The following is a 56243-nucleotide window of genomic DNA, read 5'->3' on the forward strand; positions in this document are numbered from 1 at the left end:
TCCAGGGCACGCAGCTTTCTCATGATGTAGGAGTAGGCGTGCGTGGTGACCTCGAGCCTCGTGAGCGGATCGGTCCTGAAGGTATCGGCGCCCAGTTGCGTCACCATGACGTCCGGGTTGAAAGCGGCGATGAGCGGGAAGGCGACCTCGTCGAAGGCCTTCATGAACAGCGCGTCGTCGGTGTGCGCCAGAAGCGGCAGGTTCACCGAGTACCCTTTTCCCCTCCCTTCGCCGGTCTCGTTCTCGAAGCCGGTGCCGGGAAAGAAATAGACCCCGCTTTCGTGCAGCGAGATGGTGAGCACCCGGTCGCAATCGTAAAAGGCGTTCTGGACGCCGTCGCCGTGGTGGGCGTCGAGGTCCAGGTAAACCACCCGTTTACCCCGCTCCCGCAGGTAATTGATGGCGACCACCGCGTCGTTTAAGTACGAAAAACCGGAGGCCCTTCCCTTCTGGGCGTGGTGATACCCGCCAAGGAGGTTAAAAGCGGCAGCGAAACCTTCCTCGGTCACCAGGCGCGCCGCCTCCAGCGTGCCGGAGACCCCGAGACAGGCCCAATCGTAGACCCCGGGAAAGATGGGATTCTCAACGTCGCCAAGGCCGTAGCGGAAGTCGGCCCTCGGCTCCTGGGCCTCGCTGAACTCGCGTAACCGGTCCAGGTACTCGGCGGAGTGCGCCCCAAGGAGCTCCTTTTCGTCTACCGGCCGAGGACGCACCTCGGACATCCCCGGGAGATCCAGAAGCCCGTACGCCGCCATGAGATCATGTGCCAGACGGTAGCGCTGCACCTTGAAGGGGTGCTGTTCGCCGTAGCAGAACCCGCTTAGGTCTGCGCAGGCGATGAGAGCGGTTTTGCGGGACAACAAGCCACCTCCGGCAGAAATTCTGCACAAATTTACCCGCTGGCCGTTTACAGGTCAACAGTTAATCCTGCCTATCCCTTGGGCAGCGTCGCCCATTAATTGGGCAGAGTGAGGTATCCCTTTCATTAGACGCGCGAGGCGACCAACGTAATTCCAAGCAGATATGGATTTGGCAGAGACCTTGCTACGACTCGGCGTTCTCCAACGAAGGGGGGCATTTACCAACGGAGGTAACGGAATGAACGGGATGTCGACGATGACAGGTCTTGCAAACAGCAGCGATGTGCTCTTCCTCATGTTAGGCGCGGTCATGGTCTTCGCCATGCACGCAGGCTTCGCCTTCCTCGAGGTGGGTACAGTACGCAAGAAGAACCAGGTGAACGCCTTCGTGAAGATCCTGACCGACTGGTCCGTCTCGACCGTGGTCTACTTCCTCATCGGCTTTCCCATCGCCTACGGCATCAGCTTCCTGAAGCCTGTTAAAGAACTCCTGGGCCCCAACCAGGGGTACGACATCACCCACTACTTCTTCCTGCTCTGCTTCGCCGCCTGCATCCCCGCCATCATCTCCGGCGGCATCGCCGAGCGCGCCAAGTTCTGGCCGCAGGTGATCGCCGGCGCCGTTTTCGCCGGTCTCACCTACCCCCTCTTCGAGTCCCTCATTTGGGGGCAAAACTGCTCTGCGCTGCAGGGCTTCTTCAAGTCCATCGGCGGCGCCGAGTTCCATGACTATGCAGGCTCCGTTGTGGTGCACTCCATCGGCGGCTGGCTCGCACTCCCCGCAGTCATCATCCTCGGCCCCCGCATGGGGCGCTACGTAAGGGGCAAGTCCCACCCGATCCCGATCAGCAACATCCCCTTCCTCGCCCTGGGCTCCTGGATCCTCGCCGTCGGCTGGTTCGGCTTCAACGTGATGAGCGCAGGACACCTCGAGAAGATCTCCGGCCTCGTGGCGGTGAACTCGCTGATGGCCATGGTGGGTGGCGTGCTCGCGGCCCTCATCGCAGGCAGGAACGACCCCGGTTTCGTACACAACGGCGCCCTTGCCGGACTCATCGCCGTCTGCGCCGGCTCCGACATCATGCACCCGCTCTTCGCCTTCGTAACCGGCGCCGTCGCCTCGGTCATCTTCGTCTACGGCTTCCACATCGAGCAGGAAAAGCTGAAGATCGACGACGTCTTAGGCGTTTGGCCGCTGCACGGCGTGATCGGCTCCTGGGGGGGGATCGCCGCGGGCCTCTTCGGCGGCGAGGCGCTCGGTGGCCTCGGCGGGGTGACCTTCCTCTCCCAGCTTCTCGGCTCCCTCTCCGCGATTGTCTTCGCCCTTGTGAACGGCTTCGTCATCTACGGCATCCTCAGCAAGACGGTAGGGATCCGGCTAAGCCAGGAGGAAGAATTCAACGGCGCCGACCTCTCCATCCACAGCATCGGCGCGTACCCGGAAGACCATATCCGCTAGGTATTGAGTCTCACTTCTCAGAAAGATCAGGAGGCCCGGAAACGGGCCTCCTTTTTTTTTATTTTGAAATTTCCGACGAAGTATGTATTATTTGCGATGTTAAAAGCTTCTCATTACCGTCAAAGGCGTACTCTATCATGAAGATACCCTTGGGACAGTTGCTGGTTCGATCCGGCATCATAACGGTAAAGACCCTGGAGCGGGCACTGGCGCGTCAGGCGACTTGCGGCAAGAGACTTGGAGGGGTGCTCCTTGAGATGGGGGTGCTGACCGAGGACGAGCTGCTGGACGCGCTGGGGCAGCAGTACGGCCTCGAGACGGTCCCCAGGCTCTTCACGCGACAACTCCCTGCCGAGCTACTGGCACTGGTGCCGGCGGATCTCGCCATCACGAGACCGCTTCTGCCTTTGCGGCTGGAAAACGGTGCGCTCTTTGTCGCGGTCAGCGACCCGCTCGACGGGGAGACCGTGGCGCGTCTGGAGCGGCACGGCTCCGTGAGGGTAACCCAGTTGCTTTGCCGCCCCGGCGAGCTTGCCGCCGCTGTGAAACAGCAATACCACCGTGACCAAAGGGGGGGCGACATGAAGATCCTCGTGGTCGATGACCCTGCCGCCATGAGCGATGTGGAGGGAGCGCTCCGGAGGGAAGGTTACCAGGTGTTCACGGCGCGCGACGGGGTGGAGGGGCTGAGGATCGCCTTCTCCCAGAAGCCGGACCTGATCCTGTGCGATGCCGCGACACCCAGGATGGACGGCTACGCACTCATGCGCGCCGTCAAGGCGAACCCGTCGAGCGCAGGGACGCTGATGATCCTGCTCACCTCAAAGGCCTCGCCCGAGGAGGAACACCGGGCGCTCAAGGCCGGTTTCCACGACTTCATCGGCAAGCCCATGATGACGATACGCGTGGTTTCGCGCGTGAGGCGCGCCTTCGAGATCATCGATAAAGCGCGGGAACAGCAGCCGTCGCCCTCTCCCGCCTGACCCCCCCGTTTCCAGCCCGGCGGCACCGGCACCGTCATGCACCTACCCTACATCCTCACCTTGCCGGAGAGTTCGTGCAGCGCGGCCGCGAAAATCGCCATCCCCTCGCTAAGCTCAGCGTCGGTCACTTTTAACGGCGGAATCAGGCGCACAACGTTTCGCCTCAGCCCGCACCCGATCAGGATCAGCCCCTTCCCAAGACAGTTGTTGATCATCTCCTGACAGAGACTGCCGTCAGCCGCCCCTGCCTCGTCGACGAATTCGATGCCGATCATGCATCCCATCCCCCTGACCTCGCCAATGCGCGGGTTCTGCATGGCGAGATCCTGCAGGGACGCGAGCATCCGGGTACCAGCCACCCGCGCCGCTTCCAACAGCCCCTCTTCCCTGATCACCCTAAGGGTTGCGAGGGAGGCGGCACAGGAGACGGGGTTACCACCGGAGGTAGAGCCGTGGGCTGGTGGACCCCATTGGCGCATGAGCTCCGCAGGCGCAAGCACCGCTCCCAGCGGGAACCCGGAGGCGACCGCGCCGGCCACAGTCACGATATCGGGACGCACCCCGGCATGCTCGCAGCAGAACCATCTCCCGGTCCTCCCCACCCCGGACTGCACCTCGTCGAAAATCAGGAGGATGCCGTATCGGTCGCATATCCCGCGCAGCCCTTCCAGGTAGCTCTTGGGCGCCGGGTAGTATCCCCCCTCGCCCAGAAAAGGCTCGACCAACATCGCGCAGACGTCATCCGGGGGGACCTGGTGCTGGAATAGCCTTTCTATTTCCTCGAGGCAACGGTCACCACACGCCTCGGGGTTCATGCCGCACGAACATATAAGGCAGGCGGGGTAGCTGACGTGGTACACCGAGGGGAGCAGCGGTTGGTAACGGCTGCCGCATGCCGAAAAACTGCTGGTGAGGGAAAGAGTACCCAGGGTGCGTCCATGAAAGCCGCCGGTGCATGCGATGATGGACTGGCGGCCACTGGTGTAGCGCGCAAGCTTGATGGCATCCTCCACCGCCTCGGCCCCCGAATTGCCGAAGAAGAGCATGTCCAGCCCATCGGGCGCGATGGAGAGCAGTTCCTCGGCGGCAGCCACGGTCGCCTCGCTGTAGTAGATGCGGCCAGCGTGGACATGACTCTTCAGTTGCTGCTGCACCGCCTCCATCACCCGGGGATGGTTGTGCCCAAGGTTGAGGGCGGCGAGTCCGGATGTGAAGTCGAGGAAGCGCCGTCCATCCCGGGAGGTGACCACGGTCCCCCTCCCATTCCCGATCGTGATCGGGTAGCAGGGGTGCGCCGGCGGCGCGATGACAGCCTGTGCCCTTTGAATCAGTCTTTCGTCCTCGTCCATGGCGCACCCCCTCATCAATCAGTTAGGTTTTACACATGAACAAAGGATGGTACCACCGGCACGAATGCCTGCAAGGATGGGGATCAAGAGGAGCTTTGGAGAAGTTTTTCGCCGGTTCTTGCAAACAAAATGGATTAGATTACACTAATGCCTGTTTTGCAAAAAAGCCGGTCAAAAAACCAGGGCAGGACACAAAGGAGGGGCGATGTACAAGGAAAAGAGGAACTTCGCCAGACTGGCATTACACGCGAAAGCCAACATCCACCAAGGGGAGCGGACCATCGAGGGGGAAGTCGAGAACCTGAGCATGAAAGGGGTTTTCGTGACGGCCGCGCGGCGGCTGGAGCTCAACGACACCGTCGCCGTCACCATTTACCACACCCTCACGCCGCAGGTGCTCTGCGACCTGAAGGCCAAGGTGGTGCGTGTCACCGACCACGGCATGGGGCTGCAGTTTGAGAAGACCCTTCTCGACTGAGAAGGGTCCCTCAGTACCCACCTGAAACGGGGAACAGCCCGGGGCAACCGGGCCTTAGCAGATGCGCGGCAGCTGCTCGCCCGCGAGCATCTCCACTCCCCTCATTCCACCAACGAGGGTTTCCATCTGCACCTTACCTGCCGAGGTTTCGGTGACCTCGCCGATGACGGCAGCATCCCTTCCAAGCGGATGACGGCGCATGATTTCCAGCGCCTCATCCGCCCTCTCCGGCGCGACCAGCGCAAGAAGTTTACCTTCGTTGGCAACGTACAGCGGATCGAGCCCCAGGATGGCGCAGACCCCCTTCACGCCGGGGTTGATGGGTAGGCTCTCCTCGTTCAGGGTAACGGTGACGCCCGACTGCAGGGCGATCTCCTTGAGCGTCGTGGCGACACCGCCGCGAGTGGGGTCGCGCAGCACGTGCAGTGCGGGGCCGAGCGTCAGCAGGCCGGTGACCAGGCCGTTCAGCGGAGCGGAGTCGCTCTTTATGCCGCTGTCGATCTCGAGGCCCTCGCGGGCCGAGAGGACCGCGATGCCGTGATCACCGATGCAGCCGTTGACGATGATCTTGTCGCCGACACGCGCCGAGGCGCCGTCGATCTGCAGGTTATGCTCGAGTGCGCCGATCCCCGAGGTGTTGATGAAGATGCGGTCTCCCTTACCTTTGGGGACCACCTTGGTGTCGCCGGTGACGATGGCGACGCCGGCTGCGTCGGCGGCCTGCCGCATCGAGGTGAGGATACGGGAGAGTTCCTCCTTGGAGAATCCTTCCTCGAGGATGAAGCCGACCGAGAGGCACAACGGGCGGGCGCCCATCATGGCGAGGTCGTTCACCGTGCCGTTGATGGCGAGGTCGCCGATGTTCCCGCCCGGGAAGAAGATGGGGTCGACCACGTAGGAGTCAGTGCTGAAGGCCAGCTTGACGCCGCCGATGTTGAGCAGGGCCGCGTCGTTTTGGCCCTTGACCGGGACGCTGGAAAGCTGCGGTATGATCAGGTCGTCCAGAAGCTGGTGTGAAAGCCTCCCGCCACTGCCGTGGCCAAGGAGGATGAGATCGTTGTTCAAAGCGGTTCTCCTTTTCTGTCGGACCGGTCGAACTAGTCGGACTGGTCTGACGTCGGACGGTTTGTTTGCCTAGCGCCCGTACTTGTAGGCGGCGGCGCAGGTTCCTTCGGAGGAAACCATGCAGGCGCCGACCGGGGACTCGGGGGTGCATTTGCCGCCGAAGAGCGGACAGTCGAAGGGTGACACCTTCCCCTTCAGGATCTCGCCGCACAGACACCCCTTGTGCTCCTTGAGCTCCTCTACCTGCACCGGTATGGCCAGTTCGGCGTCGAAGTCGGCGTATTTATCCGCGATCCTAAGCCCGCTCCCGGGGAGCACGCCGATGCCGCGCCACGGTGCGTCGAATGGGGTGAAGACGTCGGCAAGCATCGCCTGGGCCTTGGCGTTTCCTTCCCAGCGCACCACGCGCGAATACTGGATCTCCACCTTGCTCTCGCCCGCGATCGCCTGGCGCACCAGCATCTCCACTCCCTGCAGCACGTCCGTCGGCTCGAAGCCGGTCACCACGCACGGGACCTTGTACTCTTCGCACAGGAATCGGTAGGCATCGGCGCCGATGATCGCGCTCACGTGGGCCGGACAGATGTAGCCGTCCACCTGGAGCTCCGGGTCAGCGGAGAGGATCGCCATCGGCTGCGGCATGGTCTTGTGCGAGGCGAGCACGAAGTAGTTGGAAAGCCCCTGCGCCTTTGCCGCCAGGATGCTGCCGGCGATGGTGGGCGCCGTGGTCTCGAAACCTACCCCGAGGAACACCACGCGCTTGTCGGGGTTCTTCGCGGCAAGCTGCACGGCGTCGAGCGGCGAGTAAACCACCCTGATATCTGCCCCCTTGGCGCGCTCCTCCATGAGCGAGGAGCTGGAGCCGGGGACCCGCAGCATGTCACCGAAAGATGCGATGATCACGTCCGGAAGGCGGCAAAGGGCGATGGCGCGGTCGAGGTAGCTGTTGGGGGTAACGCAGACCGGGCATCCCGGGCCGGAGATCAGCCGCACCTCGGGGGGGAGCAGGCTTCTCAGGCCGAACTGGTAGATGGCGTTGGTGTGCGTACCGCAGACTTCCATGAAGACGAGCGGTTCGGTCCGCCCACGGGTCAGGTCGGCGATGCGCTTAGCGAGCCCCTGGACCAGTTCCTTGTCGCGAAAAACGTCCGAATAGTTCATCCCATCAACTCCGGCGAATAGACTTCACGCATCAATTCGAGCGTCGCCCTGGCCTCTTCCTCGTCGAGCTTGGAGATGGCGAAACCGGCGTGAACGATGACGAAATCGCCGACCTTCACCTCCTGGTCCAGCATCATGAGGCTCGCCTCGCGCTTCACTCCGTCCACTTCGGTCATGGCAAAATCACCATCAACGCTGACCACCTGCATCGGTACACCTACACACATCTTCAGACTCCTTTGAGATAAATCGCCATGTCTGTTTCACACGTCCCCTCCCCCCTCCGGGGGGAGGAGAAATTAAAGTCCCTTGGTGAAGGCCCGCCCGGCAATCACCGCCTGTCCCAGGGCGAGGCCGCCGTCGTTCGGGGGCACGAGCCGGTGGCAGTAGACCTGGAACCCTTCCGCCGCTAGCTCTCCCGCCACGTCCTCGGTCAAAAGCCGGTTCTGGAACACCCCCCCCGACAGGACCACGCGCTCCTCTCCATGCTCGGACCGGATGCGGCGGCACACCTCTACGATGCCGGCGGCCACGGTCCGGTGGAAGGCGCGCGCGATATCGGCGCGGCTTTTTTCGGCGGCGAGATCGGCGCAGATCGCGGCGATGGCGGGGCCGAACTCGAGGACGTGACTCCCCTCCCCCGCCACGAGATACGGATACGCCTCGTCTGCGGCGCCCGTTTCGGCCAGCGCCTCCAGTTCGATGGCGGCCTGCCCCTCGTAGCTGATCCGGTGCCGGACGGAAAGAAGCGCGGAAACGGCATCGAAGAGCCTTCCGCAGCTCGAGGTGAGCGGCGCGTTGATCCCCTTCTCCAGCATCTTCAAGAAAAGAGGACAGTCCCCCTCCTGCACCTCTCCGCAGACCGCGAGCGGCTGAAGGAACAGCTCTGCACCGTGCAGGCGGTACAACGCGGCTAGCGCCATGCGGAACGGCTCGCGCACCGCGGCGTCGCCGCCGGGCATGCGCATGAGGCCGAAGTGCCCGCGCCGCTCAAAGCCTGCATACCCTCCCACCAGGAACTCCCCCCCCCAGATGGTGCCGTCGCTGCCGTAGCCGGTGCCGTCGAGGATCACCCCGATCGCCTCGCCGTCGAGACCGTTCTCGGCCATGCACGAGGCCATGTGGGCGTGATGGTGCTGCACCGCGACGCAGGGGAGTCCTAGCCCCTGGCCGTAAACCGTGGAGAGGTAATCCGGGTGCAGGTCGTGCGCCACAACCTCCGGCGTGATCTCCAAAAGCCGCCCGAGGTGCGCGGCGCTCTCCTCCAGCGAGGTGAGGGTCGCCGCGTTCTTCAGGTCGCCGATGTGCTGGCTCATGAAGCCTTGGCCGCCACGGGTAAGGCACAGGGTCGCCTTCAGTTCCGCCCCCACCGCCAGCACGCGCGCCTGCTCGCCCGGAAGCGCCACGGCACGCGGCACGTAGCCACGCGAGCGTCTCAGAAAGAGCGGCTCCCCCCGGTAGAGACGGATGACGGAGTCGTCGGTCCGGGTGTGGATATCGCGGTCATGGGTAAGGAAGAAGTCCGCGATGCCCGAGAGCATGCGAAGCGCCTCGTCGTCACGGTAGGCGATCGGTTCGTCGGAGAGGTTCCCGCTGGTCATCACCAGGGGGCCGTCGACGCCGCGTGCCAGAAGGTGCTGCAGCGGGTTTCCCGGAAGCATGAAACCGAACCAGCCGTTCCCCGGCGCCACCAGGGGGCTGATCGGGCTCTCAGGCCGCCTGCGCATTAAGACGATGGGACTCTCGACACCCGAAAGGAGCCGTCCCTCGAGCTCCGAGCAGTGGACGTGGCGGCGCACCGCGTCGAGGTCGGAGGCGAGCATGGCAAAGGGCTTTTCGTCCCGCTTCTTGCGCCGCCGCAACATCGTCACCGCCTCCTCGTTCGAGGCGTCGGCCGCGAGATGATACCCCCCCACCCCCTTCACCGCGACGATGCGCCCGGCCTTCAAGGCGGCGAGCGCATGCTGCAGCGGGTTCCCGGTTACGGGAGCACCCTCGGCATCGAAGAGCGAGAGTCTCGGCCCGCACACCGGGCAGGCGTTGGGCTGGGCGTGGAAGCGGCGGTTCAGGGGATCGTGGTACTCGGCCAGGCAGTCGTCGCACATGGGGAAGCCGGCCATGGTGGTGGCGGGACGATCGTAGGGGATGCCGGTGATGATGGAATAGCGCGGGCCGCAGTTGGTGCAGTTGATGAACGGGTAGAGGTGGCGCCGGTTGTCCGGATCGAAGAGTTCTTTCAGGCAGTCTTCACAGACGTCGCAGTCCGGGGAGACCTCGCCGCCGTGCCCTTTTCTCGCACTGTCGAGGATGACAAAACCCTCTTCGCCCACCGCGTCGAGATGGGTCAGGTGAAGCGCAGTAACCACCGCCAGGGGCGGCGCCTCCTCACGCAGGGCGCGGCTGAAGGCGGCAAGCGCTTCCGCCTCCCCCTCCGCCTCGATCTGCACCCCCTGGCCGGTGTTGCGCACCCAGCCGGAGAGCCCCAGACGCAGGGCGAGCCGGTACACGAAGGGGCGGAAACCCACCCCCTGCACGATTCCGTCGATCTCGAGACTTGCGCGCTGCCGTGTGGTCATCGGTTACCGTCGATCGTGCCCTAGCCGCGGGCCTTTTCCATCCCTTCCTTGAGCCAGGCGTACCACTGGTCCATCCCCTCGCCGGTCCTGCTGGAGACCTCGAAGATCCTGATGCCCGGGGAGACGCGGCGCGCCATCTCCTTGCACTTCTCTACGTCGAAATCGAGATGGGGAAGGAGGTCGACCTTGTTGAGGAGCATGATGTCGGCGGCATGGAACATCTGCGGGTACTTGAGCGGCTTGTCCTCCCCCTCGGTGACGCTCAGCACCACCACCTTGTGGTGTTCGCCGAGATCAAAGGAGGCGGGGCAGACCAGGTTCCCCACGTTCTCGATGAGAAGGAGGTCCAGGTTGTCCATGTCGAAGTGTTCTACGGCGTGCAGCACCATGTGGGCGTCCAGATGGCACCCGGCGCCGGTGTTCACCTGTTTCACGGGGACGCCGGTGGCGGCGATGCGCACCGCGTCGTTGTCGGTCTGCTGGTCGCCTTCGACCACGGCGCAACGGCATGAGCCGGCGAGATCCTTGAGGCTTCGCTCGAGGATGGTCGTCTTCCCGGATCCCGGCGACGAGACGAGGTTCAGCACGAAGAGCCCCTTCGCGCGGAAAAGCTCGCGGTTGCCCGCTGCCATACGGTTGTTCTTGGCCAGGATGTCCGTCTCGATCACCACCTTCTTGGCAGGCTTCTCGGCAGCCTTCTCGTGGTGGTGATGGTGCTTATGCCCATGGTGATGATCGTGGCCGTGATCATGATCGTGGTTATGGCCGTGATCGTGATCATGTTGATGATCGTGATCGTGTTGATGATCGTGATCGTGGTCGTGATCGTGATCGTGCTTATGGGTCGGGCCGCAGCCGCAGTCTACGCACATGTCGCTTGAACCTCCGGGCTAGACTTCTTTCTTCTCTTCGATCTTCACGGCGTCGTCGCTGTTAAGCGCCTTCTTGAACCCCCTGATGCTACTCCCAAGGGCCTGGCCGAACTGCGGCAGCTTGCTGGGACCTGCAACCACCAGCAGGATGACCGCCACGATGCACAACTCAGGTAAACCGAATCCGAACATGTCTTCTCCTTTTATCCGCTGACCGCTCCGTGCGCGATCAGGCTTCCTTACGTTTCAGCTCGATACCGACCTTGTCGAGTTCCTCGACCACCATTGCCGCCACCTTCTCGAGCCCTGCCTGCAGCGGCGGGGAGAGCTGGTCCCCGGGATCGAGCGTCTTTGCCACGATACCGAAGAAGGTGAGGTCAGGCTTCGGTGCGTCGCGCATCTCGGAGATCAGGAGCATTTCCTGGAGCCCGATCTGGTGCGGCGACATCTTCACCGGGATGTTCTTCAACATGATGTCTTCACGTTCGTAGCGGAAGATGTCGCCCGGCTCTCCCTTCGCCTGCACCACGTCCACCAGGATGACGCGATCGGCCTCTTCGAACTTGAAGTGGACCATGATGCCGAGGGTCCCGCCGTCGTACAGCTCGACGTTCTCGGGGACGTGGTAGTGCTTTTCCAGATGACGTACGAAATGGACGCCGAATCCCTCGTCGGAAAGGATCAGGTTGCCGGCGCCATAGATGAGGACCTGCATGTAACCTCCAAAAAAGAAAGGGGCCGGGGGAAAATCAGGGCTAGGAAGCAGGATCGGGGGCTAGCAAAACAAGGCTATAAATTAAACGACTACCGGCGGCGGCACAAGCTTTTTTCACCCGTGTTCGCCCCCAAAGCCCGAATTGTTGCGACACCCAAACCTCACTTACCAAAACCGCTGTTTTCCTGTACCGGCCCCTGATTCGGGGAGCGGGACCGGGAGTGAGCCGCCGTATTCCAGCCGCTGCCCCCAGCCCCTTGACCTTCTCTTTTTACAGCACCTTGACCTTGGTGATCTCGGCCCCTTCCGGGTCCACGGTGTGGACGGCGCAGGCGATGCACGGGTCGAAGGAGTGAATTGTACGCAGCACCTCGAGCGGCTTGCTCGGATCCGCGATCGGGTTCCCCATGAGGGACGCCTCGTAGGGGCCCATTTCGCCCTTCTCGTTTCTCGGCGCCGCGTTCCAGGTGGAGGGAACGACGGCCTGGTAGTTCTCGATCTTCTTGTCCTTGATCACGATCCAGTGCGACAGGGTGCCGCGCGGCGCCTCGTGGAAGCCGACGCCCCTGTACTCCCCTTTCGGGATCACGGTATGGTTCGCGTAGGTCTGGTCGCCGGAGCCGATGTTGGCGATCAGCTTGTCCAGGTTCTCAAGCGCCAGGTCCGCCATGACGTGGGCGCGCGCGCCGCGGCAGTAGAGACGGCCCATGGTGGAGTGGATGTCCTTCATGGAGATGCCGAGGGTGGAGACCGCGCCGTCGACGAGCTTTTTCACCTTCGGGTTGCCTGCGGCGTATGCCGCCATGATCTGGGCCGGCGGGCCGACCTGGACCGGCTTGCCGTCGAGGGTCGGCGCCTTGCACCAGGAGTACTTGCCGTTTTCCTTGAAGTCGGTGTAGTCCGGCTTGGTCTCGCCGTCCCACGGGTGCAGCGTGCCGTTACCTTCGTACCAGGCGTGGGTGACGTTCTCCTTGATGTTCTTGATCAGGTAGTCGTCGCGGTGATCCTTCACCATCCTCATGCCAGCGATGTTGCCCGCCATGACGATACCACCCGGCAGCTGGAACTTGGTGTTCTTGGTGTCTTCCGGGAATTCCGGCACCGCCATGTAGTTGGTGACGCCCGCGCCGTATTTGAACCAGTCCTTGTAGGCGCCCGCGATGGCGAGGAGGTCCGGATAGTACACCTTCTGCACGAAGTCGCGGGTCTCTTCCATGAGGGTCTTCAGGTAGATGAGACGCTCCACGTTGAGGGTCGCGATGTTTTCGGTGTTGATGGCGGTGGCAACGCCGCCCACGACCAGGTTCTGGATGTGAGGGTTCTTGCCGCCGAGGATCGCCGTCGCCTGGGAAGCCTTCCTCTGGTAATCGAGGGCCTTCAGGTAGTGGGCGACCGCCATCAGGTTGACCTCCGGGGAGAGCTTCATCGCCGGGTGACCCCAGTAGCCGGTGGCGAAGATGCCGAGCTTGCCGCCGGCGACAAACGCCTTCAGCTTGTCCTGTACCGCCTTGAACTCCTTCTCGGAGTTGCCCGGCCAGTCGGAGATGCTCTGCGCGATCGCCGCGGTCTTCTTGGGATCGGCCTTCAGCGCCGAGACGATGTCGACCCAGTCGAGCGCCGAGAGGTGGTAGAAGTGGACGATGTGGTCCTGCACCGAGTGCTGAGCGATCATGATGTTACGGATGTACTGGGCGTTCAGCGGCACCTCGACGTCGAGGGCATGCTCTACGGCACGGATCGAGGAGATGGCGTGCACCGTGGTGCAGACGCCGCAGAAACGCTGCACGTAGCTCCAGGCGTCCTCCGGGGCGCGCCCCTTGAGGATGACCTCGATGCCGCGCCACATCTGGGCGGAGGACCAGGCGTTGGTTACCTTGCCGCCGTTTGCTTCGACATCGATCCTCAGATGTCCTTCGATTCGGGTGATGGGATCAAGCGTGATTCTAGACATTTATTCCTCCAAAAGGCTAATTGCTTAATTAAATCGTTGGATTAGTGAGCCGCGGCCTCGGACTGCGGGAGCGGCTTGGACTGCTCGCCCTTGTGCTTCTTCGCGTGCCCCTTCTTCTTGTGCGCGCCGTGCAGATCCATGTTCGGCAGGACCGGGAACAGGGCGACGAACACCTTGTAGCCGAGGATCTCCAGGGCGACGATGCCGACCGTTATCATGATCTCGGCGAAGGAGGGGAAGTACTTCCAGCCCTGGCCCGGGTTGAAGCCGATGAGATAAACGTTGAAGCGGTAGAGGGCACCCCCGAGGACGATCATGGAAGCGGAGATGAAGAGCCAGCGTGCCGACCTTCTGCATTTTTTCACGAAGAGGATAAGCGAACCGCCGGCGACCAGCACGAACTCGGTCATGAACCAGCCGGAGTAGAAGTCCCCCTTCAGCGCCGCGGCGATCTGGTTTCTGTGTGCGAGGTCGCCGATCACGACGCTCAGCCAGATCACAGTCACGAACGGGATCAGGCTGGCGAGGCCCGAGAGCTCCTCGATCTCGAAGGGACGCTTGAAGGAGTAGCTCGAGATGATCGACTCGAGGATGGCGATGGAGTAGCCGATGAAGATGCAGTTCAAGAGGAACAGAAGCGGCAAAAAGCCCGTGTGCCAGAGCGGATGCAGCTTGGTCGAGGCGATGAGGAGGAGGCTCCCCAGCGAGGACTGGTGCATGGTCGGCAGTGTGATCCCCAGGACGATGAAGAAGATGAGGACCTTGTTCAGGCGCGGCTTGAGCCAGAGCGCGCCGAGGCGCACCATCTCGAGCTTGTCCTCCATGGTCTTCTTGTCCGGCGCGAAACGCGGGTGGAGCCAGTTGCGGATCGCGTTCATACGGTCCCACTTGCTCTGCTCGATCGAGGTGAGGATCGCCGGGAGGAACTCGAGGATGAGCACCGTCGAGTAGGCCATGACGCAGAGGGCGACCTCGAACATGGCGGAGTTCGCCTGCCACTTGCTCGGGATGAAGAAGTTGTACGCGTTCCAGGGGCGGCCGAGGTCAACCATGACCGAGAAGCCGGCCAGGCCGTAGCCGAACATGGAGGTGAGGATCGCGGAGCGGATCATCGGGTGGTACTGCATCCTGTTACGGATGTAGACGAGGATCGCGACCGCGTAGCCGCCACAGGCGATTGCGGTGCCGGTGGCTACGTCGTAGGTGATCCAGATGCCCCAAGGGTAGCCGTCGCTCATGTTGGAGACGGCGCCGATCCCTTTTACGTAGCGCACGCCGACGAAGTAGAAGCCTAAGAGCACCACGGAAAGGAGGATGAAGAAGGATTTGGTAAAGATCTTACCTTCCAGCTTTTGATATTCTTCGCTGTGACCCATTACTTGTCCCCCTTCTTGTGATCGTCGTCGTGGCTTTCGTGCTTCTTCATGTTCTTAACCGCGATGAAGCAAAGGGTGCTGTAAAGCGCCACCGGGGCGATGAACCCCTTGTAGATGGTGTGCTGGATCTTCTCGGAGAACTCGGCCGGTGCCTCCGGCTTGATCTCGGGGAGACCTAGCTTGTTGAACGGCATGGACGCGAGGTAGAGGTGGTTGGTCCCCCCCCCCTCGTGCTCGCCGTAGACGTGCTGCACGTACTTGTCCGGCGCGTCCTTCAGGCGCTGATGCGCCTCGTCGAGGAGATCCTTTCTCTTGCCGAACTTGATGGCGCCAGCCGGGCAGACCTCGGCGCAGGCGGAGATCCCCTTCTCGCGCAGGTTGGTCGACTTGCAAAGGTCGCACTTGACGATCTGCGGCACCGCCTTTTCCCACTGGAACTTCGGGATGTTGTACGGGCAGGCGATCTGGCAGTAGCGGCAGCCGATGCAGGTGTTCTTGTTGTAGTCGACGATGCCGGAGACCTTCTCCTTGGTCATGGCCGAAACCGGGCAGACCGAAACGCAGGAAGGCTTCTGGCAGTGCATGCAGGAGTACTTCACGTAGCTCCAGCGCTGCTCGCTCTCCTTGAAGAGCTTGATGAGGGTACGGGTGGAGCCGGAGAGGTCGCTCGGCGCATCCCACAGGCCGTCCTCGTCGAACTTCGCCTTCTCGTAGGAGAGTGAGCCGTAGTCGTGGTTCACCCTCTTGCAGGCGGACATGCACGCCTTGCAGCCGACGCACTTGGTGGCGTCGTAGAGCATGCCGAGCTCCTCGTTGTTCACCTGGAGCCCCTCGTTGGCAAGTGCGTTACCCGCGCCGCAGGCCAGAAGACCCGCGCCGGTGGCACCGGCCAACTTGAGGAAATCGCGTCTACTCGTCTTTTTCATGGCCACCCTCCTGCGCATCCCCCGGAAGCTTCTTGGCGAGCATCGCGCCGGCGCCAAGAGCCGCACCGGCGGCAAGGCCGACGAAGCCGGTGGTCAGCGGATCCGGCCCTTTGCCTTTCTCTTTCAGATCAACCGGAGCGTAGCTGTCGAACGGGGTCGGCTCGTGGATCTGAACCTTCTCGGCGATCGCCGTCTTGAAGAGAAGATCCGGCTCGGTGCAGCCGATGCAGGGGTGACCGATGGATACCGGCCAGACGCCGACGTCGTTGAAGCGCTGGACAGAGCAGTTGGCGTAGGTCGCCGGCCCCTTGCAGCCGAGTTTGTAGAGGCAGTACCCCTGGGCGTGGGTCGGGTCGCCGTAGGCCTTCGCGAAGCGGCCGGCGTCGAAGTGCGGACGCCTCTCGCAGTGCTCGTGGATCCTCCTGCCGTAGGCGAACTTCGGACGCCCCAGGGCGTCGAGCTCGGGGAGCTTCTTGAAGGTGAGGTAGTAAAGGACGGTGGAAAGGAAGTTGTACGGGCTCGGCGGGCAGCCGGGGATGTTGATGATCGGCTTGTCCTTGATGATGTCCCTAACGCCGACCGCACCGGTCGGGTTCGGGGAGGCAGCCTGGATGCCGCCGTAGGAGGCACAGGTACCGATGGAGATGATCGCGGCGGCGCCTTCGGCCGCGTGCTGCAGCGACTCTAGTGCTGTCTTGCCGGAGACCTTGCAGAAAATGCCGTTCTGCTTGGTCGGGATGGCCCCCTCGACGACGAGGATGTACTTGCCGTGGTTGGCCTTCATGGAGTCATGCAGGGCCTGCTCGGCCTGGTGACCGGCGCCGACCATGAGCGTCTCGTGGTAGTCCAGCGAGATCATGTCCAGAATCAGCGACGCGATGGTCGGGTGGGAGGAGCGCAAAAGCGACTCCGAGCAGCCGGTGCACTCCTGGAAGTGCAGCCAGATCACCGCAGGGTTGCCGTTTTTCTCAACGGCCTCGGCCACCTGCGTATGCATGGCGAAGGGGAGCCCCATCATCGCCGTTGCGGTGACACAGGCCTTCATGAAGTCCCTGCGGGTTACCCCATCGCAAAACATCTCTTCTTTCATAACAACCCTCCTCGAGATAAATCGAACCGGCACGTATACGGCAACACCCGTGCCAATCCGGTAAACATTTTTCGCGAGGAGAAGCTTCCGAAATCATTGAACAAAAAAAAGGGCGCCCGCGATACCCTCTCGCGCGGCGCCTCCTTTTGCTTCATTTTGTTGCGTACTTCTGTCCCGACTTTGTATCATTTTGACCCAAAACCAGTCAGAATGGATCACTCCAGCTCGAGCTCCTTCACCCTCAACTCCTCGCCGGAAACGACGGTGAGACCGAAGGCGCCGCAGTCCGGGCACGGGGCGAAAAGGCTTAGCATGGGGAACTCGCCGTGGCAGTCCGGACAGCTCCCGCGACCGGAAACCCTCTCTATGCTGAGCTTCGCCCCTTCAAGGAGCGTACCCTTCGTGCACGCCTCGAAGCAGAATTCGACGCTCTCCGGCACCACCCCCGAGAGTTCTCCGATCTCCAGGACCACCTCGACCACCTTGCGCCCGGTCGCGTGAACCTCGCATATTTCTACCATGCTCTGGGTTATGCTCATCTCGTGCATCGCCCGCCTCCCGTTTAAAAGTGCAAGGACTATAGCAGATCGCGCCGGCGCGCAAAAGGGGTCTTTTCAGGTGGTGCGGGCCTGCAGGGTGAAGTAGAAGACGGCCCCCTTGTCCACCTCTCCTTCGGCCCAGATCTTGCCGCCGTGGCGGTTTATGATGCGCTGCACCGTGGTGAGGCCGATGCCGTTGCCCGGGAACTCGCTCGAGCTGTGCAGCCGCTGGAAGGCGTGGAACATCCGCTCCGCATTGGCCATATCGAAGCCGATGCCGTTGTCCTTGAGGAAACAGGTGCCGTCCTCGCCCCCCTCCCACGCGCCGAACTCGATGCGGGCGACCTCCCGCATCTGGGTGAACTTCCACGCGTTTCTTAAAAGGTTTTTCATGGCGATCTCGAGGAGGTTGTGGTCGCCGAAGGTGCAGATCATCGGCTGGATCACGAACTCGACACGGCGCTCGGGATTGCCAAGCTGCAGGTCGGTGGCGGTCTCTCTCATGATCTCGGAGAGGTCCACCACCTCCTGTTTCAGGTTCTGGTAGGAGAGCTGGGAGAGCTGCAAAAGCGCCTCGATCAGTTCGTTCATGTGCTGCGACGACTTGAAGATCCTCTCGAGGTAATCCATGCCGTCGAGATCGAGCCTCCCGGCATACTGTTCCTGCAGGGCGCGGGTGAAGCCGCAGATCCTCCTTAAGGGGGCGCACAGGTCGTGGGCCACCGAGTAGTTGAACGCCTCCAGATCGCGGTTGATCGACTCGAGCCTCTCGGTCTGCTCGGTCAAAAGACGCTCCACCTGCTGGGTCAGGAGGCTGATCTCCTCGTTGTTCGGACGGTCGAGGAGCATGTTACGGATCGTTTCCAGCGAGGTGTGCACCGCGGACTTCAAGTCGACGGCGTACGACGCGTTCAGCATGCTCGATGCTATTTCCTTGTCTATGGTCAAAAACCGTCCCTCCCCGTTATGCCTTTTATCCTTGAACATGTCGGTCATGGGGCACCCCCTTTATGACCTGGACCCGGGCGGCTACCAGGCCCCCAAGCCCCTAAGCTTACCCGACCGGTTGCACCGAAGCGTCCGCTTCCCCCGTCGGATGTTTCCCGTTTCCCAAGCGGTTCCCGCCGCAGCGCGAGCGGTCCGCTTCTTACATACAGCAGCAACCGTGCCGAACCTCTCCGCGTGCGGATTTACCTGTAATTCCGATGCGATGCGGAGGGGCGGACCAAAGGAGATGTGGTTGGCCCCCGCAACAAAGGTTTACATCATCAGTGCCGGTGCCCCGGAGCCTTTGCCGGAAGCGGTTTGCGGAGGGACAACTTTCGTGGCAGGTGCAACGTCCGTTGCAGGCGAATCACGCGGAGGTCGGTTTTCTTCTCAGCCGATTGTTCAGGGCCTGCCTGGAGATGCCGAGCAGGGTGGCAGCCTCACCCTGGTTGCCGTTGGACATGCGCAGCGCCTCGCTTATCAGCTGGCTCTGCGCCTGCTTGATGCTGGGGAAACCGTTGAAGGTCACCGTCACGACCTCCTGCTCCTCATCCGTGCGCAGTTCCGCCGGCGGGAGGTCGATCCTGGAGCGAAACCCGTTGAGGGAGAGGGCTCCCTTCTCGTGGAGCGCCACCGCGTCGTAGACCATGGCCTGCAGCTCCCGCACGTTCCCGGGGAAATGGTACTGCTGCAAAAGGCGCGACAGCTCCACCGGGTACCAGGGCTTCGCCTTCCCCATGTCCCGTGCTGCGAGGGTGACGAAATGCTCCAGCAGCATAGAGATATCCCCTTTCCGCTCCCGCAGGGGAGGGATGTGGATCCGGTGGCAGCTAAGCCGGTAGAAAAGGTCCTCGCGCAGCCGCCCCTGCTCGAGAAGGAGCTTCGGTTCGCGGTTCGTGGCGACTACGATGCCTGCGTCGGACTTGGCAACGGTGTCGCTTCCCAGCGGAAGGTACTCGTGTTCCTGGATGAGCCTCAAAAGCTTCACCTGCGAGCTCTCGCTCAGATCACCGATCTCGTCCAGAAAGAGGGTTCCCCCCGAGGCCCTGCGGATGAGCCCTTCGCGGTGCTCCTGCGCGCCGGAGAAGGCCCCCTTGCGGTGCCCGAACAGCGTGTCGGAAAAGACGGCGTCGTCCACCCCGGCCACGTTGACGGTGACCATGGGCCCCTTCTTCCCGGAGCAGCGGTGCACCGCCTCCGCGAAGAGCTCCTTCCCCACCCCAGTCTCGCCGGTGATCAGAACCGGCTGACCGCTGTGCGAGATGGCCTGAACCCGCTTCAGGAGCTTCAGCATCTGGCGGTCCTCGGTGACGATGTCCGGGAAAGGCATGCGCCGGTTGCGCAGCCGCGTCTCGTCCGCAGTGATGCCGAGGGCGCGGTCGATGGCGCAGAGAAAGGTCGCGTTGTCGAGCGGCTTCAACAGGTAGTCGCAGGCGCCCGCCCGCATGCAGGCAACGGCCTGACCGATCTCGGCCACTCCGGTGATGATCAGCACGGGGAGGTGCGGAAACTCCTCGACGAGATTTCGCAGAAGCTCGGCGCCGTTCACCGTGGGAAGGGCCAAGTCCAGCACCACCGCGGTCGCATCCTCGCGCCGCAGGAAGGGGACCAGCGCATTTCCGTCCTCGAAGACGACCACAGGCCCCACACCGTGCCCCTTGAGCAGCGTGCGGTAGACCTGCAGCATCTCCCGGTCGTCATCCACCACCACTACCGGTAGCGTTGCGTCGTTGCTTTTCATGACGATCCTCTCGCGAGCGTCGCTAGACCTGAAAGTAGAGGGTGCCCCCCTTTCCGGCCTGCTCCGCGCTCCAGATCCTGCCCCGGTGGAGGTTTATGATGCGCTGTACCGTGGCGAGACCGATGCCGCAACAGATGCGCTCTCCCTGCCCTTTCCCGTCCGGCTCTCCCGGCGCCTCGGCGTCCCTTGGGCCGTTGTCGCTCACGTAAATGCTCCGCTCGCCGCGCACCTGCGCCGTGCCGAACCTGATCACCGGATGCTTGACCCCCATGGTCGAGTGCCAGGCGTTCTCGAGGAGCTGCTCCATGGCGAGGCGGAGCATCTCTTTGTCGCCGGTCACCGTCACCCCGTCCTCGATGCGGAAATCGACGGGGCGGCGGGCGGCACCCGAGAGCTGCGCCGCGATCTCGGCGGCCATAGCGCTCAGGTCGACCACGACGGGCCGGATACCGGTCGCGGTCAAGGCGGTCATGCGCTTAAGCGCCTCGATCGGGCCGGCAAGCTCGGCTGCGGCTTTCTCGATGTCCTGCAGGAGCTCCCGGCACCCCGGCGCCAGTTGGGGGGCGTGAAACTGCTTGAGACCGCTGCAGTCGCCGCTGATCCTCGCGAGCCTGCCGGCTAGATCATGGCTGATCGCCTGCCCGAAGGCTTCCAGCTCCGCGGTCCGCACTTCCAGCTCCTCTTTTGCGGTACGCAGGGCCGGCTCCGCCACCCTCGGCGTAACGTCGATGCCGAGGATCCAGTTGGCCCAGCCGTTCACCGGAACATAATGGGAGATGTTGGACCAGGAGACGAGTCGCAGCGAGCCGTCCTTGCAGCGCAGGCGCCACTCCCTCCCCCGGTAATCTCCCCCCTCGCGCGGGTGGTGGACGACGACCTCCTCACGCTGCTCGGCCTCGACGTGGAGCAGCTCAAGCATCGCCTTTCCCATCACCTCTTCGCCGCGAAACCCGGTGACCCGCTCGAACTCGTGGTTGCACGCGGCGAGCCGGTCGCCGCTGTCGAAGGCGAGCATGATGGCCGGGAGATGCTGCAGGATGGTGTACTGGCGCCTGCGGTTGGCGAGGAGCGCCTCATCCTTCTCCTGCATCTCCTTCTCGGTCGCCCTCAGGGTGTCCTCCTCCTGCCAGTTTTCGTAAATCTTCTTGGCGAGGGCGGAGTAGGCCTGCTCCAGCTCGTTTTTCAGGCGCTCCCCGTCGTCGATGACCGCGGTCAACCGGTGCGAGGCGGCGAAAAAGGTGTCGAGCTCGCTCAGGACCGGCGCGCGCATCCCCACCGGAAGATGGAGCGGGTTTTCGCAGACCCTGCCGCTGCAGATGAGGGAGGGGTGTATCCGGGCCAAGTCGAGCAGCCTCTCGTCGCCGAAGCTCCTGCGGTCGTACAGGCAGAGCAGCGCGGTCTCGCTAGCCGCGGCGAAGGCGGTCAGGTTGCGCTCGAAGTGGTGCAGCATCTGCTGCGACTTGGTGTCCCTGAGCGCCCAGGACATGTCACATACGATGCGGGTTCCGCTGAAGCCGTCGGAGGCTGCGCCCGAGCAGATATCCCCCAGAAGTTCCATGATGCGGTCCTGCTTCAAGGCTCCACCACGGAGCCAGGTCTGCCTGAGCGGCAGCAGGATCAGGGCCCCGGAGTCTTCCTTGTTGCCATCCACCGCGTTTTGCAGTACCTCCTCGAGCCGCTTCTCGGCTGCGTGCAGGTAGACGCAGCGTTCACCGAGCGACAACCCTCCCTGGATGAACGGGAGCACCGCGCCCAGCAGTTCCTCATCGTCGCGGTACATGAGACAGAGGTGGTCATGCACGTTGACGACGCCGATATCGGTGATTTCCACAGGGGATTTTTCTTCTTCCATCCCGGTCATCTCCTCGTGCGCGGCATACATTAAAAAACACCAACACAATATACTGGAATCGTCCGGCATTGCAATAACGCAAGCGGCGTTTTTCGCACCGCCGGCGGGCGAAAGGCCTATGACAAGCGCGGTTTTTTGACCGAGATCAAGGATGCGGTACGGCAGGCGTGGTAGCGTGCCCCTCGCGTTTCAATTCAAGGCAACACGGGAGGAAGGATGTGCGATTGCGGATCGGGTAATTCCAGAGGGGGTGGGCCCTACGCCACCGGCAGGGAGTTGGTGGAGTTCGTGCTGGCGGCACACGGCGGACGGGTGGCATGCTCGCCGCTGCCGAGCGCACTCCAGGTGGAGTGCCAGGAGTGCGGCAAAGACTTCGTGCTGCGGACCTTCGTGCAGGGGTGTCCCTCCTGCGGCGGGGTGCACGCGATCTCCCCGCCGAGGGCAAGCGACCCGGCGGCGGTGCAGTATGCGGGCGCTGATTTCGGCGTCGCGGCCTAAGGCGAGATAAAGGAAGAGGGTGCCGGCCTTAGCGGCGCGGCGCCCGTTTCCGCCCTCGCTGCGGCAATCCCTCGGGACGTGACTCAAGGCGCGCCAGGTACACCACGTGCCTTAAGCCGCCGCGCCCGGGACGCTCACAGCTCACCGCGAAACCGGCCTGACGCAGGCGCTTGTCGAAGCCCTGGTCGTAGTTTTCACCCCAGACGGCGAAGACCCCGCCCGGCTTCAGCGCCCCCTTGGTGAGTTCGATGGCGATCTCGCCGTAGAGGGGGTCTATGATCTTGTCGGTCTTCGCGTGCGGACCGGTGTACAGATCGAGGACGATGGCGTCGAAGCGGCTGTTACCCATGGCGCTTCTCCTGATCACGTCGGCCACGTTGGCGATCTCCACGGTGACGCGCGGATCGGAGGCGGCCCCGGCGGTGATCGGCGCAAGCGGGCCGCGGCACCACTCCAGCACTACGGGATTGAGTTCCGCTACCAAGACGTCGGCCCGCTGCGGCATCTGGTCGAGGACCGCCCGGAGCGTGATCGCCATGCCGAGCCCTCCCACCAGCACCTTCGGGGCCTGCGCCTCCTTCAGGTGCCCGCAGGCCACCTCCCCGAGCGCCACTTCGGAGCGGTGCAACGAACTGTTCATCAGCACGAGGCCGTTTACCGTTATAAGAAAATCGCGCTCACCGCGCTGCCTCAGTTCGAGGGTACCGTCCGCGGTCTGCACGCTCTGCAATACTTTCCATGGCTGCGCCATCTGTTTACCTCTTCTCCTTGTTGCTTCTCCAACTACGCTTTAGCGCCTCTTCCTCCAGGGCCTCCACCTCGGTCAGGAGCACGAGGTAGGTGCGGTAGCGCTCCTCGCTGATCCCACCCGCATCCATCTCCTCCCGGACCGCGCACCCCGGTTCCTGCCGGTGCCGGCAGTCGTTGAAACGGCAGTGGTGCGCCTCCAGGGGCTCAAAACCGGGGAACCGCAGGGCAAGCTCCGGGACGGTGATGTCCACGAGGCCGAAATCGCGGAAGCCCGGGGTATCGACCAGCTCCCCCCCCTCGGGAAGTGCGTGCAGCGAAGAAACCGTGGTGGTGTGCTTGCCGGTCCAGTTGTAGTCCGACAGCTCCCCGACCTTCAGGTTCAACTCCGGGCAGAGGGCGTTCATGAGCGAGCTTTTCCCGACCCCGGTGGTGCCGACAAAGGCACCGCGGTGCCCGTCGCTTAGAAAGGCGCACAGCGGGGCGATACCCTCGCCGGTCGCCGCGCTCAGCGTGAAAAGGGGGAGTATGCCGCCGTAAACCGCACGCACCCCCTCACCAAGTTCCCGTGCCTCGGGTAGATCGCACTTGTTGATGACGATGAAGGGGGAGAGCCCCGCGGCCCGGGAGGCGACGATGGCGCGATCCAGGAATCCCGGCGGGGTGCCGGGTGCGAGGACCACACCGAGGACGTCGAGGTTGGCGGCGACCAGATGGATGCCGCCGCGGGCGTCGCGTCTTGAGAGCTCGGTCTTCCGCGGCAGCCGCGCCAGCACCTCACCCTCGACCGTCACATGGTCGCCTACCACGTGGCCCGAGTTGCGCTTCACCTTCACCATGCGACGCTCGCCGCTTGCGAAGAGCACCTCGACCGCCACGCCGAAATGGGAGACGATGAGGCCTTCTTCGCCCCTTTCCCTCCCCTGTTTTCCCTTGCTCCCCATACCCCTCCAGTGCGCCGTTTCGGGCGGTTGTCCCGGCTTTGCCGCCCGGGCCGAGCCCGAGAGTACGGCAGGAGACGGATCGTTGTCAACAAAAGCGTGGAACAGCCGATAAGTGGAGCAACGTACTGTTGACAGCGTGCGGCTTATGAACGATATTTTCCATTATGTGAAAGCGCAGCAAACAGGTACACAAAGCTCGTTTCCCTACAGGATCAAGGGGGTCTTCAATCCCCCAAAAAACTAGAACAGGGGGCGCCGGTGCGACCGGAGGTGGCAGCCATGAGCAAAGAGAGCGTGGATGAAGCGATCAGCATGTACATTGAGGAACGGATGGCTAAGGGAAAGGAGCTGGCGATTACCCATTTCCTGGCGAGCCTCTACCTGAAGGAACACAGCGAAGGGATCATCGAGTGCATGCGCCGCGTGCGCGGGCTCACCCGCTATTACATCGACCTGACCAAGGTGATGCTGAACCCCTTCAAGGGGCCGGAAGTGGCGTGGCTTTTCTCCATGCTCTTCATCGCAGTCTACGCCTGTTTCCTCATCTCGGTCGACGAACAGCGCCCCTTGGGGATCGCCCTGCTCTCCGGGACGCTCGTGAACGGCGCCTATCTGGTGCGGAACATGACGAAGAAGTGGTGCGACCTGCACGTCATGCTGGCGATCTACGACGAGATCGTGCAGATAGCGGACCACGAACTGGAGGGACTTGCCTAACGCAGCGCGAGCGCGAGCTCCGCGAGGCTCCCGACCGCAAGGTCGGTGAGCTCGGGCCAGCGGAAGCTACGCGCGGGATCGACATGGATGGTGCCGGCCCCGGCAGCGCGGCCGGTTAGAAGATCGAAGGCGTAATCGCCTACCATTACCAGTGCCGCTGGGGGTACCCCCCAGCGGCACGCTAGTTTATAGATGCCATCAGGGTCCGGCTTCGCCAGGGCGTCGTCCCTGCCGAGGACGTCCTCCGCCGCTATGTAGGGGAGAAGGCCGATGCGGTTAAGCGTGGCGAGCGCGTTTTCCCTGGTGTTCCTGGTAAGTATCCCCATCCGGGTGCCGCGGCCGTGCAGGAGCTCGACAAGCTCGAGCGCCCCCTCGGCCGGCTCGGTCCGCCCCGCCAGTTCTTCCTCTATCGCCTGCAGTATGGCCCGGGCCCGCGCCGCCTCCCCTTCGGGAAGGGCGTCCAGATGCCCCAGGATGTCGCTCCCCTCCGGGACCCCGAGCACGCTCCTTATGTGGGCAAAATCGTGGATGGCGACGGTGAGGGTACCGTCAAGATCGAAGATCCAGTGCCTGCTGCGCAGCATGCCGTTGCAATCACGCATTTTTTCCATAAGTAAAAAAACCCCTACTTCGCCTGGGCGGTGTCCCGCACCGGTGCCGGCCTGGGCGCCTCGACGCCCCCCTTCATGATCCCTTCGACGAACTCCCACACCGCGGCGTGCACCTCGCCCGCCCCCTCGCCGGCCAGGATGCCGTGGCGCTCAAGAGGGAAGCGCCGATACTTCTTCCGGGTGCTCCCTAGCATCTCGAACAGACGCTGCGAGCCGCGGGGATCGACCACCGGGTCCCCTTCCGCCTGCAGCACCAGGGCGGGAGCACCGATCGCCGCGAGCCTTGGCTCCAGCTCGGCCATGAAGCGCTCCATCGCCCGCAGCGCGGCGACCGGGATGCGGGCGTAGTTCAATTCCGGGCGCTCCGGGATGCTCTCGACGAACTCCTTTTTCGCCCACTGGTAGCTGAAGACGTCCATGACGCGGTTCCATACGGTGACCGCGGGAGCAAAGCGGGAGGAGACGTCCAGGAGCCGCTGCGGCGGACAGACGGCGAAGGCACCGGCCACCTTGCCGACCCGGCCGGCGCAGTCAAGCGCCACTCCGCCGCCGAAGGAGAAGCCCCCCACCACGACGCGGTCGCAGATGGTGTTCATGAGGGCGTAGCCCAGGTCCACCGACTCCACCCAGTCGCCGCCGCTGCGCCGGGCGAGGTCCTCCGGAGAGGTGCCGTGCCCCTTCAGGCGCACCAGGTAGACCCAGACCCCCTTTTCCTGCAGGTAGCGGGCGAGCTCCATCATCTGCGCCGGGACCGAGAGGAGGCCGTGCACGAGCACGACACCCAGGGCGCGCGACCTTCCTTCCAAAAGGGCGGGGGCGCCGACCTCGATCCCCTTGCTCTCCCCCTCCCTGAAGAAGGTGGCGTAATCCTCCCGGTATTGTTCCAGCGCCTGCTCCTCGAGCAGTGCCGCCACCCTCCTGCGCACAAGCCACGCGGGATGCCACGCCATGAGGTGCACCTCGCGCTGCAGCGTGGTGAGCGGGAGCACCTCGTTGGCAATGACCCCGATCGGGTTGTCGATGCGCGCCCGCTGCATCTCGAAGGGGGCCGAGAACTTGCTCCTGTCCTTCACGAGCGCGCCGTCTCGGCGCACCGCCACCCCCTTCTCGATGGCGAGCTCACTGAACTCCCGGTACTTGTGGTAACGGTCGTCGGTCAAAAGGGGAACCTGACTGGTCCTGAGGCTTTGGTGCAGATGGCAGGTGGTCTCCTGCAGGCATTGCGTCGCGAGCAGGAAAACCCGGCGGCGGAAATCGTCCTCGTTGATGCTCAGGAAGGGATAGGCCCGAAGCATGGAGGCGAACAGGTGGTCGTGGTTCACCGTGGTTAGATCGTAAATACTGCTCATGCAGCGCTGCACGAGTCGGTTCGCCTGCCGCTTCATCTCGGGCAGGGAGGGAAGCTGATCATCGAAGCCGTAGCTCGCCGTGGAGAGGATGTCAGCCTCGATCTCCCTGCCGGTCAGGTAGGCGGAGGGGTCGATGGCCCTGCCGAAGCGGATGTCGATGTCCACCCCGGAAAGGAGCATGCTTCCCTCGGTGAGGATCTCCTCCTTGAGGCGCGGGGAGGCATCCGAGAGGAAGAGCTCGGAAAGCCTGCTGAGGGCGTTCTCCCTGGCCCTCAAGGGATAGTAGGTGATGTTCACCGGGACGATGTGGCACGGCCCCTTGGCAAGGGGAGCAAGCCCGGGAAGCTGGAACATCCCCTGCAGGCGCGTCACCTCTTCCGGGGCCACCTGCTGCAGCCTCAGCATGCGCTGCCGGTAGAACTCGGTACGCAGAGCGAGGGTCGCAGCCCCAGAGCGCGGGCGCACGCCGCTGGAGGGAAGGAGCACGCGCTTTCTGAAGAGCTCCTTGTCCTTCACCATCCTCCCCTCGGGGAAGACGATCCAGCTCGCCTCTCCGGTCAACAGGGTCTTCACCATGACCCGGTCGCGGTCGGGATTTTTCGTCGAGACCGCCCCCATCATGTCGAGAAAGCGCCCGAGAGGTCCGGAAAAGAGCGAGGCGTCGGCGAGCGACCAGACCGGCACGCGGGTCAGGCGGTGGATATGGTAGGGAAGAAGCACCGTCTCGATGCGGGTGAAGTGGTTCACCACGAAGATGACCGCCCCCCCGGGGATGTTCTCCTTGCCGTGCACGTTCACGCGCAGCTTGGAGAACCCCTGCAGCATGGCGATCATCCGGCCGGTGGCTAGGTAGGCCTTTCGGTTCATGATCGCTCCACCCGGCGCTCAAGTGCACCCCTTAGCCACCCCGGGCGGTTGGTCATGATGGAGTCGACGCCGAGAGCACAGAGCCTTTCGGCGGCGCGGGCGGCGTCCACGGTCCAGACGTGAAGTTCGAGCCCCCGGTCGCGCAGTTGCTGGACGAAGGGGACGTCCAGGATGGCGCGGTCCCTGCTGGCGAGGCCGTCGGCACCGGTCTCTTCGAGAGTCGCGAGCACCTCGCGCTGCGAGGGGTGCCACGCCCCACGCCAGCGGTAGTCGCACAGCCAGCAGGTACGGTAGGCGGGGAGACGCTCTTTAAGGGATGAGACGAGGTGACGTTCGAAGGTCAAAAAGCGGATCGACTCCGGGGAGACATGGGCGCGTTCGAGGTCAAGCGCCAGCTCCTCGATGATCTCGGCACCGCACTTTATCTCGATGAAGAGCCTTTTGCCCGGGGGAAGAAGCGCGAGCACGCGGGCGAGGGTCGGGATGCGCTCGCCGCGCCAGGCCTCCCCCTTCCATGCCCCAAGGTCGAGACGCTCCAGCTCGGCAAGCGAGGCGCCCGCCACGGTCAGGTCGCTCCCGGCGGTACGGGCGAGGCCTGCGTCGTGCAGGCAGACGACCCTGCCGTCGCGGGTGAGGCGGAAATCGGCCTCGATGCCGTCGGCGCCCTCTGCGAAGGCCAAGCGGAACGAGGCGAGGGTGTTTTCCGGTGCTTCGCGGGAGGAGCCGCGGTGGCCGATGATGAGCGGGGTGGTGGGCATGGCTTTTCTCCCGTCGTGGTCAGGACGTTCATTAGCATACCCGGCCGAGAGCGACAAGGCAAACGGGAAAAGCGGCCGATTACTGCCCCTTAGGCGGTCCGCTGCAGGTAGTGGCTGTAGAGCGAACTTGCGCAGATGGTGAGGAACTTGGTGAGGTCGCTGTCGCTTCTGGAGGTGAGGATGATGGGGGCCTTCGCGCCGAGCACCACGTTGGCCACCTCGGCCCCCATGGTGAAGACCCAGCTCTTGTAGAGGAAGTTCCCACCGGAGATGTGCGGAACGACGATGATGTCAGCCTGCCCGGCCACGGGGTTCCCTTGAAGCCCCTTCTTAGCCACCGCGTCGGGGTAGAGCGCGAGGTCATAGGAGAGCGGGCCGCTCACCTCGGCATGCGGCCACTCCCGGTTCGAGAGTTCCTGCTCGAGGAGCGTGGTAGGGATGTTCTCGGAGGGGACCTCGTTCGCCTCGAGAAGCGCCACCTTGGGGCGTTCGACGCCCAGGGCGCGCGCCACCTGGACCGCGTTATCGATGATGTCGATGGCGGAAGACGCCTCCTGGTGCGCGAAGAGCTCGGGATTGATGGCGGGGTCGGTAAGGAAGATGAGACGCTCCACGCCGGGGAGCTCGAAGATGCTCACGTTGGAGAGCCGCCTGCCGGTGCCGATCCCTTCCTTCCTGGAGAGCACCGCCTTCATGAGGACTGCGGTGTTGAGCGCCCCCTTCATCAGGAGGTCCCCCGTGCCGGAGGCGATGAGCTCGACGCCGCGGCGGGCCGCTTCGTTCCCGGCGTCGTCGCCGGTAACCGGGACGAACTGGTACTGCTTCTCGAAGATGAGGAGCGATGCGCAGCTCTCGCGCACCCGTGAGGGATCCCCCACCAGGAAAACCCGCTCCAGGATGCCTTCCTCGATCCCCTTGTTCACCGCCTTCATCGAGGCGGCGTCGGGTGAGACGAGCACCAGGCTGCGGCGCGGGGCGAGCCTTGCCGCCTCGATCACCCTCCTCATGCCGTGCCCCTTGGTGAGCTGCAGCATCGACTCGCCCTTGTAGAACGCAGCGACCATCCGGCAGTGCTCGCTCAGGGATACCAGCGCGTGGGGCAGCACCGAGTCGAAGTAGAGCGAGTCACCCTCCTCCAGGTGAAAGACCTCCCCGTCAACGGTGACCTGCAGCGTCCCCGAGAGGACGAAGAGGAACTCCTCGCCGGGGTGGAGGCTCACCTCCGCGGGGGCCTGGGCGCGGTACAGGTCGACCACGAAAGGTTCGATGTGGCGCCCCGCGAAGGCATGCGCGAGGCTTTCGTAGTGGAGAAACTCGCGCCGGTCCACCCCTACCCGCTCGTTCCTGCCGGTCTTCACCGCCCGCTTGGCACGGTCCTCCTCTTCGCCAAGGAGGCGCGAGATGCCGACGCCGAGCCAGGTGGCGAGCCGCAAGAGCTCCGAGATACCCGGGGAGAGCCGGTCCGAGAGCACCCGGTCCAGGGTGTCGGCGTCCCACCCGAGCGCCTCGCGCACCTCTTCCTGCGCCACTCCCTTCGCCGCGAGAACCGCCCTCAGATTAGCCCCGATGTTCATCGGTTCCTCCCGCGTAGCACCGCACCGCCTCCGCCCCGGAGAGGACCCGGAGCGCGCCGTCGACAAGCGCCTCGATCTCGAACTCCCCCGGCCGCACAAAAACTGGGGCGATGAATGCCACCCTCCTGCGCACCCCTTCCACCACGGCGGCACCGAAAGCGAGCCCGCCGGTCAGCACGATGCCGTCGACCGCACCGGAAAGCGCCGCGGCAAGCCCGCCGATCTCCTTGGCGATCTGGTAGATCATCGACTCCTGCACGAGGCTCGCCTCGGCGTCCCCCTGCTGCACCCGCGCCTCCACCTCGCGCATGTCGACCGTGTTCAGGTAGGAGTAGACCCCCCCGCGGCGCGCCACGATCCCCTTCAGTTCGCCGGTGGTGAAGGCCCCCCGCTCGACGAGCTCGAGCACGCCGACCACCGGGAGCCCGCCGGTCCGCTCCGGCGAGAACGGCCCGTCGCCGTTCAGGCCGTTGTTCACATCGACGACGAGCCCCTTTCTGTGTGCGCCCGCGGTGATGCCGCCCCCCATGTGCACCACGATGAGGTTCAACTCCGCGTAGTCCCGCCCCAGCTCGCGCGCCACGTCGCGCGCCACCGCCTTCTGGTTCAGCGCATGGAACATGCTGCGCCGCTCGATGCCCGCCATGCCGGAGAGCCGCGCCACCGGCCACATCTCGTCGATGACAGGAGGATCGACCACGTACGCGGGAACGCCCTTGCCCGAAGCCACGGCGTGGGCGAGAATGCCACCCAGGTTGGCCGCATGCTCTCCGCTCACCCCCTCCTCGAGGTCCTCGATGAGCGTCTCCTCCACCAGGTACACGCCGCTCGGGACGGGACGGATCAGTCCCCCGCGCCCCACCACCGCGTCCCAGGCCACCCCGTCCGCCCCGGTTTCGCGCAGGTACGCGCGGATGGCGTCCATGCGATAGCCGAGCTGGTCCATGACGCGCGGAAAATGCTCCATCTCGGCGCGGGGATGCTCGATCGATCCCTTGGTGAGCGTTCCGTCGCGAAACGCGCCGATCTTCGTCGATGTGGAACCGGGGTCGATGGCAAGGATGTTCATGTGACCCTCGCGTCGGATCAGTAGTTGCTTTTGGCGGTCATGGATTCGATGTCGACGACGAAGACGGTGGTGGCGGCCATTCCGGCCTGGGGAAATTCGAAGGCTTCCGGCGTGTACTGGGCCATGATGATGTCAAGCGCACGGGATTTTTCCTCGTGCCCCTCCACCAGGCGTGCCGTTCCGTAGCCGACCACGCTGCGGTACTTCATAGTGAAGTCGCACGGTTTGTCAGAGGCGACCAGCATGGTGTCGGCAATCACGGTGAAACAGACGCGGCTGTTCTGGCGCAAAAGTTCCAGCTTCTTGCCAGCGCCGGCGCAGTGGAAGTACAGGGTGGTGTCCCGGTAGCCGTAGTTCATGGTTACCAGGTACGGTTCGTCGTGGGCTGCAAGCGCCAGGTGGCAGATCTTACCCTGCGCCAGCAGTTCGTTGGCAGCCTGGGCGGAAAGCTGCCGGTCCTTTCTCCTCAGCATGTCATCCATAAAAACCTCCACTGTTGCTCTTTCACAATGCTGTGAAGAAGGCGTGCAATATAAACAAGAGTTCGGCGCGCCAATATTGCCTTTACTCGGCCAGAATGTCTAGGGATTTTAGAGACTGAGTGCTATGGATAATCGCTTTGCGCGGTCTCTCTGAAGCGCTTGGCTCCGGTGGCCATAGTATACTTGCACCGGGAAACATTATAACTATCCAATCATCACACATTTTTCTTAAACAAGTGTCGAAGATGTCGATAGATATGCATGAGACAGAGCGGGCACCCCGGCTCGTCGAACCTGAATACGACAGGTTGTGTCAAACCAAGAAAGGAGAGCAAATATGGCGGTCGAGACTATCACGGAAACAACCCAGTATCTCACCTTCAAGCTCGAGAACGAGCTGTTCGCCCTGGACATCGGTAAAGTGCGGGAAGTGCTGGATTTCACAACCATCACTAAGGTCCCGCAGACCCCCGACTACATGCGCGGAGTCATCAACCTGCGCGGCAGCGTCGTTCCCGTCGTCGACCTTCGACTGAAGTTCGGCATGGCAATGGCGGAGCAGACCGTGAACACCTGTGTCATCATCGTCGAGGTGGAACTCGAAGGCGAGAAGGTGGTCATGGGGGCGATGGCCGACGCGGTCCAGGAGGTGATGGACCTGGAGCCGGACCAGATCGAGCCGCCGCCGCGCATAGGCACCAAGCTGAACACCGACTTCATCAAGGGGATGGGAAAGCACAACGAACAGTTCATCATCATCCTCGACATCGACAAGGTCTTTACCAGCGGGGAGCTGGAGTTGGTCCAGAACATCGAGGGACAGGCGGCGTAAGACTTAATAAGATCATCGACCGCGAAAGGGCAGCGCGCCGGAAGGCGCCTGCCCTTTTTTTCGTGCTTTACGCCGGGCAGGATGCCAGGAGTCCTCGCCCCGACTGCGGTCATGAGGCGTTTCGAGGGAATAGCCACGGAGGAGTCGGCCTGAGAGGGAGGCGCACGGCAGCTCGCCTCCCGCCCCTCCCCTTTCCGGCCTCCCCTCTCCCGTCCTTCACCCTACGGGGGGAGGCGCGGTCTATCCCGGCAAAGCGTTTCAACGCACTCGTTGCTGAACGGGATAAAAAAAAGCGCCTCGAAAGAGGCGCTCATCGGCATCGCATGGCAGGCAACCCTCGGGCGCCCATTAAATTGGGAGTCAGTACTGCTCGAAATCGGAGTCGCACATCTCCTTCGCGTCGGAGAGGTCGATGTCGTGGCCGACCACCTTCTTGGTCACCCCCTGGGCGCCGCCGGCAACGCCCTTCGAGCGGGTCATTTTCTTACCCTGCCCCGCAGCGCCGTTGACACTCCCTTGTTGAGCCCCACCTCCCCTCGCGGGTTTCGCGGCGAAGCGCCTTGCATGGTCGTCGATCTTGAAAAAGGCGACTGCAGTCTGCAGCTGTTCCGCCTGACTCGAGAGTTCCTCGGCGGTGGAGGCCATCTCCTCGGAGGCACCGGCGTTTGTCTGGATCACCTGGTCCAGCTGCTGGATGGCGCGGTTGATCTGGTCCGCGCCGGTGTCCTGTTCTCTGCTTGCCGCGCTGATCTCCTGTACCAACTCCGCCGTCTTCTGGATGTCCGGAACCATCTTAGCGAGGAGTTCGCCAGCCTTCACCGCCACATCCACACTGCTGGCGGAAAGGTCACTGATCTCGGCCGCGGCCTTCTGGCTCCGCTCGGCCAGTTTTCTCACCTCGGAGGCGACGACGGCGAATCCCTTGCCGTGCTCACCCGCCCGGGCCGCCTCTATGGCGGCGTTCAGCGCCAGGAGGTTCGTCTGCCGCGCGATCTCCTCGATGATGGTGATCTTTCCCGCGATCTCCTTCATCGCGCTGACCGTCTCCTGAACCGCCTGCCCCCCCTCGCGGGCGTCCTGGGCCGATTTCACCGCAATCTTCTCGGTCTGCATGGCGTTGTCTGCGTTCTGACGGATGTTGGACGACATCTCTTCCATCGAGGACGACGCCTCCTCTGCCGAAGCCGCCTGCTCCGTGGCCCCCTGTGACATCTCCTCGGCACCAGAGGAGAGCTGCTGGCTTCCGGAGGCGACGTTGTCGGAGGCGCTCTTCACCTCGGCGACGATCCCCCTAAGCTTCGCAACCATCGCATTCATCGCCGCCGCGAGCTGCCCAACCTCGTCCTTGCTGTCCACGTCGATGGTCTGGGTCAGGTCGCCGCTTGCGACCGCCGAGGCGAACTCGACGCCGCGCCTAAGCGGCACGCTGATCATCCTGGAGATGACGATCCCGAGGATCAATCCGAGTAGCACGCCGCCTGCCACCAGTCCCACCATCGCCTTCATGCTCGACTGATAGATCCTGGTGGTCTCATCGGACGCCTCCTTAGCGTTGGCCTCCTTGAGACGCGCAAGCTCGGTCAGGGTATCGTCCACCACCGTCTGCTTGGTCCTCGCCTCGCCGAAGGAGAGCGCCACCGAAGCGGTGCTGTCGTTAAGTTTGTCAGTGGCACCGAGCTCTATCACCTTTTGCTGAACGGCAAACCACTCCTCGTTGGCCGTCTCCAGTCGCTTCAGGATCTCCTTTCCCTTCTCAGTCGTGAACAGGGGACGCGCCTTGTCCAGCCACTCCTTGTAACCCGCCTTGTACTTGTTCATGTTGCCGAGGTACTTTTCGCGCTCCTGACGGCTCGTCGCGAGGAGAAAGTTCTTTTCGGCGCGGGAGATGTAGATCAGGTTTATGTTAGCTTCCTTGACGTAGGAGAGCCCCAGCAGTTCCTTCGCGTACATGGAATCGGCCATGTCGTTGATGGTACCCATGTTGCGGATGCCGAGCAGGCCGACCGCCGCGGTGATGATACAGACTGCTACGAAAGCCGAGACTAACTTGGTGCTGACCTTCAAGTTGGTGAACCATTTCATGTGCGCTCCGTCTTCTGCAAAGGTTTTATGATCCAACCGGAAACAGCGTCCGGTGGTGTCGTTTGCTTCATCGACGCGGGGCGGGAACGATGTATCAGAAAAATACTGAGAAAAGGCGGTTTTTTGGCCGAGACTTGGGGATGAGTGCAGCAGGCGATTAACTAGCAGGCGCGCACCTACGCAACGCGTACCGCCGGAGTCCGAAGAGAAACAGCAAGTGGGGAATCGGTAAGCGACGCTAGTCCAGAGGCAAAAAGCCCTGTCTTATCGCATACTTGGTAAGACCAGCAATACTAGTAAGGTTTAGTTTCTTCATGATGTGCATGCGGTGGGTCTCGACCGTTTTAGGGCTAATCTCGAGAAGTGCCGCCACCTCGCGCGATGTCTTCCCGCTCGCAATAAGCGTGAGGACCTCCTCCTCGCGCTGGCTCAGGGGAGACTTCTCCACGCGGCCGGTAGGAAGGTCGATGCCGAGAACCTCGGAGAGGACGGGGCTCAGGTACAGGCCATCCTCGGCCACCGCGTTAATGGCGTGGAGGAGCTCCTGCGCATCGCAGCTCTTCACCAGGAATCCCCTGGCGCCGACGTCGAGAGCCTGGCGGACGGAACGGGCGTCACCGTGGCAGGAAAGGATCAGTATCTTTACGTTTGGAAAGGCCGACACGATACAACGGCTCGCCTCGATGCCGCCGCCATCGGGCATCACCAGGTCCATGAGGACCAGGTCCGGCTGCAGCTCGTAGGCAAGTCGCACCGCCTCCATACCGGTAGCGGCCTCGGCCACCACTTCCACGCCGGGGGTTTTTTCAAGGATGGCGCCGATGCACTGGCGGATCAGGGCATGATCGTCGGCTAGGATAATCTTCGTTGTCTGCATCGTCGCGGTCGTCTCGGTTTGTAAGTTGCAGTTCCCAAATTAGAGGCACTCTAACAAAATGGGGCCGACGACGATATAGGGGTTTGTATGACAGTCGGATGGGGTTTTTACTGAGAGCCGGCTTTACCGGACGCACCCTGTGGGCGGCATCAGTGGTCGATGCTGGTGACTCCCTCCCTTATGGCGTACTTGGTGAGATCCGCGATGGAGAAGAGCTTCAGCTTCTTCATGATCTGCTGGCGGTGGGTGTCGACCGTCTTCACGTTGATCTTCAGCAGGAACGCGATGGTCTTCGCGTTGTGTCCCTCGGCTAAAAGCTGCAGCACCTCTTTCTCCCTAGGGGTGAGCGCGGGGCCTGCCTGCTCGAAGGAGTCGGGCACCCGCCTTATGTAGTCATCGATGACGACGCCGATGATGCCTGAGCAGACGTACCTCTCCCCGGCGGCCACCGCCTGAACGGCCTTCACCAGCTCCGCCGAACTGCAGTCCTTGAGCAGGTAGCCGCGCGCCCCCGCCCTGAAGGCCTGAGCGACGAAGCGCCGGTCCTTGTGCATCGAAAGGATGAGCACCTTGACGGCGGGGAAGAGATCGGCCATACGCTGCGTGGTCTCGATGCCGTTCATCCCGGGCATGCTCATGTCCATGAGCACCACGTCCGGCGAGGCGCCTGCCGCGAGTTCGAGCGCGGCCCTGCCGTTTTCCGCCTCGGCAACGACCTGGACCCCCTCGAATTTATCCAAAAGGATCCGGACACCTTCCCGAACGATCCCGTGATCATCGACTATCATGACGCGAATCATCGCTTACTCCTCTCCTTCTGCAGCGTCAGCCGACCCGGCGGGAACCGCGATGGTAACGCTCGTGCCGCCGGCTCCCGAGGTAACCGTTACCTCGCCTCCCAGGTGCTGCACCCGTTGTCTTATGTTGAAAAGTCCGAAGCCCCCGCTTGCGGGCGGGGCACAAGGAGAGATCCCCTTGCCGTCGTCCTGCACGGTGACCTCGAGGCGCCCCTCCCGCCGCCTAATCGCTATGCGTACCTGCCGCGCGCCGGCGTGCTTAACCACGTTGACAAGGAGCTCGCGCACCGCATGGTACAGGGTGGAACTCAGCTCCTCCTCCAGGGTGGACGGGGCCGGCGCGCTCTCCAGGGAGACGCGCAGCCGGTAGTTCGTTTCAAACTGCTCCGCAAGCCACTCCACCGCAGCCTCGAACCCCACCTCATAAAGAAGCGGCGGGCTGATCTGGAAGGTGAGCGTCCGCACTTCGCGTATCGCACGCTCCAAAAGGCCCGCCACTTCACGGACCGTCCGCGTTGCACCTCCGGGAAGCTTCTCATCCGAACCGAGGCCGCTCAGCTTGAGCTTTGCGAGCGACAGGTTCTGTCCGATCTCGTCGTGGAGCTCCGAGGCGATGCGACGCCTCTCCTTCTCCTCGGCCAGGGAGAGCTCGATAGCAAGCTCCCTCAGCTGTTCCTGGTTGACGAGCAGCGCCTCCTGCGCCCGCACCTGCTCGGTTATCTCGCGCGAGATGCTGAAGAGGCCGGTGACGGCACCGCCATGGTCGAAGAGCGGCCCCCTGGTGGCGAGGAAGATGCGCTCGACGCCGGCCGCGTCGGTGAAGGTTTCCTGCACCGTCGCGTTCTTACCGGTGGCTATGACGTGGTGGTCGTTTTCACGTATCACCTGCACCACCTCATCCGGAAAGATCGCGCTGTCGTCCACCCCCACGATCTCCTCGGCGGACCTACCGTACATCCGGGCGGCCCGTTCGTTGATCAAAAGGTAGCGTCCTTCGAGGTCCTTGGCATACACGAGGTCCGGCGTGCCTTTAAGCATCGCCTGCAGGATCTCGTCGCTTTTTCTCCGCCCTCCCGCTGCCGTCTCAGGCATCGTCTTCCCCGGTGTCGGCCAAAAGCGCCTCGATGCTCTCGAGTCCCGCCTCCCCCGCCTGACCGCGCCGACGCGACAGTTCAAGGGCGACCGCGCTAAGGGAGCGGTAGACGAGGGCTACTTCCGGGTCCCACGCGTCCAGGGCGCGCAGTTGCCTTCCCACCACGGCCGCGTCCCCGCGGGCGATGGGACCGGTGAGTGCTGCGACGGTCCCGGACCGGAAAACGTTTTCCACGGTACCCCGCACGAGCGGCTCCATCACCTGCAGCGCGGTCTCGCGGTCAAGCCCCCCCTTCCCGTATGCCGTGACCGACACTTCGAGAAGTGCAGTGAGGCAGTTGCACGCGAGGACGGAGCCGGCATGGTAGATCGCCTTGAAACGGGGATCGATGGAAAAAACGCGCGCGCCGATCGACTCGAAGAGCTCCCCCATCTGCTCCGCCGCCCGCCGGTCCCCCTCCACGCCGCACCAGGTGCCCGCGAAGTCGCCGACGGCTGCCGCCGGGTCGGCGAAACTCTTGACGGGGTGCACGCTCGCCACCAGCGCACCTAACTGCGTCGCCGGGTGCAGCACCTCGCTCCCCAGGGCACCGCTTACGTGGCACACCAGGGCCTGCGCGCCGAGCGCTCCGCTTGCGCACAACTCACGCACGCAAGGGGCGATGGCGTCGTCGGAACTGGTGATCAGGTACAAGTCGGCCGGACCTAACTGCGCAAAACCGGCCGCGGGGCGTCCCGCCCCGATGAAGGCGACCGCAGCGCGTGCCGTCGCCTCGGAACGGGTGAGCACGTCCTTAAGCTCAAGCACCCCTGACTCATGAAAAAGGCGCCCAAGCGTCCTACCGACCGCGCCGCACCCAATGATACTGAAGGTTTTCATCCCGCTCTCCTCATGAAGTGGACAGACGCGCTAAAGGGTACGCAACTTATTCTTGGGTGTCAACGACGCCTGAGGTGGGGGAGCATACTGGAGAGAGAAACTGCGCGGAAATGAAAAATCCCCCTTTCAGGAGGGGGATTTTGTCACCAGGCCGGAGCTGGGGTCACGAACCGTCATCCATGTTGAGGCTGTAATCATCACCCTCCACGCATTCGCTTTCCGCCTGTAGAAATGACTCGGCCTGCGAGTCGCGGACGATCTCAATCACGCCGTGGTTGGCCGACCAGACCGTGCCGCAGACGCTGCACTCGGTGATCCCCTCTTTGAACCCTTCTGACTGTAGGTTAGTGTCGACCTGCTGGTGGTTTTTGCACACGGGGCATTTCATGGCTCTCCTCCTGTCACGAAAAACGGCGGCCGATAGTTTTCATGAAGAAGATTATGACGGCATTTCACGGCGTCGCAAGTGCCAAAACCCCCATGGCCATCTAGACACCGGGCTGGCGCGTGGCCGGTTTGGCCGTCGGCTTCTTGTCCTTAGTCGTCTTCGTGCGCACCCGCGTCACCTTCGCGCGTCCCTTAACCTTGGTCGGGGGGGTGTAGGTGGCGGGATCGGCTGGGCGCAGGTCCGTGAAGTGCGAGGAGATGATCTTTCTGACCATGCCGTCGCTGAAGCGTATGGTGGCCATATAGTCGTTCACCTCGACCACCTTGCCGGTTCCCCATTGCTGCGCCATCGCATGACTGACCACACTGCCGCGTTTGACGTTCATGTCGAGTTCCTCGCTGGATGGTTGTGGCCACGCCAGGACGCGCGGATCCACTCGGCCGGAAGGACGGGGTCGATGGGTTGCTTAACCTGGAGTGGAGCTGATTGCCGAAGACAGATCAAAACGATCAGAGACGTGACTATGAGCTGCGGGAAGCTTGCCTGAAATCAGGCACGGTTGAAACTATACACCTGAATCGTGAAATGCACAGATGAGAGTATTCTTTTTTTCAGATTTCACCGCGGCTGTTCAGGTCGGCGCGGCATCTCCGGCGAGGCTGCACCGTCCGGGACGGGCATCAGCTTCTCGGGCGGGATCTGCGGCTCGCCCATGATGATCACCATGGGGCCGCGCACCCGCTGCAAGGCCCCGGTATCACCATCCCCCACCGCCCAGTTGTAAAGTTTCTTCGCGTCCATGAGCAGGGGCTTGGCGGGCTCGCCGTAATACTCGAGCTGCATCTCCTCGTCGTAGAGTCCTATGCAGCCATGAGAGGCGGGGTACCCCGGGAGGTCCCGGCCATGGATCCAGTAAGAGGTCCAGCCGTCACCCACCTTCTCGACGTGGAAACGAAGACCGTAATGCATGGGATATGGGCGCTCGCTCCCCTCCACCGGGTAAAGGCTCGATTCATGAACAGGGTCTACCGCATCGACCCGGTAGGAGCCGTTTTTGAGGCGGAACTCCTCAACGCCCACAGCAACCGGAGCGGAAAAAACCAGCATCCCGAACTCGTAAGCGCCGAGGTACATCTCGTTCTGGTCGATGAGGATGACCTTGGGCTCCTTCCCTGCATCGAGGTAAAACGGGGGCATCGGGTTGAACTCCTTGATGTCCTCCATCTGCTTGGGGACCTTGACCGACATGCCGGCCAGGAAGTGGCGCCGGTCCATGCGGTTGAAGCGCAGACCGTCCTGCCACTGTTTGCCGAAGATCCTGTAAGGGGAGTCTTTGCCGGTGACTTTGACACAGTCCCACTCATAGAGGTAGTCGGTCGGGTAGTGGATTTCGCATAGCGATCGGATCTTATCCGCCGCGGAACACGGGACGCCGGTGATGCCTAGGAGAATCATGAGACTGCAGATGGTGCGTAGCAGGGCTTTCATTTTGCGCCTCGTTCCAGTGAAGCGGCTGGCCGCCGGTTGTGAGACGACTTAATTGTACCAACTTCCTCATGAAAGGGGAAGTGAGCCGGCGTGCGCCCGAACCAAATGAAAAGCCCCCGCGGCGTGAGCGGGGGCTTTGGCGTTACATAGCGGGCAAGGACGCCTCAAACGGTCGAGCGAAGCAGGCGATTGGCCTCACCCCAGCCGCCATGCGCGCCGGTCGCCGCCATGAACTCCTTAACCATCGGCTTCATCTCCTTCGCTATCCGGCTCACCTCGTCGTTAAGATGAAAAAGGCCTTTTCCCGGGACAGCCTCGCCTTCAGCGCCGGCCGAGAGGGTGAAACTGAAGCTCCTGCTCGTAAATTCAGCGGCGTCGGCCTCGTAGCTGTAGGTGAGCCCGTTCCCGTCCGCCTGGAAGGTTTCCGCCTGCCGTTGCATAGAGACCTGTTCGTATTGGATCTGCAGACCAAAGCCCAGCTCCTTGCCGTCCCGGGTGGCAATGGTACCGCTATAGGACAAAGAGGCGGATGCCGCGGAAAGTTCCGTGTCTTGATAGCTCACCTGCTGGACTTCACTGCCGGTGATCCGGCTCAAAAGCTCTCCCAGCATGCGCAGTTCGGTGTCGGAAGCGGCAGCGGCCTTCTCCGCCGCCTTCCCGGACGCAGCCAGCGCCTCGTCCGAGACTTGCACCTGATCTCTTGTCGGCGGGGCCGGCGCGGCTGCCGAGGAAGCAGACGGGCTTGACGCTAGCGTCTGCATGACAAGGGGAAGCGTTGTCGAATTCAGCCTGGGCGAAATTTCCATACCTGCCTCCTTGTATTTGGGTAACACCCATCGTATCGGAAAATAACGCGGTGCCTTGAGCTTTTTCACCCACCGCACCGGTAGTCGCCAAAACTCCCATGCACACTTGGCACCCGGAACCATGTGAAACCGCTGGCTTTTAGCGCCAGACGAAAGAAGGCTTCTCGGGTGCGGCACCATTCTTGCTATTCATATAACAGATTGGGACTATCGTTTATCTAAATACACACAGGAGGAGCATTCGTGAAAAACGATCTTCTGGGGGAGCTCCCCGAGGAAAAGGTGAACCTGATTGAGAAGTACCGCCTGGAACCGTGCCTGATCAGCGGGAAGGTATACTGGGCCCGCAATTTCGGCAACCGGCCGCCCAACGCCTATGTCACCCACCGCGGCATGAGGAAGTGTCCCACTCTCGACTTGGTCTTCAGCTTCTACGGACTATGCGTGGCAAAGATGACGTACTTCCGCAACAACATCACCGATTACCTGCCGTGCAAACAGCACCTTGTCACCGGCGACATGACCGAATGCGCCCTGTGGGACATGGAATTCCTGGTGCAGCGCGCCACCGGCATCCGCATCGACCTGCGCAACCTGGCGGCGATCAAAGAGATCGAGACCTTCCGGTCGATGTGCGTGTGGTTGGAGCGAAGGTTGAAGGAACGTCGAGAGCAGCAGGAGCGTTATGAACGGGTCCAGGAAAGGGAGGTGGCACCGGTAACTGCCGCACCGGCGTTGAGGATGGCCATCGTACCGATCAGACGGCGCCCCCTGCAACGGAGGGACCGGGAGTTCAGCCTGTGAGTACGCACTGAACACAGGTCTGTGCACGAAAAAAAGCCCCGCCGGCAGTGACTGCCGCGGGGCTTTGTCGTTTCGGAGGGCGCGGTGCAGCTAGGGGGGGCACTGGGCACACATCGATTTGAAGAGGTTAGTGCTGAGGTAACGGTCGCCCCGGTCGGGGAGGATCACCACGATGGTCCCGGATGAGAGTTCCCCGGCGAGCCGCAGCGCACCGAAGACAGCGGCACCGCCGGACATGCCGCAGAAGATGCCGTGGTGCGCGGCAAGGCGTCTCGAGGTCTCGAAGGCGTCATCGTCCTCGACCACGATCTTTCTGTGGTAGGCGCTTGCGTCGTAGATGGGGGGGACGATGGCCTCCTCCATGTTCTTGAGCCCCTGGATCTTGTGCCCGAGCACAGGCTCGACGCCGACCACCTGGACATGAGGCGCGGTCTCCCCGAAGAAACGGGAGAGCCCCATGAGGGTGCCGCCGGTTCCCATCCCCGCCACCATGTGGGTGATGGCCCCGCCGGTCTGGCGCCAGATCTCAGGTCCGGTGGTCTCGTAGTGCGCGAGGACGTTGTTCGGATTGGCGTACTGGTTCGGCATGTAGTAGCGGTCCGGATGATCCTCGTAGATCTTGTGGGCGAGCCGGATGGCGCCGTCGGTCGCCTCGCAGCCCGGCGAGAGAACGATCTCGGCGCCGTACGCCTCGAGCACGCTGCGCCGCTCCACGCTGACGCAGGCGGGCATCACCAGTTTGATGCGGTAGCCGCGCGCCGCGGCGATCATCGCCAGCGCGATGCCGGTGTTGCCGGAGGTGGGCTCCAGGATCACCTTGTCGGTGGTGAGCTCCCCACTCTTCTCGGCGGCGAGGATCATGTGACGTGCCGGACGGTCCTTAACGGACCCTCCGGGGTTGTTCCCTTCAAGCTTCACCATGATCTTCACGGCGGGATTGTCGACCAGAGAGTCGATCTCGACCAGCGGTGTCGAGCCGATGGAATCTATCAAGCTTTGCCCTTTCAACGTGCCCCTCGCTTTCTATCGGTCTAAAAAGACCTGCTTTCTCAGCCGAGGTGAGAGCATACCACGCCCCATATATAATAAACAACCGATAACTGCGCCGGCACGCACGACCAGTCCGAGACTTGCACTAATACGTAAGGTATGGAAACGACCGGCACTGTCATGGAGCACCGGGAACCGGGGGCGCATGCAGTCGAAAAGCTAATTTAATGTGCCGAAACACACATGAACCACCATTCAACTGAACCAACTAGCATATACGACGACACAGAGCGATCTCTCTACACACTCAACGCCACAAGAGTTGGTCATTTAAAGCCACAAAGTCCGTGACTATGCGAAATTATTGATTCCAAAAATACTAGTAAAAACCCGCAATGGTGGTATAAGTGTGAGGCACGCAAATTTGTGTCAGTTAATGGTAAAGATTGAACATGCATATACTACCCCGAAAGACAAAAGCCACTGCCAAAAAAGGAATCCATCTCGCCTCGTTCCTTGGACGGCTCATCTGGCTCAGCGTTCTACCGCTCATCGTGCTGTCGCTTTGGCTCGCCGTGGACGCCCTGCGCTCCCGGCAGGCACAGGATCGACGTCAAGCGGGGATCATCGCGGGCAACTTCGCCACCGATCTAGACCAGTACCTCGCTGCGAGGACCGGGGCTCTGCAGATGCTGGCGAATTCCCCACTGATCGACGACGAGGCGCGCTGGGGAGAGCTTTACCGGGAGGCACAGTCCTTCAACGGTTTTTTCGGCAGTCACGTCATTTTGGCCGGTGTGGGGCAGCCGATGCGGATGCTTTTCAACACGAGGCGCCCTTTCGGCAGAGAACTCCCCCCGCTCCCGGTGCCAAAGGGGCGGGCCGCAGCCCCCCTCGCCGCTGCCACTGGAAAGACGGTGGTGGGGGATCTCTTCACCGGGCCGGTTAGCAAGACACCGCTTTGTTCCATCGCGGTGCCGGTGGTGCGGGAGGGGAAGGCGCGCTTCGTGCTGCTCACGATTCTCGAGTCGAGCCAGCTGCAGCAACGCATCGACCAGCGCCTCCTCCCTGCGGGGTGGGCCATCTCACTGCTGGACAGCCAGGGGCATGTCATCGCCCAGCGCAACTCGCCGCGCCACCAGGAAGTGCGTGCCGTAGACCGGGTGGAGGTGCCGAGCACCGTTGCGCCATGGAAGGTATTGGTCGAGATACCTGCCGCCACCTACCAGCCACCCCTGGTAAAACTCGCCATCATGCTTGCACTGGGGCTCGTGGCGAGCACGCTGGTGGGGGTGCTGTGCGGGAGCCTGGCCGCGCGGAGGGTCGGCAGGGGGGTACGTAGCCTGGTGCATTGGGAACCGGAAGCGACCTGCGGAATCGTGGAAATCGAGGAGGCGCACGAGCTTTTGGAGCATGCCACTGCGGCGCGGCGGGAGAGCGAGGAGCGCCAGGAGCTCTTCATACGCCACGCCCCGGCTGCCCTTGCCATGTTCGACGCTCAGATGCGTTACCTGCACGTGAGCCAGCGCTGGCTCCGAGACTACGGTCTCGACAGCGATGTGGTGGGAAGGTCTCATTACGAGATCTTTCCCGAGATACCGGAGCACTGGCGGGAGCTACACCGCCGCGGGTTGAACGGAGAGGTGCTTCGTTCCAAGGGCGACCGCTTCGTTCGCGCCGACGGCGCCGCGCACTGGATAAAATGGGAGATCCGTCCCTGGCGTAAGGCCAACGGCGATATCGGCGGCATCGTGATCTTCTCGGAGGACATCACCGGCTTAAAACAAGCACAGGAGGAAATCCAGGCGCTAAACGAGGATCTGGAGATACGCGTCGAACAGCGCACCGCCGAGCTCAAAGCGGCGAACCAGGAACTCGATGCCTTCGCCTATGCGGTCTCCCACGATCTGCGCGCACCACTGCGCGCCATGATCGGCTTCAGCCAGGCACTTCGGGAGGATTGCGCCGCACAGCTCTCGGATGAGGGGCTCGATTACCTGCTGGAGATCAGCACAGCGGGATACCGGATGGGCGAACTGGTGGACGGGCTGCTCGTGCTCTCGCGCAGCCTGCGCGGCACCCTCGAGCGTCGGCCGATCGACGTGAGCGCGGTGGCGGAGCGACTCGTCAGGGAGCTAGAACGAGCGGAACCGGAACGTCAGGTGCAGTGGCAGGTGGAGGCGGGGCTCGAGGTGAGCGGCGACGAGCGCATGATCGAGGTGGTGCTCACCAACCTTCTTTCCAACGCATGGAAATACTCCGCCGGGGCGGAGCCTGCGCGCATAACGGTCCGCTCCGAGAAGCGCGACGACAGGAGTTTCATCTGCGTGGAGGACAACGGAGCCGGTTTCGACATGCGCCACGCCTCACGCCTTTTCAAACCGTTCCAGCGGCTGCACCGGCAGGACGAGTTCCCCGGCCTCGGCATAGGGCTCGCGACGGTGCAGCGCATCATCAACCGCCACGGCGGCGCCATGGAGGCGGAGGGGGAACCGGGTAACGGGGCCTCGTTCCGCTTCTGGCTCCCCAACTGATAGGAGGCATGCATGGAGGATCACAAGACCATCCTGCTGGTGGAGGACAACCCGCAGGACGAGAAGCTCATCCTGCGCACCCTGCGCAAGATCAACCTGGCCAACGAGGTATTCGTGGTGCGTGACGGCCAGCAGGCCCTGGACTACCTGTTACGGGAAGGCGACTTTTCCCAGCGTCAGGGGGGCAACCCCACGGTGGTGATGCTGGACGTGAACCTCCCCCGGGTGAGCGGCATCGAGGTGCTGGAACGCCTGCGGCAGGACGAAAGGACGCATCTGCTCCCCATCGTCATGCTCACCTCCTCCGACGAGGAACAGGACCGGATGAGGAGCTACGCGGGGGGGGCGAACAGCTTCGTGCGCAAGCCGCTCGACTTCGCCCAGTTCGCCGAGACCGTGGCCCAGTTGGGGGTCTACTGGCTGGCCGTGAACCAGGCGCCCGGGAGAACCGAATGAGCCCTCAGCTTCGCATCCTCGTCATCGAGGACAACGCCGCCGACTTCAAGCTGATCAAGCGCAATCTGGAGGGACAGGGCTTCGACGCCTCCTTCACCTGGATCGCCGAACGTGACCGGCTGGAAGAGTGCCTCGGCGAGCCCTGGGACCTCGTGCTAGCTGACTACAACGTCCCGCACATGGAGTTCGAGGAGACCCTCGAGGCGGTCAGGAGCCTCTCGCCGGAACTGCCGGTCATCCTGGTCTCCGGCAGCCTAGGAGAGGAGCAGGCCGTAGAGCTTTTGAAGCGGGGCATGTCCGACTTCGTGCACAAGGACAACCTCGCCCGCCTGGCCCCCTCCATCGCCCGGGCGCTCAAGGAGGCGTCCGAGCACCGGGGGCGGCTGCAAGCAGAGGCGTCCCTGCTTAAAAGCGAAAGCAAGTACCGCAGCATGTTCGACCACGCCCCGGTCGGGGTCGGCATCGCTGAACTGGAGAGCGGGCGCATGGTGGAGGTGAACGCGGCCTGGCTGGAGATCCTCGGTTTCGAGCATGACGAGGTGGTGGGGAGAACGGGGGCGGAGCTCGGCATCTACCTGAACGCCGTGCAGCGTCCGGCCATCATCACGCACCTGAAGGATAAGGGACGCATCGTGAACCAGCCCATGCGCCTGAGGAGAAAGTCGGGCGAGGCGCTCGACCTGCTCGCCTCCGCGGAGGTTCTCGAGATAGGATCGACGTCCTACCTGCAGTTCATGCTGACCGACGTCACCGAAGAGATGAAGGTCAAGCGCGCCCTGGCGGCCTCCGAAGAGACGCTGCGCAAGCTCTACGTGGCGGTGAACCAAAGTCCCACGGCCATCGTCATCACCGACCGTTTCGGCACCGTGGAATTCGTCAACCCCCGTTTCTCTGAGATGACCGGGTACGGCGCTGACGAGATGGTGGGCAAGAACCCGCAACTGCTCTGGGAGAAACTCTGTCAGGGGGAGGTGTGGCGCGGCGATTTCTGCAACACGAGGAAGGACGGCACGGTGTACTGGGAGCACGACATCATCTCCCCGATCCGGAACCAGGAAGGGGAGATCACCCACTACATGGCCATCAAGGAGGACATCTCCGAAAAGCGGACCATGGAGGAGCAGCTGCGCCAGTCCCAGAAGATGGAGGCGGTCGGGCAACTGGCCGGCGGGGTGGCACACGACTTCAACAACATCATGCAGGTGATCATGGGAAACGCCTACCTGCAGACGGTGGAGAACCAGTCCCGCGGCGTGGCCACGCAGCATCTGGACGAGATCGTGAAGGCGGTCGAGCACGGCTCTTCACTCACGAAGAGCCTCCTTGTCTTCAGCCGAAAAACCCCGCTGGAGCTGACCAACTTTGACCTGAACGAACTGCTCGGGCAAAGCCGGAAGCTCGCCTCGAAGCTCGTCACCGAGGACATCGCCATTGAGCTCGAGCTGTGTCGCGAGCCGCTGCACATCCTGGCCGACGCGGGGCTCGTGCAGCAGATCGTCTTCAACCTGGTGACGAACGCCCGCGATGCCATTTCCGGACCGGGCAGGATCACCATCACGACGCAGTTGGTCGAGGCTCAGGGTATGCCGCTTCCCTGCGGCTGCACCGCGACAAGCGGCAGCTACGCGCTGCTGTCGGTACGCGACACCGGCCACGGCATCGCGGAGGAGATCAGGGGGCGCATCTTCGAACCGTTCTTCACGACGAAGGAGTTGGGGAAAGGAACGGGCCTCGGTCTTTCCATGATTTACGGCACGGTCCAGCGCATGAACGGCTTCATCGCCGTCACCGCGCCGCCGCAGGGAGGGACCGAATTTTTCATCTGTATTCCGCTCGCACAGGCGCCGGAGGCGGCGCTCCACTCCACCTCAGGGAGCTTCATGATCGGCAGCGGCGAACTGATCCTCGTGGTCGAGGACGAGGAGGCGGTCCGCGATGCCCTCATCCGCACCCTGGCGTCCTCGGGCTACCGTCCCGTCGCGGCGGGCAGCGGCGAGGAGGCATTGACCTTGGCACAGCGCAGTGCCGGGATCGCTCTCGCCCTCATCGACGTCATCCTCCCCGGCATCAACGGCATCGAGTGCGCCCAGGGGCTGAACGCCCTCTACCCGTCCCTGCCGGTGATCTATCTCACCGGCTACGACAACGACGTGCTCGCGGGCAGGGGGATCTCTGCCAACGTGCTGCAGAAGCCGATCCAGAGTTCCCGGCTGGTGCAGCGCATCAGCGAGATCTTGAAGGTACAGGCGGCGAGAAGGATTTGACGACGAGGGTCAGGTAGGGGCGTCCGGGATGCCAAGTTCACGCATCTTCCGGTACAGGGTCTTGCGATCGATGTTGAGGGCGCGGGCGACGCGCGACTTGTTGCCGGCGTGATGCGCAAGGGCCTCGATGATGCGTTCCTTCATGGAGCGCCCCTCTCCGGCTGCGGCATGAAAAAGCGCCGGAAGATGCTCAGGCAGGATCACCCTCGTCGGGCACATGATGAAGGCATGCTCCAGAGCGTGCTCCAGCTCGCGCACGTTGCCGGGCCAGGGGTAGCGGGCAAGAAGGCGCAGCGCCTCCTCGGAGACGCCGCCTATGGCGCGCGCGAGTTTCGCGTTCAGCTTCCCCACGAAGTGCTCCACCAGAAGCGGCAGATCCTCCGGGCGCTCCCGTAACGGCGCCACGACAAGCTCCACCACCTTCAGGCGGTAGTAGAGGTCCTGGCGGAACCTCCCCTCCTCGACGTCCCGCGCCAGGTCGCGGTTCGTCGCGGCGATGATACGGACGTCGACCTTGACCGGCGCCGCCCCCCCCACCTTGACGAGTTCCCGCTCCTGCAACACCCGCAAAAGCTTCACCTGCATCTGCGGCGATATCTCGCCGATCTCGTCCAGGAAAAGTGTCCCGCCGTCGGCCTTCTCGAAAAGCCCGGCCTTGTCGCGCAAGGCGCCGGTGAAGGCACCCCGCACGTGCCCGAAAAGCTCGCTCTCCAAAAGCGTCTCGGTGAGGGCGGCGCAGTTCACCTTGATGAAAGGGAGCCCCTGGCGCCCGCCGTTTTCGTGCAGCGCCGCGGCGATCAGCTCCTTGCCGGTACCGTTCTCGCCGCGGATCAGCACCGTGGAGGGGACTCCGGCCAGTCGATCGATCATGGAGTAGAGCATCTGCATCGGTGCGCTCTTCCCGATCAGACCGGAAAAAGAGGTGCGCGGCTGCTGCCTTTTTTCCAGCCGGTAGAGGGGGGTCTCGTCCCGAACCACGATCACCGCGCCGTCCACCCGGCGCCCGGTGAGCCGACGCGGGGTGACCGACACGCTCACGTAACGGTCGCAACCGGCGCCCCCGCACTTGAAGTAGCGTGTCTCCACCGGCTTTTTAGTGTGGATGGCGGTCTCCAGGGCGCCCCGGCACTTCCTGTCGCACTTAAGGGGGAGGTCGTAGAAGGTGGTCCCCGCAGCGGACGCGTCCAACCCGCAGATTGCTGCGGCGGAGCTGTTGAAGTTCAGGACCTTCAGGTCCCGGTCCACCGAGATGATGGCGTCCTGGACGCTGGTGAAGATGGCCTCGAGGTCGCTGCGGGAACGCTCGTTTTCCTGCGTCACCCTCCTGAATTCCAGGGCGCGTCGTGCCACGTGGACGATCTGCTCCCTGTGCACCGGCTTCGAGATGTAGTCGAAGGCCCCGAGTCTCAGCGCCTCCGAGGCGCTTTCCACCATGGGGGAGCCCGTGATCATGACCACCGGGCAGGGGTTCTCCCGGCTGCTGACAAAGCGCAGCACATCGAGCCCCGAGCCGTTTGGCATGACGATGTCGGTCAAGACCAGGTCGTATTCGAAGGCGTTCAAAAGGGAGAGGGCTTCGCTGGGGTCGCCCGCCTGGGTCACGAAACAGCCGAGCTCCTCAAGGAACCTGGCGAGCGTCGTACGGATACCGGGCTCGTCATCGACAAGCAACACCTGTGCAGTCACATTGCCTCCGCACCGCTCCAGCGGGCCCGCAGTAATCACAGCGGGGAGCCCGGCCTGGAACCTACGTCAGGGTCTTCCGCACGTGGTGCGGATGGAACACTCATCGGTAAGGGGAGGCTGCCACTTTAGCAGCCGGAGAAATCGTAGGGGCGGCACCGGTACATGCATCACGCCGCGAGCCCGTCCTTTGTTTTTAATTTACATCACATGAAAGGTTGCCTATATTCGCCCCTGCCGTCCCGTCGCAGGCGCACGAAGTGGAGACGGGAAGCTCCCGCTTTGCGGGAAGATCGTTTTGGAGAGTGTACTGCTGTGGCGAAATGTGGCGGATGGCTGGTGTTGTTGTGCGTGCTCTTCTTGCTTTCGGGGTGCCTCCGCGCCCCGGGTTCCCCCAAGGGGAGCTGGCCTTGGGAGTACGGCGGGGATCACGCAAAGGCGCAGACCGGGAACTACGGCTACATAAGCGGGGCCGTGGCAGGCTTCGGTGAGGCCCCTGGGAAGATGAAGGCGGCTAGTGATGAGACAGCCGGCGCTGCCTCTTCCGCTGCACCGACGGCGCCGGCGGACAAAGTCCACGCCGCCGCGCAAGAGCCTGCCCGGACCGGGACAAAGTCACCCGGCACCGCTCCGGAGTACGACTTCATCCTTAAGGACGTGGAGGTCACCCCTCCCGACTACGTTCCCGCCGGTTCGGTCGAAACCACCCACGACATCACCGCCGTCAACAACGGCCATGCGCCAGTCTCGCTCCTCTTCGAGGTCGACCGTGATGCATCCGAGAACCTGAAAGTGGAACAGGACATGCCGCTTTACCTCGTGATCCCCCCACAGACCCGGCAGGTGGTCTTCCATGGCAAAGCAAGCGATCGAAGGAAATCGTCCCACGCAAGGTACGCCTACGCCTGGGGGATCGGCGCTCAAACGGCGGAGCACCGTTGCCCGGAGGGTTACCGCCTTCCCTTCGGCGTGAAGGTCAAGGGTGAGGCCCGCCCGTTCGGCACGAATACCCCCTACGACCGGTACGCCGTCCGCTTCAGGATACCGGCCGGGACCGAGGTGTGCGCGGCCCGCAAAGGGACCATAGTCAGGATCAGGGAAAAGGGCGGCATCGACATCCTGCACGAGGATGCCACCATCGCAAGCTATCGGCATCTCGGGGAACTGGCTGACGGTGTCGCGGAGGGAAAGGCCGTTTCGGCACGGGAACCGCTCGGGGTAGTGCACCCGATGGGAAAGGAAAAACTCTCCTACCTGGAGTTCGTCGTCTGGCGCCCCCAGCCGAGCCTTAAGGAGGACCCGTCCTCTAGGGCGCCTAGGCCGGTGATGACCTCGGTATCCTTCCCACTGGAATTTTGCAACGATTCCGGGTACTGCTTCCCCCTTACCGGCGACCTGCGCCTTCCCGTCTCCGAACCGGCGCGGTCTCGGTCAAAGACGCGAAGGCTCGCTGGCGACCAGCGATGAGGTTTTTCCCGCGGCGGGATGCAGCCGCACCGCCGGCCAGAGATCGGTGATGCCGTTGATGACGTACTGGACCGCGATGAAGGCGAGGACGAGGCCGATGATCCTGACCGCGACCTTCATCCCGAGGACGCCAAGGACGCGGGCGAGCTCGTCGGCCCAGTGCAGCAGCAGGTAGGCGCAGAAAAAGACGACGAAGGCACCGGCGGCAAAAAGGAGGATGGATAAGAGATCGGGAGCCTGGCTTGCAAAAACGAGACAGGTGACGATGGCGCCGGGGCCCGCCAGGAGCGGGATGGCGAGCGGGGTCACCGAGACGTCCTCCTTCTTCTCGGCGAGCCGTTCCTCACTGCTGCTGGTCTGGGTCCCGGTGGGGTTACCGTAGAGGAGTTCGAGGGCGATCACGAAGAGCAGGAGCCCCCCGCTGATGAGGACCGCCGAGCGGCCGATGCCGAAGTAGTCGAGCAGGGCCGGCCCGGCGATGATGAAGAGGACGATGACGAAATAGCCGATGAGGCAGCCGCGCCTGGCGATCGCCCGGCGCTCCCCCCTGTTGTGGTGGGAGGTGATGGCGAGAAAGATCGGGACCGCGGCCAGCGGATCTACGATGACGAAAAGCTGAACGATGAAGACCGCCAGCTGATCCAGGCTGTGTTGCATCGCTTTTTCCTGTCTGCCCTCCCCTTAAGGCCAGGGAGGTGCGGGAGGGGATGATCATGCACCCCCGGAGGGGGTCACGCGCTGCGAGATGACGCGGTCGAGGGAGAACCTCCCGCCGCCGGCGATCACAAGGGCAAGGCAGATGCCGACGACCAGGATGTGGTACTCGAACCCCTCCCCGGCCTGTTTGCCCCCCCAGTTCATGAAGAAACCGTTGTGCAGATGAACGAGGGACGCCGCGACCGCGATCTCGCCCCCCATGACCAGAGCGGCAAGCCTCGTGAGCAGCCCGGCCACGAGCAGCAGCGGGCCCAAGAACTCGGCGAGGACGGCTAACAGCGCGAAAAGGTAGGGGATACCCATGGAGTGGGTGAACATCTCCATGGTCCCGGAAAACCCCGGTCCGCCGAACCAGCCGAACACCTTCTGGGCACCGTGCGGGAAGATCACCACGGCAAGAAAGATCCTCAAAACGGTGAGACTAGACGTCGGTTCTGTCGCCAGAAGCTTCCTCAACATATGGCCTCCTTCGGGCCGGGCGCTGTGGCTGGGGCGCCCGCCCCCTCCCCTCAAGCCGGTGCAAACCAGCCAATGATATCAACGTGCCACACCTGCGCAAGCGCCATTTACGGCAATTTCGACGCAGAACCGCCACCAGTGCGGTTTTCTCCGGCCGAAACTGTTGCTTTTTAATTTACAACACATAAATATTCACATATATTTCCATCGACAAAATGCGCTCTCAGGAGGAAACCATGGCACAAAACGCCTCGGCGTTCGAGGAAGCCCTGAAAAAACAGGGGATCGTCCTCGACAGGAACACCCACGAAGACAACACCGTGTTCGTCGTCCCCGAAAAAGTGGATGGGATCGGGGCGGTTTCCCTCATGGCGCTTTTCAATGACAGCGACCGCTATGTCACCCTTATCTGCTTTAAGTACCTCACCTTCCCGGAAGAGAAGAAACCGGCCGTGCTGGAGATGCTCAACACGCTGAACGCCGAGTACACCATGGTGAAGTTCGTCGAGACGGGCAACGCAGTATCGGTCCAGGTGGTGGTTCCCTTCCACGACAACTTCTCCAGCGAAGTAATCGTGGACATGATCGCCCTCGTCTTCCGGGCGATGCAGGAGGAACATCCCCGTCTCCTGAAGGTGCTGCAGTAGTGCAATGAAATGAGGTCCTAGCTCCCCCGGAGGAACTGTTGATGGAGAAAGTATCCTTTGTTATCGACGACGCGGTTGCTTCGATCATCCGGGCGCCGCTTGTCACGCCGTTTCGCATCGCAACAGGCCAGCACGACGAGCTGGAAAACGTCTTTTTGAGGCTGTGCGCCGGTGATGGGACCTGCGGCTACGGCGAGGCGGCGGTAGCTACGCACATAACCGGCGAGACGGTAGCCGACACCCTGGACAGCCTGCAAAGCGCGGCACACGCCCTGCGCGGCCGCAGGATCAGCGACCCCGTCGCGGTCTGCCGCGAGTTCGCCCCGGCCTTCGCAGGCAACCACGCCGGTCTTGCCGCGCTCGAGATGGCGGTTTTGGACCTGAGCGCCCGCCTGCAGGGGATCCCCTTCCACCGGCTCTTCACGCCGCTCGCCCAGAACGCGCCGGTCTTTTCCTTCGCTACGGACATAACCGTGGTGATCGGGACCGTCGAGCAGGCGCGGCAAACGGCGCTCGACTTCGCGCAGCGCGGTTTTAAGACCTTCAAGATCAAGGTCGGCGCCGACGAGAGTATCGATCTTCAAAGGGTGCTCGCGGTGCGGGAGGCGGCCCCCGGGTGCGAGATCGTCCTGGACGCCAACATGGGTTTCAACGCGACGCGCATGCTCGCCTTCCTGGAACGGCTCGACGCCGGAGGGGCCCGCCCGGCACTTCTGGAGCAGCCGGTCCCCAAAGAGGACTGGGAAGGGCTTTGCACGATAACGAAGGCGCTCGAGGGAAGCGACATCCTCGTCTGCGCCGATGAAAGCGTCGGTTCCGTCGCCGCGGCAAGACGCGCCATAGAGATGAACGCGGTGAGCGCCATCAACATAAAGTTCATGAAAAGCGGCATCCTGGACGGCGCCGAGATCGCCCGTCTCGCCGTGGAAAGCGGCAAGCGGCTCATGCTCGGGGCGATGATGGAGAGCTCGCTCGCCATCACCGCATCAGCCCATTTCGCGGCGGGGCTTGGCTGCATCGACTTCATCGACCTCGACACCACCTTCTTCCTGAGCGGCGAGATGGGTCACTCCCCCTACCTCGACGCAAGCGGCCGGTTCGACCTGGAGGCCGCCGGCCCGGGGATCGGCGTGGAGCCCGAGTTCCCATGATCGAGAACCCGGTCCTCATCGTCGCGGTCCTCGTCGCCATCGAGGCGGTGATCCTCACCCTGTCGCGGCACGAGCGGACGGCACGCTTCTTCGACCTCCTTCCGGCGGTGTTCTGGATCTACTTCATCCCGATGCTTTCGGCCACCTTTGGCCTCATCGCGACGAAGAGCCCGGTCTACGGCCTCATCACCACCTGGCTGTTGCCGGCAAGCCTCGTGCTGCTCCTTTTGCCGGTGGACATCGGCGCGATCCTGCGCCTGGGGCCGATCGCCCTTGCCATGTTCTTCATCGGCGCCGCCGGCATCATGGCGGGGGCCGTCCTCTCCTTCTCACTCTTTCGCCCCCTCATCGGTGCGCAGTTCTGGTCCGGCTTCGGCGCCCTTTCCGCCTCTTGGACCGGGGGGAGCGCCAACATGATCGCGGTGAAGGAGGCGCTTGCCGTCCCCGATGCCGTCTTCGCCCCGATGGTGATCGTGGACACCGTGGTCCCCTATCTCTGGATGGGCTTCATGATCGCCATCGTCGGGCTGCAGCCCGCCTTTGACCGCTGGAACCGCTCCGAGCGCGGCATCCTGGAACACCTGGGCGAGCAGGCGGCGCAGCATCTTGCCTCGAGCGGCGGGCGCCGCACCGTCGGAGGGGTCGTCCTCTCCCTCGCGGTGGCGCTTACCGGGGGATGGGGAGCGCACATGATCGCTGAACTGCTCCCTAAGGTTCAGGACGTGATCACCTCCTACACCTGGACCATCATCGTGGTCACCCTTTTCGGCATCGCGCTCTCCTTTTCGCCGCTTCGCAAACTGGAGCGCGCCGGCGCCTCACGCACCGGCTACGACCTCCTCTATTTCGTGCTGACCGCCATCGGCGCCAAGGCCTCGGTGGCCAGCGTCGGCTCGGCGCTCGTCCTCATCGCCGCCGGACTTTTGATCGTCGCGGTGCACGCCGTGTTCCTCGTGGTGGGGGCACGGTTACTGAAGGCCCCCATGTTCCTGGTCGCCGCCGCGAGCCAGGCAAACGTGGGAGGGGTCGCCTCCGCCCCCGTGGTCGCCGAGGTGTACCATCCCGGGCTCGCCTCGGTCGGATTGCTCCTCGCCATCCTCGGCAACATCGTCGGTACCTGGCTAGGCATTTTGTGCGCGCAGATGTGCAGGAGACTCGCACCATGAACCTGCGCCGACTGAAACTGGCACTTTGCACGGGGGAGATGGCCTGCGTCATCGCGTCCCTGGCCGCGGCAAGGGCGGCCGACATTGCCATGAACAAAAGCGGCGTCGGCGACCTGGACCGTTTCGCCTTCTGGAACAGTATCGTGGGGCTGAGCGTCATGCTGTTCTTCCTGCTTTGGGTTGCCGCGGTGCTGCTGGCCGTTTTCAGCAGACAGCGCGAATTTTACACGTCTAAAAGGGAGTACTGGATAAACCTCGTGCCGGACGTGATACTGCCGCCGCTGGTGATGCTTGCCGGTTGGGCGGCCGTCTTCATGCTGTTGTGAATGGAGGATTGACAGGCGGGATGATCAAGCTAGTGGCGGTGATATACGCGGCATGCGCGCTGCTCTTACTTGGGGCGGCGCCTTCCGAGGCCGTCTGGCCGATGTACCACGAGCCATCCTTCGACGGGAAGGTGATCGACATCGCGACCGGAAAGCCCATCGAGGGGGCCGTGGTGGTCGCCGTGTACAACAAACGTGCGCTGGGAGCGAGCAAGGGGCAGTCGTCATCGGTGATCAACGTGAAAGAGGTGCTCACCGACCGGGAGGGAAAGTTCCACATCCCCTCCTACACCACGGTTCTCGCCCTGCCGTTCACCCAGAGCGACCGGACCACCTTCCTGATCTACAAGCCGGGATACGCGAGCGTCACCCTTCCGCTCAAAAGCCTGTTCACCGGCCGGACGAAATCGGAAAAGGAGCTCTCTCCCTGGGACGACCCCGTTTTAAGCGGGAAGTACAAGATCAGGCTCTTCCCTTCCGGCGTCGTCGGGCTTCCCAAGCTTGAAACGAAGGACGAGCGGCTGAGAAACATGCCATCACTTCCCGACAAGTTGGATCACCTGGGGAGACAGAAAAAGCTCACTAGACTGATCAACGAGGAGAAACGCGAACTGGGGGAACCGGAGATCGATCCATACCAGATGCGCAGCATCCTGCTCAACGAGGTAAAAAAAGAGAAGTGATAAAGGCGGGGCCGCTTTCATAGCGCCATTTGTTCCTTCTGCAGAACTTACAAAGAGT

The 56243-nt window shown here is 63.0% G+C and carries 54 protein-coding genes (1 of these 54 only partly in view); 16 read left to right on the forward strand and 38 right to left on the reverse strand.

Annotation, left to right across the window (positions count from 1 at the left end; all coding sequences use genetic code 11):
- Positions 1 to 860: the 5' portion of an acetoin utilization protein AcuC gene (locus E8K79_RS09320; RefSeq protein ID WP_136514520.1), read on the reverse strand. The gene continues 298 nt to the left of window position 1, outside the view; only the first 860 of its 1158 coding nucleotides appear in the window; the start codon lies at positions 858 to 860; the stop codon falls past the left edge of the window.
- Positions 861 to 1098: 238 nt separating this feature from the next.
- Here E8K79_RS09320 and E8K79_RS09325 point away from each other — a divergent pair, with 238 nt between their 5' ends.
- Positions 1099 to 2319: an ammonium transporter gene (locus tag E8K79_RS09325; RefSeq protein ID WP_136514521.1), complete on the forward strand. Its 1221-nt coding sequence runs from the start codon at positions 1099 to 1101 to the stop codon at positions 2317 to 2319.
- A 137-nt stretch (positions 2320 to 2456) separates the two neighbouring features.
- Positions 2457 to 3302, forward strand: coding sequence for a response regulator (locus tag E8K79_RS09330; protein ID WP_136514522.1), 846 nt, complete (start codon positions 2457 to 2459; stop codon positions 3300 to 3302).
- Between the two features lie 47 nt (positions 3303 to 3349).
- On the opposite strand, the gene E8K79_RS09335 is transcribed toward E8K79_RS09330, so the two are convergent.
- Positions 3350 to 4651, reverse strand: coding sequence for an aminotransferase class III-fold pyridoxal phosphate-dependent enzyme (locus E8K79_RS09335; protein ID WP_136514523.1), 1302 nt, complete (start codon positions 4649 to 4651; stop codon positions 3350 to 3352).
- A 205-nt stretch (positions 4652 to 4856) separates the two neighbouring features.
- On the opposite strand from E8K79_RS09335, the gene E8K79_RS09340 reads away from it, so the two are divergent.
- Positions 4857 to 5129: a PilZ domain-containing protein gene (locus E8K79_RS09340; RefSeq protein WP_135870788.1), complete on the forward strand. Its 273-nt coding sequence runs from the start codon at positions 4857 to 4859 to the stop codon at positions 5127 to 5129.
- Positions 5130 to 5183: 54 nt separating this feature from the next.
- Here the strand turns inward: E8K79_RS09340 and hypE are convergent, their stop codons facing one another.
- The 15 genes from hypE to E8K79_RS09415 form a co-directional block, all read right to left on the reverse strand.
- A complete protein-coding gene (hypE, locus tag E8K79_RS09345) occupies positions 5184 to 6194 on the reverse strand; it encodes a hydrogenase expression/formation protein HypE (RefSeq protein ID WP_136514524.1) in 1011 nt (336 codons plus the stop codon).
- Positions 6195 to 6263: 69 nt separating this feature from the next.
- Positions 6264 to 7355: a hydrogenase formation protein HypD gene (hypD, locus tag E8K79_RS09350; RefSeq protein WP_136514525.1), complete on the reverse strand. Its 1092-nt coding sequence runs from the start codon at positions 7353 to 7355 to the stop codon at positions 6264 to 6266.
- Entirely contained in the window at positions 7352 to 7582 is a 231-nt protein-coding gene (locus tag E8K79_RS09355; RefSeq protein WP_135870782.1) for a HypC/HybG/HupF family hydrogenase formation chaperone, read from the reverse strand. The genes hypD and E8K79_RS09355 overlap by 4 nt, the downstream gene beginning before the upstream one ends.
- 72 nt (positions 7583 to 7654) lie before the next feature.
- Positions 7655 to 9931 carry a carbamoyltransferase HypF gene (hypF, locus tag E8K79_RS09360; protein ID WP_136514526.1) on the reverse strand — a complete coding sequence of 759 codons (2277 nt, stop codon included), beginning with the start codon at positions 9929 to 9931 and terminating at the stop codon, positions 7655 to 7657.
- 20 nt (positions 9932 to 9951) lie between these two features.
- Positions 9952 to 10803 carry a hydrogenase nickel incorporation protein HypB gene (hypB, locus tag E8K79_RS09365; protein WP_136514527.1) on the reverse strand — a complete coding sequence of 284 codons (852 nt, stop codon included), beginning with the start codon at positions 10801 to 10803 and terminating at the stop codon, positions 9952 to 9954.
- An 18-nt stretch (positions 10804 to 10821) separates the two neighbouring features.
- Positions 10822 to 10995, reverse strand: a complete 174-nt coding sequence (locus E8K79_RS09370; protein WP_135870776.1) for a twin-arginine translocase TatA/TatE family subunit — start codon at positions 10993 to 10995, stop codon at positions 10822 to 10824.
- Positions 10996 to 11032: 37 nt separating this feature from the next.
- Positions 11033 to 11518 carry a HyaD/HybD family hydrogenase maturation endopeptidase gene (locus E8K79_RS09375; protein WP_136514528.1) on the reverse strand — a complete coding sequence of 162 codons (486 nt, stop codon included), beginning with the start codon at positions 11516 to 11518 and terminating at the stop codon, positions 11033 to 11035.
- Positions 11519 to 11789: 271 nt separating this feature from the next.
- Entirely contained in the window at positions 11790 to 13469 is a 1680-nt protein-coding gene (locus tag E8K79_RS09380; protein ID WP_135870772.1) for a nickel-dependent hydrogenase large subunit, read from the reverse strand.
- A gap of 41 nt (positions 13470 to 13510) precedes the next feature.
- Positions 13511 to 14845 (reverse strand): Ni/Fe-hydrogenase cytochrome b subunit, encoded by a 1335-nt coding sequence (hybB, locus tag E8K79_RS09385; protein ID WP_136514529.1) that lies wholly within the window; start codon positions 14843 to 14845, stop codon positions 13511 to 13513.
- Positions 14845 to 15771, reverse strand: coding sequence for a hydrogenase 2 operon protein HybA (hybA, locus tag E8K79_RS09390; protein WP_135870768.1), 927 nt, complete (start codon positions 15769 to 15771; stop codon positions 14845 to 14847). The genes hybB and hybA overlap by 1 nt, the downstream gene beginning before the upstream one ends.
- The gene (locus E8K79_RS09395) at positions 15755 to 16861 is read right to left on the reverse strand and encodes a hydrogenase small subunit (RefSeq protein WP_135870766.1); all 1107 of its coding nucleotides are present in this window, start codon (positions 16859 to 16861) and stop codon (positions 15755 to 15757) included. Before E8K79_RS09395 ends, hybA begins: the two co-directional genes overlap by 17 nt.
- 215 nt (positions 16862 to 17076) lie before the next feature.
- Positions 17077 to 17409 carry a hydrogenase maturation nickel metallochaperone HypA gene (gene hypA, locus E8K79_RS09400; protein ID WP_135870765.1) on the reverse strand — a complete coding sequence of 111 codons (333 nt, stop codon included), beginning with the start codon at positions 17407 to 17409 and terminating at the stop codon, positions 17077 to 17079.
- A 66-nt stretch (positions 17410 to 17475) separates the two neighbouring features.
- On the reverse strand, positions 17476 to 18396 hold the full coding sequence (locus E8K79_RS09405; RefSeq protein WP_135870763.1) for a sensor histidine kinase: 921 nt from the start codon (positions 18394 to 18396) through the stop codon (positions 17476 to 17478).
- A 358-nt stretch (positions 18397 to 18754) separates the two neighbouring features.
- The gene (locus E8K79_RS09410) at positions 18755 to 20128 is read right to left on the reverse strand and encodes a sigma-54-dependent transcriptional regulator (protein ID WP_136514530.1); all 1374 of its coding nucleotides are present in this window, start codon (positions 20126 to 20128) and stop codon (positions 18755 to 18757) included.
- Positions 20129 to 20150: 22 nt separating this feature from the next.
- Positions 20151 to 21980 carry an MEDS domain-containing protein gene (locus E8K79_RS09415; RefSeq protein WP_136514531.1) on the reverse strand — a complete coding sequence of 610 codons (1830 nt, stop codon included), beginning with the start codon at positions 21978 to 21980 and terminating at the stop codon, positions 20151 to 20153.
- A gap of 216 nt (positions 21981 to 22196) precedes the next feature.
- On the opposite strand from E8K79_RS09415, the gene E8K79_RS09420 reads away from it, so the two are divergent.
- Positions 22197 to 22478: a hypothetical protein gene (locus tag E8K79_RS09420; protein ID WP_135870757.1), complete on the forward strand. Its 282-nt coding sequence runs from the start codon at positions 22197 to 22199 to the stop codon at positions 22476 to 22478.
- 28 nt (positions 22479 to 22506) lie between these two features.
- On the opposite strand, the gene E8K79_RS09425 is transcribed toward E8K79_RS09420, so the two are convergent.
- Complete coding sequence (locus tag E8K79_RS09425; protein WP_136514532.1) at positions 22507 to 23229, reverse strand: spermidine synthase; 723 nt, start codon at positions 23227 to 23229, stop codon at positions 22507 to 22509.
- A gap of 4 nt (positions 23230 to 23233) precedes the next feature.
- Positions 23234 to 24169: a ribosome small subunit-dependent GTPase A gene (rsgA, locus tag E8K79_RS09430; protein ID WP_136514533.1), complete on the reverse strand. Its 936-nt coding sequence runs from the start codon at positions 24167 to 24169 to the stop codon at positions 23234 to 23236.
- Between the two features lie 279 nt (positions 24170 to 24448).
- Between rsgA and E8K79_RS09435 the strand changes: the two genes are divergently transcribed.
- Positions 24449 to 24886 carry a GSU0071 family protein gene (locus tag E8K79_RS09435; RefSeq protein ID WP_135870751.1) on the forward strand — a complete coding sequence of 146 codons (438 nt, stop codon included), beginning with the start codon at positions 24449 to 24451 and terminating at the stop codon, positions 24884 to 24886.
- Here E8K79_RS09435 and E8K79_RS09440 read toward each other — a convergent pair.
- The 6 genes from E8K79_RS09440 to E8K79_RS09465 all read right to left on the reverse strand — a co-directional run bounded on the left by E8K79_RS09440 (position 24883) and on the right by E8K79_RS09465 (position 31596).
- Entirely contained in the window at positions 24883 to 25497 is a 615-nt protein-coding gene (locus E8K79_RS09440) for an HAD family hydrolase (RefSeq protein WP_136514534.1), read from the reverse strand. The genes E8K79_RS09435 and E8K79_RS09440 overlap by 4 nt on opposite strands.
- 14 nt (positions 25498 to 25511) lie before the next feature.
- Positions 25512 to 27713, reverse strand: coding sequence for an alpha/beta fold hydrolase (locus tag E8K79_RS09445; protein WP_136514535.1), 2202 nt, complete (start codon positions 27711 to 27713; stop codon positions 25512 to 25514).
- Positions 27710 to 28471: a glycerophosphodiester phosphodiesterase gene (locus tag E8K79_RS09450; RefSeq protein WP_136514536.1), complete on the reverse strand. Its 762-nt coding sequence runs from the start codon at positions 28469 to 28471 to the stop codon at positions 27710 to 27712. Before E8K79_RS09450 ends, E8K79_RS09445 begins: the two co-directional genes overlap by 4 nt.
- An 89-nt stretch (positions 28472 to 28560) precedes the next feature.
- Positions 28561 to 30045 (reverse strand): phosphate acyltransferase, encoded by a 1485-nt coding sequence (locus tag E8K79_RS09455; RefSeq protein ID WP_136514537.1) that lies wholly within the window; start codon positions 30043 to 30045, stop codon positions 28561 to 28563.
- Positions 30029 to 31114 carry a butyrate kinase gene (gene buk / locus E8K79_RS09460; protein WP_136514538.1) on the reverse strand — a complete coding sequence of 362 codons (1086 nt, stop codon included), beginning with the start codon at positions 31112 to 31114 and terminating at the stop codon, positions 30029 to 30031. Before buk ends, E8K79_RS09455 begins: the two co-directional genes overlap by 17 nt.
- Before the next feature lie 17 nt (positions 31115 to 31131).
- On the reverse strand, positions 31132 to 31596 hold the full coding sequence (locus E8K79_RS09465; RefSeq protein ID WP_136514539.1) for a pyridoxamine 5'-phosphate oxidase family protein: 465 nt from the start codon (positions 31594 to 31596) through the stop codon (positions 31132 to 31134).
- Positions 31597 to 31933: 337 nt separating this feature from the next.
- Between E8K79_RS09465 and E8K79_RS09470 the strand changes: the two genes are divergently transcribed.
- On the forward strand, positions 31934 to 32428 hold the full coding sequence (locus tag E8K79_RS09470) for a chemotaxis protein CheW (protein WP_129126834.1): 495 nt from the start codon (positions 31934 to 31936) through the stop codon (positions 32426 to 32428).
- Between the two features lie 360 nt (positions 32429 to 32788).
- On the opposite strand, the gene E8K79_RS09475 is transcribed toward E8K79_RS09470, so the two are convergent.
- From E8K79_RS09475 to E8K79_RS09515, 9 genes are all read right to left on the reverse strand, one after another.
- Positions 32789 to 34510 carry a methyl-accepting chemotaxis protein gene (locus E8K79_RS09475; protein ID WP_136514540.1) on the reverse strand — a complete coding sequence of 574 codons (1722 nt, stop codon included), beginning with the start codon at positions 34508 to 34510 and terminating at the stop codon, positions 32789 to 32791.
- A gap of 238 nt (positions 34511 to 34748) precedes the next feature.
- Positions 34749 to 35387 (reverse strand): response regulator, encoded by a 639-nt coding sequence (locus E8K79_RS09480; protein WP_136514541.1) that lies wholly within the window; start codon positions 35385 to 35387, stop codon positions 34749 to 34751.
- Positions 35388 to 35536: 149 nt separating this feature from the next.
- Positions 35537 to 36187 carry a response regulator transcription factor gene (locus E8K79_RS09485; protein WP_136514542.1) on the reverse strand — a complete coding sequence of 217 codons (651 nt, stop codon included), beginning with the start codon at positions 36185 to 36187 and terminating at the stop codon, positions 35537 to 35539.
- Positions 36188 to 36190: 3 nt separating this feature from the next.
- Positions 36191 to 37276 (reverse strand): PAS domain-containing sensor histidine kinase, encoded by a 1086-nt coding sequence (locus E8K79_RS09490; protein ID WP_136514543.1) that lies wholly within the window; start codon positions 37274 to 37276, stop codon positions 36191 to 36193.
- A complete protein-coding gene (locus tag E8K79_RS09495; protein ID WP_136514544.1) occupies positions 37269 to 38156 on the reverse strand; it encodes a Rossmann-like and DUF2520 domain-containing protein in 888 nt (295 codons plus the stop codon). Before E8K79_RS09495 ends, E8K79_RS09490 begins: the two co-directional genes overlap by 8 nt.
- 163 nt (positions 38157 to 38319) lie before the next feature.
- Positions 38320 to 38544, reverse strand: a complete 225-nt coding sequence (locus E8K79_RS09500) for a hypothetical protein (RefSeq protein WP_135870727.1) — start codon at positions 38542 to 38544, stop codon at positions 38320 to 38322.
- 100 nt (positions 38545 to 38644) lie between these two features.
- On the reverse strand, positions 38645 to 38929 hold the full coding sequence (locus E8K79_RS09505; protein ID WP_136514545.1) for a DUF3553 domain-containing protein: 285 nt from the start codon (positions 38927 to 38929) through the stop codon (positions 38645 to 38647).
- 233 nt (positions 38930 to 39162) lie between these two features.
- Entirely contained in the window at positions 39163 to 40032 is an 870-nt protein-coding gene (locus tag E8K79_RS09510; RefSeq protein ID WP_136514546.1) for a L,D-transpeptidase, read from the reverse strand.
- 164 nt (positions 40033 to 40196) lie between these two features.
- A complete protein-coding gene (locus tag E8K79_RS09515; protein WP_136514547.1) occupies positions 40197 to 40838 on the reverse strand; it encodes a hypothetical protein in 642 nt (213 codons plus the stop codon).
- 243 nt (positions 40839 to 41081) lie between these two features.
- Between E8K79_RS09515 and E8K79_RS09520 the strand changes: the two genes are divergently transcribed.
- Positions 41082 to 41642 carry a hypothetical protein gene (locus tag E8K79_RS09520; RefSeq protein ID WP_198419804.1) on the forward strand — a complete coding sequence of 187 codons (561 nt, stop codon included), beginning with the start codon at positions 41082 to 41084 and terminating at the stop codon, positions 41640 to 41642.
- Positions 41643 to 41732: 90 nt separating this feature from the next.
- On the opposite strand, the gene E8K79_RS09525 is transcribed toward E8K79_RS09520, so the two are convergent.
- Complete coding sequence (locus E8K79_RS09525; protein ID WP_135870721.1) at positions 41733 to 42650, reverse strand: PLP-dependent cysteine synthase family protein; 918 nt, start codon at positions 42648 to 42650, stop codon at positions 41733 to 41735.
- Positions 42651 to 43084: 434 nt separating this feature from the next.
- On the opposite strand from E8K79_RS09525, the gene E8K79_RS09530 reads away from it, so the two are divergent.
- From E8K79_RS09530 to E8K79_RS09540, 3 genes are read left to right on the forward strand one after another with little or no spacing between them, the layout of a single operon-like run.
- Entirely contained in the window at positions 43085 to 45166 is a 2082-nt protein-coding gene (locus E8K79_RS09530; protein WP_136514548.1) for a sensor histidine kinase, read from the forward strand.
- 12 nt (positions 45167 to 45178) lie between these two features.
- Positions 45179 to 45622 (forward strand): response regulator, encoded by a 444-nt coding sequence (locus E8K79_RS09535; RefSeq protein WP_136514549.1) that lies wholly within the window; start codon positions 45179 to 45181, stop codon positions 45620 to 45622.
- Positions 45619 to 47886 carry a hybrid sensor histidine kinase/response regulator gene (locus E8K79_RS09540; protein ID WP_136514550.1) on the forward strand — a complete coding sequence of 756 codons (2268 nt, stop codon included), beginning with the start codon at positions 45619 to 45621 and terminating at the stop codon, positions 47884 to 47886. Before E8K79_RS09535 ends, E8K79_RS09540 begins: the two co-directional genes overlap by 4 nt.
- Before the next feature lie 9 nt (positions 47887 to 47895).
- Here E8K79_RS09540 and E8K79_RS09545 read toward each other — a convergent pair whose 3' ends face one another.
- A complete protein-coding gene (locus E8K79_RS09545) occupies positions 47896 to 49572 on the reverse strand; it encodes a sigma 54-interacting transcriptional regulator (RefSeq protein ID WP_136514551.1) in 1677 nt (558 codons plus the stop codon).
- A gap of 312 nt (positions 49573 to 49884) precedes the next feature.
- On the opposite strand from E8K79_RS09545, the gene E8K79_RS09550 reads away from it, so the two are divergent.
- Positions 49885 to 51036, forward strand: coding sequence for a peptidoglycan DD-metalloendopeptidase family protein (locus tag E8K79_RS09550; RefSeq protein WP_162604641.1), 1152 nt, complete (start codon positions 49885 to 49887; stop codon positions 51034 to 51036).
- Here E8K79_RS09550 and E8K79_RS09555 read toward each other — a convergent pair.
- Positions 51001 to 51693 carry a MarC family protein gene (locus E8K79_RS09555; protein ID WP_136514553.1) on the reverse strand — a complete coding sequence of 231 codons (693 nt, stop codon included), beginning with the start codon at positions 51691 to 51693 and terminating at the stop codon, positions 51001 to 51003. The two genes, E8K79_RS09550 and E8K79_RS09555, sit on opposite strands and share 36 nt — an antisense overlap.
- A gap of 54 nt (positions 51694 to 51747) precedes the next feature.
- Positions 51748 to 52212, reverse strand: a complete 465-nt coding sequence (locus E8K79_RS09560) for a DoxX family protein (protein ID WP_136514554.1) — start codon at positions 52210 to 52212, stop codon at positions 51748 to 51750.
- Between the two features lie 236 nt (positions 52213 to 52448).
- On the opposite strand from E8K79_RS09560, the gene E8K79_RS09565 reads away from it, so the two are divergent.
- The 5 genes from E8K79_RS09565 to E8K79_RS09585 are packed head-to-tail and all read left to right on the forward strand — an operon-like array spanning position 52449 to position 56185.
- Positions 52449 to 52859, forward strand: coding sequence for a YbjN domain-containing protein (locus tag E8K79_RS09565; RefSeq protein WP_162604642.1), 411 nt, complete (start codon positions 52449 to 52451; stop codon positions 52857 to 52859).
- Between the two features lie 41 nt (positions 52860 to 52900).
- Entirely contained in the window at positions 52901 to 54010 is a 1110-nt protein-coding gene (locus tag E8K79_RS09570) for a dipeptide epimerase (RefSeq protein WP_136514555.1), read from the forward strand.
- Positions 54007 to 55176: a DUF819 family protein gene (locus E8K79_RS09575; protein ID WP_135870705.1), complete on the forward strand. Its 1170-nt coding sequence runs from the start codon at positions 54007 to 54009 to the stop codon at positions 55174 to 55176. The genes E8K79_RS09570 and E8K79_RS09575 overlap by 4 nt, the downstream gene beginning before the upstream one ends.
- A complete protein-coding gene (locus tag E8K79_RS09580) occupies positions 55173 to 55502 on the forward strand; it encodes a hypothetical protein (RefSeq protein ID WP_136514556.1) in 330 nt (109 codons plus the stop codon). The genes E8K79_RS09575 and E8K79_RS09580 overlap by 4 nt, the downstream gene beginning before the upstream one ends.
- Positions 55503 to 55522: 20 nt before the next feature.
- A complete protein-coding gene (locus E8K79_RS09585) occupies positions 55523 to 56185 on the forward strand; it encodes a carboxypeptidase-like regulatory domain-containing protein (protein WP_136514557.1) in 663 nt (220 codons plus the stop codon).
- The last annotated feature ends 58 nt before the right edge of the window (positions 56186 to 56243 follow it).

The sequence above is a fragment of the Geomonas edaphica genome (genome assembly GCF_004917075.1).
In the GTDB taxonomy this organism is placed as follows: domain Bacteria; phylum Desulfobacterota; class Desulfuromonadia; order Geobacterales; family Geobacteraceae; genus Geomonas; species Geomonas edaphica.

Coding starts and splice junctions, on each gene's coding strand:
- E8K79_RS09325 (WP_136514521.1), top strand. CDS start 1,099: ATGAACGGGATGTCGACGATGACAGGTCTTGCAAACAGCAGCGATGTG.
- E8K79_RS09330 (WP_136514522.1), top strand. CDS start 2,457: ATGAAGATACCCTTGGGACAGTTGCTGGTTCGATCCGGCATCATAACG.
- E8K79_RS09335 (WP_136514523.1), bottom strand. CDS start 4,651: ATGGACGAGGACGAAAGACTGATTCAAAGGGCACAGGCTGTCATCGCG.
- E8K79_RS09340 (WP_135870788.1), top strand. CDS start 4,857: ATGTACAAGGAAAAGAGGAACTTCGCCAGACTGGCATTACACGCGAAA.
- hypD (WP_136514525.1), bottom strand. CDS start 7,355: ATGAACTATTCGGACGTTTTTCGCGACAAGGAACTGGTCCAGGGGCTC.
- E8K79_RS09355 (WP_135870782.1), bottom strand. CDS start 7,582: ATGTGTGTAGGTGTACCGATGCAGGTGGTCAGCGTTGATGGTGATTTT.
- hypF (WP_136514526.1), bottom strand. CDS start 9,931: ATGACCACACGGCAGCGCGCAAGTCTCGAGATCGACGGAATCGTGCAG.
- hypB (WP_136514527.1), bottom strand. CDS start 10,803: ATGTGCGTAGACTGCGGCTGCGGCCCGACCCATAAGCACGATCACGAT.
- E8K79_RS09370 (WP_135870776.1), bottom strand. CDS start 10,995: ATGTTCGGATTCGGTTTACCTGAGTTGTGCATCGTGGCGGTCATCCTG.
- E8K79_RS09375 (WP_136514528.1), bottom strand. CDS start 11,518: ATGCAGGTCCTCATCTATGGCGCCGGCAACCTGATCCTTTCCGACGAG.
- E8K79_RS09380 (WP_135870772.1), bottom strand. CDS start 13,469: ATGTCTAGAATCACGCTTGATCCCATCACCCGAATCGAAGGACATCTG.
- hybB (WP_136514529.1), bottom strand. CDS start 14,845: ATGGGTCACAGCGAAGAATATCAAAAGCTGGAAGGTAAGATCTTTACC.
- hybA (WP_135870768.1), bottom strand. CDS start 15,771: ATGAAAAAGACGAGTAGACGCGATTTCCTCAAGTTGGCCGGTGCCACC.
- E8K79_RS09395 (WP_135870766.1), bottom strand. CDS start 16,861: ATGAAAGAAGAGATGTTTTGCGATGGGGTAACCCGCAGGGACTTCATG.
- hypA (WP_135870765.1), bottom strand. CDS start 17,409: ATGCACGAGATGAGCATAACCCAGAGCATGGTAGAAATATGCGAGGTT.
- E8K79_RS09405 (WP_135870763.1), bottom strand. CDS start 18,396: ATGACCGACATGTTCAAGGATAAAAGGCATAACGGGGAGGGACGGTTT.
- E8K79_RS09410 (WP_136514530.1), bottom strand. CDS start 20,128: ATGAAAAGCAACGACGCAACGCTACCGGTAGTGGTGGTGGATGACGAC.
- E8K79_RS09415 (WP_136514531.1), bottom strand. CDS start 21,980: ATGGAAGAAGAAAAATCCCCTGTGGAAATCACCGATATCGGCGTCGTC.
- E8K79_RS09420 (WP_135870757.1), top strand. CDS start 22,197: ATGTGCGATTGCGGATCGGGTAATTCCAGAGGGGGTGGGCCCTACGCC.
- E8K79_RS09425 (WP_136514532.1), bottom strand. CDS start 23,229: ATGGCGCAGCCATGGAAAGTATTGCAGAGCGTGCAGACCGCGGACGGT.
- rsgA (WP_136514533.1), bottom strand. CDS start 24,169: ATGGGGAGCAAGGGAAAACAGGGGAGGGAAAGGGGCGAAGAAGGCCTC.
- E8K79_RS09435 (WP_135870751.1), top strand. CDS start 24,449: ATGAGCAAAGAGAGCGTGGATGAAGCGATCAGCATGTACATTGAGGAA.
- E8K79_RS09440 (WP_136514534.1), bottom strand. CDS start 25,497: ATGGAAAAAATGCGTGATTGCAACGGCATGCTGCGCAGCAGGCACTGG.
- E8K79_RS09445 (WP_136514535.1), bottom strand. CDS start 27,713: ATGAACCGAAAGGCCTACCTAGCCACCGGCCGGATGATCGCCATGCTG.
- E8K79_RS09450 (WP_136514536.1), bottom strand. CDS start 28,471: ATGCCCACCACCCCGCTCATCATCGGCCACCGCGGCTCCTCCCGCGAA.
- E8K79_RS09455 (WP_136514537.1), bottom strand. CDS start 30,045: ATGAACATCGGGGCTAATCTGAGGGCGGTTCTCGCGGCGAAGGGAGTG.
- buk (WP_136514538.1), bottom strand. CDS start 31,114: ATGAACATCCTTGCCATCGACCCCGGTTCCACATCGACGAAGATCGGC.
- E8K79_RS09465 (WP_136514539.1), bottom strand. CDS start 31,596: ATGGATGACATGCTGAGGAGAAAGGACCGGCAGCTTTCCGCCCAGGCT.
- E8K79_RS09470 (WP_129126834.1), top strand. CDS start 31,934: ATGGCGGTCGAGACTATCACGGAAACAACCCAGTATCTCACCTTCAAG.
- E8K79_RS09475 (WP_136514540.1), bottom strand. CDS start 34,510: ATGAAATGGTTCACCAACTTGAAGGTCAGCACCAAGTTAGTCTCGGCT.
- E8K79_RS09480 (WP_136514541.1), bottom strand. CDS start 35,387: ATGCAGACAACGAAGATTATCCTAGCCGACGATCATGCCCTGATCCGC.
- E8K79_RS09485 (WP_136514542.1), bottom strand. CDS start 36,187: ATGATTCGCGTCATGATAGTCGATGATCACGGGATCGTTCGGGAAGGT.
- E8K79_RS09490 (WP_136514543.1), bottom strand. CDS start 37,276: ATGCCTGAGACGGCAGCGGGAGGGCGGAGAAAAAGCGACGAGATCCTG.
- E8K79_RS09495 (WP_136514544.1), bottom strand. CDS start 38,156: ATGAAAACCTTCAGTATCATTGGGTGCGGCGCGGTCGGTAGGACGCTT.
- E8K79_RS09500 (WP_135870727.1), bottom strand. CDS start 38,544: ATGAAATGCCCCGTGTGCAAAAACCACCAGCAGGTCGACACTAACCTA.
- E8K79_RS09505 (WP_136514545.1), bottom strand. CDS start 38,929: ATGAACGTCAAACGCGGCAGTGTGGTCAGTCATGCGATGGCGCAGCAA.
- E8K79_RS09510 (WP_136514546.1), bottom strand. CDS start 40,032: ATGAAAGCCCTGCTACGCACCATCTGCAGTCTCATGATTCTCCTAGGC.
- E8K79_RS09515 (WP_136514547.1), bottom strand. CDS start 40,838: ATGGAAATTTCGCCCAGGCTGAATTCGACAACGCTTCCCCTTGTCATG.
- E8K79_RS09530 (WP_136514548.1), top strand. CDS start 43,085: ATGCATATACTACCCCGAAAGACAAAAGCCACTGCCAAAAAAGGAATC.
- E8K79_RS09535 (WP_136514549.1), top strand. CDS start 45,179: ATGGAGGATCACAAGACCATCCTGCTGGTGGAGGACAACCCGCAGGAC.
- E8K79_RS09540 (WP_136514550.1), top strand. CDS start 45,619: ATGAGCCCTCAGCTTCGCATCCTCGTCATCGAGGACAACGCCGCCGAC.
- E8K79_RS09555 (WP_136514553.1), bottom strand. CDS start 51,693: ATGCAACACAGCCTGGATCAGCTGGCGGTCTTCATCGTTCAGCTTTTC.
- E8K79_RS09560 (WP_136514554.1), bottom strand. CDS start 52,212: ATGTTGAGGAAGCTTCTGGCGACAGAACCGACGTCTAGTCTCACCGTT.
- E8K79_RS09565 (WP_162604642.1), top strand. CDS start 52,449: ATGGCACAAAACGCCTCGGCGTTCGAGGAAGCCCTGAAAAAACAGGGG.
- E8K79_RS09570 (WP_136514555.1), top strand. CDS start 52,901: ATGGAGAAAGTATCCTTTGTTATCGACGACGCGGTTGCTTCGATCATC.
- E8K79_RS09575 (WP_135870705.1), top strand. CDS start 54,007: ATGATCGAGAACCCGGTCCTCATCGTCGCGGTCCTCGTCGCCATCGAG.
- E8K79_RS09580 (WP_136514556.1), top strand. CDS start 55,173: ATGAACCTGCGCCGACTGAAACTGGCACTTTGCACGGGGGAGATGGCC.
- E8K79_RS09585 (WP_136514557.1), top strand. CDS start 55,523: ATGATCAAGCTAGTGGCGGTGATATACGCGGCATGCGCGCTGCTCTTA.